Annotated in this window: 39 protein-coding genes and 1 pseudogene; 13 read left to right on the forward strand and 27 right to left on the reverse strand. The window is 72.3% G+C overall.

Annotation, left to right across the window (positions count from 1 at the left end; translation table 11 throughout):
* Nucleotides 1-51 precede the first annotated feature (51 nt).
* Complete coding sequence (locus AB0O19_RS23260) at nucleotides 52-315, forward strand: hypothetical protein (protein ID WP_363622240.1); 264 nt, start codon at nucleotides 52-54, stop codon at nucleotides 313-315.
* Nucleotides 316-480: 165 nt separating this feature from the next.
* Here AB0O19_RS23260 and AB0O19_RS23265 read toward each other — a convergent pair.
* From AB0O19_RS23265 to AB0O19_RS23310, 10 genes and pseudogenes are all read right to left on the reverse strand, one after another.
* Nucleotides 481-684: pseudogene (locus AB0O19_RS23265) on the reverse strand (IS630 family transposase); the annotation flags it as partial.
* A 62-nt stretch (nucleotides 685-746) separates the two neighbouring features.
* Nucleotides 747-1,580 (reverse strand): DUF1295 domain-containing protein, encoded by an 834-nt coding sequence (locus AB0O19_RS23270; protein WP_363621968.1) that lies wholly within the window; start codon nucleotides 1,578-1,580, stop codon nucleotides 747-749.
* A gap of 67 nt (nucleotides 1,581-1,647) precedes the next feature.
* On the reverse strand, nucleotides 1,648-2,934 hold the full coding sequence (locus tag AB0O19_RS23275; protein WP_363621970.1) for a class I SAM-dependent methyltransferase: 1,287 nt from the start codon (nucleotides 2,932-2,934) through the stop codon (nucleotides 1,648-1,650).
* Nucleotides 2,931-3,710 (reverse strand): DUF1365 domain-containing protein, encoded by a 780-nt coding sequence (locus tag AB0O19_RS23280; protein WP_363622230.1) that lies wholly within the window; start codon nucleotides 3,708-3,710, stop codon nucleotides 2,931-2,933. Before AB0O19_RS23280 ends, AB0O19_RS23275 begins: the two co-directional genes overlap by 4 nt.
* A 5-nt stretch (nucleotides 3,711-3,715) precedes the next feature.
* Complete coding sequence (locus tag AB0O19_RS23285; protein WP_363622232.1) at nucleotides 3,716-5,044, reverse strand: FAD-dependent oxidoreductase; 1,329 nt, start codon at nucleotides 5,042-5,044, stop codon at nucleotides 3,716-3,718.
* Nucleotides 5,045-5,246: 202 nt separating this feature from the next.
* Nucleotides 5,247-6,050: a YihY/virulence factor BrkB family protein gene (locus tag AB0O19_RS23290; protein ID WP_363621972.1), complete on the reverse strand. Its 804-nt coding sequence runs from the start codon at nucleotides 6,048-6,050 to the stop codon at nucleotides 5,247-5,249.
* 266 nt (nucleotides 6,051-6,316) lie between these two features.
* Nucleotides 6,317-6,478 (reverse strand): YqaE/Pmp3 family membrane protein, encoded by a 162-nt coding sequence (locus AB0O19_RS23295; protein ID WP_363581191.1) that lies wholly within the window; start codon nucleotides 6,476-6,478, stop codon nucleotides 6,317-6,319.
* 210 nt (nucleotides 6,479-6,688) lie between these two features.
* Nucleotides 6,689-9,088, reverse strand: coding sequence for a phosphoketolase family protein (locus AB0O19_RS23300; RefSeq protein WP_363621974.1), 2,400 nt, complete (start codon nucleotides 9,086-9,088; stop codon nucleotides 6,689-6,691).
* Nucleotides 9,085-10,146, reverse strand: coding sequence for a carbamate kinase (locus AB0O19_RS23305; RefSeq protein ID WP_363621976.1), 1,062 nt, complete (start codon nucleotides 10,144-10,146; stop codon nucleotides 9,085-9,087). Before AB0O19_RS23305 ends, AB0O19_RS23300 begins: the two co-directional genes overlap by 4 nt.
* 559 nt (nucleotides 10,147-10,705) lie before the next feature.
* Nucleotides 10,706-11,422 (reverse strand): VIT family protein, encoded by a 717-nt coding sequence (locus AB0O19_RS23310; RefSeq protein ID WP_363621978.1) that lies wholly within the window; start codon nucleotides 11,420-11,422, stop codon nucleotides 10,706-10,708.
* A 429-nt stretch (nucleotides 11,423-11,851) separates the two neighbouring features.
* Between AB0O19_RS23310 and mgtA the strand changes: the two genes are divergently transcribed.
* The 3 genes from mgtA (at nucleotide 11,852) to AB0O19_RS23325 (ending at nucleotide 18,116) form a co-directional block, all read left to right on the forward strand.
* Nucleotides 11,852-14,596, forward strand: coding sequence for a magnesium-translocating P-type ATPase (gene mgtA, locus AB0O19_RS23315; RefSeq protein WP_363621980.1), 2,745 nt, complete (start codon nucleotides 11,852-11,854; stop codon nucleotides 14,594-14,596).
* A 427-nt stretch (nucleotides 14,597-15,023) separates the two neighbouring features.
* On the forward strand, nucleotides 15,024-16,442 hold the full coding sequence (locus AB0O19_RS23320) for an APC family permease (protein ID WP_363622234.1): 1,419 nt from the start codon (nucleotides 15,024-15,026) through the stop codon (nucleotides 16,440-16,442).
* A 36-nt stretch (nucleotides 16,443-16,478) separates the two neighbouring features.
* Complete coding sequence (locus AB0O19_RS23325; protein WP_363621982.1) at nucleotides 16,479-18,116, forward strand: amidohydrolase; 1,638 nt, start codon at nucleotides 16,479-16,481, stop codon at nucleotides 18,114-18,116.
* 217 nt (nucleotides 18,117-18,333) lie between these two features.
* On the opposite strand, the gene AB0O19_RS23330 is transcribed toward AB0O19_RS23325, so the two are convergent.
* Complete coding sequence (locus tag AB0O19_RS23330) at nucleotides 18,334-19,038, reverse strand: TetR/AcrR family transcriptional regulator (protein WP_363581175.1); 705 nt, start codon at nucleotides 19,036-19,038, stop codon at nucleotides 18,334-18,336.
* A gap of 154 nt (nucleotides 19,039-19,192) precedes the next feature.
* On the opposite strand from AB0O19_RS23330, the gene AB0O19_RS23335 reads away from it, so the two are divergent.
* Nucleotides 19,193-19,540, forward strand: a complete 348-nt coding sequence (locus AB0O19_RS23335; RefSeq protein WP_363621984.1) for a transposase — start codon at nucleotides 19,193-19,195, stop codon at nucleotides 19,538-19,540.
* A gap of 82 nt (nucleotides 19,541-19,622) precedes the next feature.
* Here AB0O19_RS23335 and AB0O19_RS23340 read toward each other — a convergent pair whose 3' ends face one another.
* Nucleotides 19,623-20,726 (reverse strand): SDR family oxidoreductase, encoded by a 1,104-nt coding sequence (locus tag AB0O19_RS23340; protein ID WP_363621986.1) that lies wholly within the window; start codon nucleotides 20,724-20,726, stop codon nucleotides 19,623-19,625.
* Between the two features lie 390 nt (nucleotides 20,727-21,116).
* Between AB0O19_RS23340 and AB0O19_RS23345 the strand changes: the two genes are divergently transcribed.
* Nucleotides 21,117-22,751 carry a beta-ketoacyl synthase N-terminal-like domain-containing protein gene (locus AB0O19_RS23345; RefSeq protein WP_363621988.1) on the forward strand — a complete coding sequence of 545 codons (1,635 nt, stop codon included), beginning with the start codon at nucleotides 21,117-21,119 and terminating at the stop codon, nucleotides 22,749-22,751.
* 60 nt (nucleotides 22,752-22,811) lie between these two features.
* Nucleotides 22,812-28,850 (forward strand): SDR family NAD(P)-dependent oxidoreductase, encoded by a 6,039-nt coding sequence (locus AB0O19_RS23350; protein WP_363621990.1) that lies wholly within the window; start codon nucleotides 22,812-22,814, stop codon nucleotides 28,848-28,850.
* 11 nt (nucleotides 28,851-28,861) lie between these two features.
* Here the strand turns inward: AB0O19_RS23350 and AB0O19_RS23355 are convergent, their stop codons facing one another.
* Both AB0O19_RS23355 and AB0O19_RS23360 read right to left on the reverse strand, forming a co-directional pair.
* Entirely contained in the window at nucleotides 28,862-30,079 is a 1,218-nt protein-coding gene (locus AB0O19_RS23355; RefSeq protein WP_363621992.1) for a cytochrome P450, read from the reverse strand.
* A 171-nt stretch (nucleotides 30,080-30,250) separates the two neighbouring features.
* The gene (locus AB0O19_RS23360; RefSeq protein WP_363621994.1) at nucleotides 30,251-32,353 is read right to left on the reverse strand and encodes a polyprenyl synthetase family protein; all 2,103 of its coding nucleotides are present in this window, start codon (nucleotides 32,351-32,353) and stop codon (nucleotides 30,251-30,253) included.
* Between the two features lie 361 nt (nucleotides 32,354-32,714).
* Between AB0O19_RS23360 and AB0O19_RS23365 the strand changes: the two genes are divergently transcribed.
* Together AB0O19_RS23365 and AB0O19_RS23370 are read left to right on the forward strand one after the other, a co-directional pair.
* Entirely contained in the window at nucleotides 32,715-33,359 is a 645-nt protein-coding gene (locus tag AB0O19_RS23365; protein ID WP_363581161.1) for a hypothetical protein, read from the forward strand.
* A gap of 119 nt (nucleotides 33,360-33,478) precedes the next feature.
* Nucleotides 33,479-35,731: an MMPL family transporter gene (locus AB0O19_RS23370; RefSeq protein ID WP_363621996.1), complete on the forward strand. Its 2,253-nt coding sequence runs from the start codon at nucleotides 33,479-33,481 to the stop codon at nucleotides 35,729-35,731.
* 589 nt (nucleotides 35,732-36,320) lie between these two features.
* Here AB0O19_RS23370 and AB0O19_RS23375 read toward each other — a convergent pair.
* Nucleotides 36,321-37,472, reverse strand: coding sequence for a DNA gyrase subunit B (locus AB0O19_RS23375; protein ID WP_363621998.1), 1,152 nt, complete (start codon nucleotides 37,470-37,472; stop codon nucleotides 36,321-36,323).
* A 917-nt stretch (nucleotides 37,473-38,389) separates the two neighbouring features.
* On the opposite strand from AB0O19_RS23375, the gene AB0O19_RS23380 reads away from it, so the two are divergent.
* Nucleotides 38,390-39,559 carry a pyridoxal-phosphate dependent enzyme gene (locus tag AB0O19_RS23380; RefSeq protein WP_363622000.1) on the forward strand — a complete coding sequence of 390 codons (1,170 nt, stop codon included), beginning with the start codon at nucleotides 38,390-38,392 and terminating at the stop codon, nucleotides 39,557-39,559.
* A 273-nt stretch (nucleotides 39,560-39,832) separates the two neighbouring features.
* Here AB0O19_RS23380 and AB0O19_RS23385 read toward each other — a convergent pair whose 3' ends face one another.
* The 10 genes from AB0O19_RS23385 to AB0O19_RS23430 form a co-directional block, all read right to left on the reverse strand.
* A complete protein-coding gene (locus AB0O19_RS23385; protein ID WP_363622002.1) occupies nucleotides 39,833-41,296 on the reverse strand; it encodes a DUF4157 domain-containing protein in 1,464 nt (487 codons plus the stop codon).
* Between the two features lie 366 nt (nucleotides 41,297-41,662).
* Nucleotides 41,663-42,481 (reverse strand): maleylpyruvate isomerase family mycothiol-dependent enzyme, encoded by an 819-nt coding sequence (locus tag AB0O19_RS23390; RefSeq protein WP_363622004.1) that lies wholly within the window; start codon nucleotides 42,479-42,481, stop codon nucleotides 41,663-41,665.
* A gap of 127 nt (nucleotides 42,482-42,608) precedes the next feature.
* The gene (locus AB0O19_RS23395) at nucleotides 42,609-42,962 is read right to left on the reverse strand and encodes an antibiotic biosynthesis monooxygenase (RefSeq protein WP_363622008.1); all 354 of its coding nucleotides are present in this window, start codon (nucleotides 42,960-42,962) and stop codon (nucleotides 42,609-42,611) included.
* 80 nt (nucleotides 42,963-43,042) lie between these two features.
* Nucleotides 43,043-44,287, reverse strand: coding sequence for a beta-ketoacyl-[acyl-carrier-protein] synthase family protein (locus AB0O19_RS23400; protein WP_363622010.1), 1,245 nt, complete (start codon nucleotides 44,285-44,287; stop codon nucleotides 43,043-43,045).
* Nucleotides 44,284-44,649 (reverse strand): phosphopantetheine-binding protein, encoded by a 366-nt coding sequence (locus AB0O19_RS23405; RefSeq protein ID WP_363622012.1) that lies wholly within the window; start codon nucleotides 44,647-44,649, stop codon nucleotides 44,284-44,286. Before AB0O19_RS23405 ends, AB0O19_RS23400 begins: the two co-directional genes overlap by 4 nt.
* The gene (locus tag AB0O19_RS23410; protein WP_363622014.1) at nucleotides 44,646-45,782 is read right to left on the reverse strand and encodes a beta-ketoacyl-ACP synthase 3; all 1,137 of its coding nucleotides are present in this window, start codon (nucleotides 45,780-45,782) and stop codon (nucleotides 44,646-44,648) included. Before AB0O19_RS23410 ends, AB0O19_RS23405 begins: the two co-directional genes overlap by 4 nt.
* Entirely contained in the window at nucleotides 45,779-46,618 is an 840-nt protein-coding gene (locus AB0O19_RS23415) for an SDR family NAD(P)-dependent oxidoreductase (RefSeq protein ID WP_363622016.1), read from the reverse strand. The genes AB0O19_RS23410 and AB0O19_RS23415 overlap by 4 nt, the downstream gene beginning before the upstream one ends.
* 29 nt (nucleotides 46,619-46,647) lie before the next feature.
* Nucleotides 46,648-47,760 (reverse strand): ketoacyl-ACP synthase III, encoded by a 1,113-nt coding sequence (locus tag AB0O19_RS23420; protein WP_363622017.1) that lies wholly within the window; start codon nucleotides 47,758-47,760, stop codon nucleotides 46,648-46,650.
* A 17-nt stretch (nucleotides 47,761-47,777) separates the two neighbouring features.
* The gene (locus AB0O19_RS23425) at nucleotides 47,778-49,715 is read right to left on the reverse strand and encodes a hypothetical protein (protein WP_363622019.1); all 1,938 of its coding nucleotides are present in this window, start codon (nucleotides 49,713-49,715) and stop codon (nucleotides 47,778-47,780) included.
* On the reverse strand, nucleotides 49,712-50,791 hold the full coding sequence (locus tag AB0O19_RS23430; protein ID WP_363622021.1) for an acyltransferase domain-containing protein: 1,080 nt from the start codon (nucleotides 50,789-50,791) through the stop codon (nucleotides 49,712-49,714). The genes AB0O19_RS23425 and AB0O19_RS23430 overlap by 4 nt, the downstream gene beginning before the upstream one ends.
* A gap of 336 nt (nucleotides 50,792-51,127) precedes the next feature.
* Between AB0O19_RS23430 and AB0O19_RS23435 the strand changes: the two genes are divergently transcribed.
* A complete protein-coding gene (locus AB0O19_RS23435; RefSeq protein WP_363622023.1) occupies nucleotides 51,128-52,480 on the forward strand; it encodes a hypothetical protein in 1,353 nt (450 codons plus the stop codon).
* A 38-nt stretch (nucleotides 52,481-52,518) separates the two neighbouring features.
* On the opposite strand, the gene AB0O19_RS23440 is transcribed toward AB0O19_RS23435, so the two are convergent.
* The gene (locus AB0O19_RS23440; RefSeq protein WP_363622025.1) at nucleotides 52,519-53,511 is read right to left on the reverse strand and encodes a hypothetical protein; all 993 of its coding nucleotides are present in this window, start codon (nucleotides 53,509-53,511) and stop codon (nucleotides 52,519-52,521) included.
* Nucleotides 53,512-54,209: 698 nt separating this feature from the next.
* Between AB0O19_RS23440 and AB0O19_RS23445 the strand changes: the two genes are divergently transcribed.
* Complete coding sequence (locus tag AB0O19_RS23445; protein WP_363622026.1) at nucleotides 54,210-55,520, forward strand: MFS transporter; 1,311 nt, start codon at nucleotides 54,210-54,212, stop codon at nucleotides 55,518-55,520.
* Nucleotides 55,521-55,571: 51 nt separating this feature from the next.
* On the forward strand, nucleotides 55,572-56,315 hold the full coding sequence (locus AB0O19_RS23450) for a hypothetical protein (RefSeq protein WP_363622028.1): 744 nt from the start codon (nucleotides 55,572-55,574) through the stop codon (nucleotides 56,313-56,315).
* A 171-nt stretch (nucleotides 56,316-56,486) separates the two neighbouring features.
* On the opposite strand, the gene AB0O19_RS23455 is transcribed toward AB0O19_RS23450, so the two are convergent.
* Nucleotides 56,487-57,410 carry a hypothetical protein gene (locus AB0O19_RS23455; RefSeq protein ID WP_363622029.1) on the reverse strand — a complete coding sequence of 308 codons (924 nt, stop codon included), beginning with the start codon at nucleotides 57,408-57,410 and terminating at the stop codon, nucleotides 56,487-56,489.
* Nucleotides 57,411-57,671: the final 261 nt, after the last annotated feature.

Below are 57,671 nucleotides of genomic sequence, written 5' to 3' on the forward strand. Positions count from 1 at the left end.
TGCCCCCGCTGCCGCAGGGCGGAGGACTCTCCACCCTCCTCAGGAGTAGCCATGTGGGCCACCACCGAACAAGACCGGCAGGCCATGCTCAGGGCACTCGTGATCGCCGCGCTGCCGGCCATCGCCCTCCGGTACGCCTCCGGCGTCGGCGCCAGAAGGCTCGCGACGGTTTACGGGTGCGATTCCAACTGGCTCCAGGCCCAGATGATCAAGGCCGGGTACCGCGTCCGGCCGCTTGAGGAAGCAACCGGTCTGCGCCCCGCACCCTGGCCGTGGATGCCTATCAGCATGCCGGGGCGGAAGACGATGCCCTGATTGGGCGCCTTCGGTCGCTAGGTCGCGTGGGCCCCGGCAGGGTCGTGGCACCCAACACCTCAGCACATTTCCGCAGGTCGGGAACAAGGTGCAAGGGTGATACGTTCTTCCAGGTCGTCTCCGAGGGGCAGTGGAAACTGTTCCAGCCCTGACAGCACCGGGTAACTCCCGGCACTGGGCGGCCAGGACGTCGGGGTGGCGGGCGTCGGCGTTGCGCCAGCGGAGGTAGGCGTGCAGCGCGCGGGTCTGGACCGTGTGGTTGGGGTAGTCGGAGTTGGCGAGGGTGACCTGCCGCAAGGGTCCGAGGTGCGCCTCGATCGGGTTGGCGCAGGAAGCGTTGGCCGGTGTGAAGCACAGTCGACCGCGGTGCACGTGGCGCACGGGGTTGTCGTGCAGGCGCAGGTCCTGGGTGAACAGGGCGATCTGGAGGGTCATCGGCGGGACCTCGGAAACGATTGAACGGTGGGGGTGCGTCGGGGTGGCAGGGGCAGGAAGCCGCTGGTGCGGGCCGCGTACTCGGCCCAGCCGGGCCGCTGCGCGCCCATCTGCCGCTCAAGCATCGGTTTGCCGCTGCCGAAGGCCAGCAGGTAGGTCATGAGGATCGGGCTGAGGACGAATGCCCAGCCGCTCGGGGTGTCGGCGGCGAGCAGGAACAGGCCCCACCAGACGCATGCGTCCCCGAAGTAGTTCGGGTGGCGGGTGTAACGCCACAGGCCGCGGTCCATCACCCGTCCCCGGTTGGCGGGGTCGGCCTTGAACCGCGCGAGCTGCCGGTCCCCCACCGCCTCGAAGAACAGGCCCACCGCCCACAGCGCGGCGCCCGCCCAGGCGAGCGCACCAGGCGGGTGGGGAATGTGCTGGGCGGCTTGGACCGGCAGGGAGACGAACCAGACGATGGCGGCCTGGAGCAGGTACACCATTCGCAGCGCGTACCGGGTCCGGGCCGGGCCCTCGGGAGCGCGGGAGAGCATCCTGGCGTAGCGCGGGTCCTCGGGCGCGCCTCGGGCGCGCCACCAGATGTGCGCGGACAGCCGCAAGCCCCAGACCACGACGAGTACGGTTGCGAGCAGCCTTCGCCCGGGATCCCCGTAGCCGTCCGAGAGCGCGTAGCCGGTCAGCGCGACGGCGGTGAACGCCAGTCCCCAGGCGACGTCCACGCCCCGGTGGCGCCCGGTGCGCACTCCGACCGCGAACGTGATGAGCAGGACGGCAAGGGCGACGGCGGCGGTGACGGCGAGGCTGAGCGCGAAGGCGCCGGCGTTCACGTCAGAACCTCCCGGGCGGGCCGCCGGACAGGTTTGCCGAGGGCTGTGTCGATGAGGGCCGCCGCGCTCATGCCGTCACCTCTTCGCGGGTCAGCAGCAGTTGGTGGACGTCGAGGTAGCCGGTGCGGAACCCGGCTTCGGAGTAGGCGAGGTACAGCTCCCACATGCGCTGGAACACCTCGTCGAAACCGAGGGCTGCGACCTGCGCGGACTGCTCGGTGAAGCGCTCGCGCCACAGGCGCAGGGTCTCGGCGTAGTGCGGCCCGTACGCGCCCGCACAAGTGACCCGCAGCCGGGTGTGGCGCGCGGCCGTCTCCGTGATCGCCCGCACGGACGGGATGAGGCCGCCGGGGAAGATGTACTTGAGGATCCAGGTGTAGGTGCGGCTGCTGGCGAGCATCCGGTCGTGCGGCATGGTGATCGACTGGAGGGCGACCCGGCCGCCGGGGGCCAGGACCCGGTCGAGGGTGGCGAGGTACTCCGGCCAGAACGGTCGCCCGACGGCCTCGATCATCTCCACGCTGACCACGGCGTCGTACTCGCCTTCGGCGGCACGGTAGTCGCAGAGCCGAACTTCCGCCCGTTCTTCCTGCCCGGCCGCGGCGATGCGCCGGCGGGCCAGTACGAGCTGCTCCTCGGAGAGGGTGAGGCTGACTACCCGGGCACCACGGGCGGCGGCGCGCAGGGCGAGTTCGCCCCAGCCGGTGCCGATCTCCAGCAACCGGGTGCCGGAGCCGACGTTCGCGAGGTCCAGCAGCCGGTCGATCTTGCGGTGCTGCGCCGGGGCCAGCCCGTTCCAGGTCGCTTTCGGCTCTGGGTCCGGGCCGGTCGGGAAGAGCGCCGAGGAGTAGGTCATCGTCGGGTCGAGGAACAGGGCGAACAGGTCATTGGACAGGTCGTAGTGGCGGTGGATGTTGCGCCGGGCGTTCGCGGCGGTGGACAGTTCCCCGGACGGCGGGCGCTGAACGTAGAACCGGCGCAGCCACTGCGTGCCGGTCGGTACGAGGGTCTCGGGGGCGGTGGCCAGTTCGGTGAGGAGCGCGACGAGGTCGGGGCTGTCCCAGTCGCCGGCCTGGTAGGACTCACCGAAGCCGATCAGGCCGCTCTCTCCGACTCGGTGCAGGAAGGCGCGAGGGTGGTGCAGGCGCAGGACCGGTGCGCCGGGCGGGGCCGGATGCAGGGTTCGGCTGCCGGGGAGTTCGACGCGCAGGCCGCGCCGCGCGGCCACCCGGTGCAGCAGGCGTCCCGCGACGGCCGCGCGCAACGGAACGTGCGGCACCCGGGCGACATCCGGCCAGCGGGCGGGGTCGACGGCTGGCGCCGACGTCACCGGCTGGGAAACCGTGCTCGTCATGGGATGGGCACCTCTTCTGTAAGCGTTGGTTCACCGGCTGACAGGGACGAACCGGCAGCCGGGCGGGGGTGGACGGGCAAGCCGCTCAGCCACAGCCGGATGCCCCGGTAGCGGATGTGCAGGCTGACGGCCCAGGTGGCGAACGGGTGTGTGAGCGCGACACGCAACAGGGCGGCCGGGCCTGCGGCGCGGCCGGTGCCGTGGACCGTGGCGGTGAAGGCGCGGCCGCCCTCCCGTTCCAGGTGGACGGTCAGGCTCAGCCGCTTCCCCGGTTCGGGCAGCAGCATCCGGTAACGGCCGTCGACGGGGAAGAACGGTGAGACGTAGAAGTCCTTGCGGGTCTCGCCACGGCCGGTGGGATCGGGGGGCAGCAGGTAGCGGTGCCGGCCGCCGTAGGTGTTGTGGACTTCGACGACCGTGCACAGTGGCCGGCCTTCGTCGTCGCGGCACCAGTACACCGTCAGCGGATTGAACACGTGTCCGAGCGAACGTGCCTGGGTCAGCATCAGCACCTGTCCACCGCCGAGTCGGATGCCCTGCTCCGCGAGGTGGCGTTCCAGGTCCCGACGGATCGTCGGCCCCGTCCCGGCGGGGTCCGAGGCGTGGTCGCCCGCCCGGAAGGCGGCCAGCGGCCGCAGCGGCCACGGCACGGACGGGAGCCGGTCCAGATCCACCAGCCACAGGTAACCGCGGTGGCGGAAGGCGTGCCGCCCGGGAACGGTGCGTACGTGCGTGGTGAGGGTGTCGTAGAGGACAGCGCCCCAGGGCCCTGGCAGGGTGGTCACTGCGCGCTCACCCCCAGCAGGGACCGCGCCGCGTCGACACCGGAGCGGCAGCCGTCCTCGTGGAACCCCCAGCCGTGGTAGGCGCCGGCGAACGCGGTGCGGGCGGTGGCGAGTTCGGGGAGCCGGCGCTGAGCGGCGACGGTGCGCGCGGTGTAGACGGGGTGCTCGTAGACGGTGCGGGAGACCACCAGGTGCTCGGGGACGGGGCGCTGGCGGTCCTCGTTGAGGGTGACCAGGTAGTCGTCGGCGGCATCCAGCCGCAGCAGCCGGTTGAGGTGGTAACTGACCCGTACCCGGTCGGAGGGGGCGGTGCAGTGGGGCATCCGGTAGTTCCACGATCCGCGGGCCCATCGGGCAGCGGGCAGGACGGTGGGGTCGCGGTGGAGCACGGTCGGGTTGCGCGAGTAGGTGAAGGCGCCGAGGACCTCCAGCTCGGAGTCGGTCGGGTCGGCGAGCAGTTGCAACGCCTGGTCGGCGTGAGTGGCGACCACCACGGCGTCGGCCTCGGCGTGGTGTCCGTTCCCGGTCACCACGGTGACGCCGTCCGAGTGGCGGCGCACCACCCGTACGGGGGCGGAGCGGTGCACTGCGGTGAGCCGCTCGGTGATCTTCTCGACGTAGGTGCGGGAGCCGCCGACGACGGTGCGCCACGTCGGTGAGCCCGTCACGCTGAGCATGCCGTGGTTGTCGAGGAACGCGAACAGGTAGCGCGCCGGATAGTCGCCCGCCAGGTCGGGGGCGCAGGACCACACGGCGGAGACCACCGGGGTCATGAAGTGGTTCACGAAGTACGATGAGAAGCCCTCGGCGGAGAGGAATTCGCGCAGGCTCGGGTCGCCCGCCGCCGGGTCAGCGAGGAGGCGGCGAGCCAGCCGGTGGAAACGCGGCGCCTCGGCCAGCATCCGCAGGTAGCGGCCGCGCGCCAGGGTGGCGGGCCTGGCGAACAGGCCGACCGGCCCGCGGGCGCCCGCGTACTCCAGGCCACACCCGTCGCAGCGCACGGACATGCTCATCTCGCTGTCCCGGGTGCGGATGCCGAGTTCGGTGAAGAGCCGCACCAGGTGGGGGTAGGTCCGCTCGTTGTGGACCAGGAAACCGGTGTCCAGAGCCAGCACCCGCCCGTCTGCGGTGGTCGCCTCCTGGGTGTGGGCGTGGCCGCCGAAGCGGGTGTCGGCCTCGAACAGCTCGACCTCCACCCCGGCCCGGGACAGCTCGTACGCCGCGGTGAGTCCGGCCACGCCGGAGCCCACCACCGCCACCCGGCGCAGACGTGCACCACCATCTGCGGTGGCGGCAGTCCGGGTGGTGAAGTCGGTGCCGAACATTGTCACAAGAGCCCCTCCCGACGGGGCCGCAACGCGGCCCGCATTGTCGTTGCACCGAACCTTCGGAACCGGCTCGGGCGCGGATTGGCCCGACCTTCCAGTTGCGGGGAACTCGGGTGAACGGCGCGCCGGTGAGCTGCGCGGTCGGCTGGTGTGCCACTGGGCGGGTGGAGAGGCGAGGTGGTGAGAGCACAGCCGGGAGTCAGCGACCGGGTCCGTCGTGGTCCTGTGGGGTGTCGGGTGGTGGTGTGCGGGTGTCGCGGGGTTCGGGGTGGGGCTTGTCCTCGGGTGGGTGGCCGGCTTCGATGGCTCGTCCGCGTTCCAGTTCGACGTTGAACTCCAGGCCCAGCAGGATCGCGACGTTGGAGACCCAGAGCCAGAGGAGGAAGAGGATCACGGCGCCGATGCTGCCGTAGGTGCTGTTGAGGCTGTTGAAGTTGGCGACGTAGAGGGCGAACGCGCCGGAGGCGATGACCCAGAGCGCGACGGCGACCAGGCTTCCGGGGAGGATCCAGCGCAGCTTGGGCGCTTCCGCGCTGGGAGCGGCCCAGTAGAGCAGGGCGACCATCGCGATGACGACGATGACGAGGACGGGCCATTTGGCGATGTCCCACACCTGTACGGCGTTCTCGCTGACTCCGAGGATCTTCCCCGTCCGGGTGGCCAGTGCGCCGGTGAAGACGACACCGGTGGCGGTCAGGGCGAGGAGCGCGATGATGACGACGGTCAGGGCGAGCCGCGTGGGCAGGGTCTTCCAGAGCGGCCGGCCCTCAGCGGTGTCGTGGACCCGGTTGACGGCGCGCATGAACGCCGCGACGTAGCCGGAGGCGGACCACAGGGCCAGGACGATCCCGATGGCCAGTGCGAAGCCCGCCCTGCCCTGGTCGGTCTGGAGTTGCTGCACCACGGTGGTGAGGAGCTGGCGGACGGATCCGGGACCGAGGTCGCGGAGGCGGTCGAGCAGCGGCTTGGTGGCGGAGCTGCCGGCCAGTCCCAGGATCGACACCAGCGCGAGCAGAGCGGGAAGATCGCCAGCAGACCGTAGTAGGTGAGCGCGGCCGCCGCGTCGCTGAGGCTGTCGGCCTTGAACTGCTTGTGGTGCGTTTCAGGAATCCCCACCACGACTTCTTGGACAGGTCGGTCGGGCTCTCGGTGGGCCCGGCTCCGTTGGTGGCGGGCCCGGCCCCGTCGGCCGTACCGGTGTGCCGGTGTTCGTTCTCGTGTCGTGACATGGGTGCCAGCCCGGCGTGTCGGGTGTCTGTTTTCGGGGTCTCAGTCCTTGACCACCTGGTAGATGCCGTAGATGACTCCGGGCACATGGCCGCAGAGCTGGAGGAGGAAGGCCCAGAGCACCTTCATGCTCGGCCCGTCCTTGATCAGTACCGCCAGGAACGGCAGGACCAGGCACAACAGCACCAGAAGGACCTTGCCCATGATCACCCCTCGTTCCGAAGGTGCGGTGGCCGACGGCACGGTGACCCGTCTCCTCATCGTCTCACCGTCGGCCGCCCGGCGGGCAGTCGGCCGGACCGCACAGCGCGCCCGGCATGCTCGACGAGGCGGTGGCCCGCGCCCGGGCACGCCGCAGTCCCGGCTGAGGACATCGAGAGGCACCGTGGAGGCGTCGAAGGGTGGTGACCCGAGTCAGCCGTCCTCCGCCGGGCGGGGAACGCTGCTGGTGGTGCCGACCCAGGTCCAGTCCCGGATTTCCGGCAGGTCCGTTCCGTGCTTGTCGATGTACAGCTTGTGCTCGACCAGCCTGTCGCGCATCCGCTGCTTCACGTAGTCGCCCCGTGCCCCGAGTCGGGGCAGCCGGTCGATGACGTCCTGGACGAGGTGGAAGCGGTCCAGGCGGTTCTGCACCCGCATGTCGAAGGCGGTGGTGATGGTGCCCTCCTCGTTGTACCCGCGCACGTGCAGGTTGCGGTTGGTGCGCCGGTAGGTGAGCCGGTGGATCAGCGAGGGGTAGCCGTGGAAGGCGAAGACGATGTGCCTGTCCCTGGTGAAGAGCGAGTCGTAGTCCCGGTCACTGAGCCCGTGCGGGTGCACCGTGTCGGGCTCCAGCTTCATCAGGTCGACGACGTTGACCACCCGCACTCTCACCTCGGGCAGGTGCTCGCGCAGGATGGACACCGCGGCCAGGACCTCCAGGGTGGGGGTGTCGCCGCAGCAGGCCAGCACGACGTCCGGCTCCCCGCCCTCGTCGTTGCTCGCCCACGGCCAGATGCCCACACCCTGGGTGCAGTGCACGACGGCGTCCTCCATGGACAGCCACTGCGGCATCGCACGCTTGCCCGCCACCACGACATTCACGTAGTGCCGGCTGCGCAGGCAGTGGTCCATCACGGACAGCAGGCAGTTGGCGTCCGGCGGGAGGTAGATCCGCACCACGTCGGCCTTCTTGTTGGCGACGTGGTCCAGGAAGCCGGGGTCCTGGTGGGTGAAGCCGTTGTGGTCCTGCTGCCATACGTGGGACGCGAGGAGGTAGTTGAGGGAGGCGATGTCGCGGCGCCAGGGCAGCTGCTTGGTGACCTTCAACCACTTGGCGTGCTGGTTGAACATCGAGTCGACGATGTGGATGAACGCCTCGTAGCAGTTGAACAGCCCGTGCCGTCCGGTGAGCAGGTAGCCCTCCAGCCAGCCCTCGCACTGGTGCTCGCTGAGCATCGAGTCCAGCACCCGGCCCGAAGGGGCGAGGAACTCGTCGCCTTCCATGGTGCGGGCGTCCCACTGGCGGTCGGTCGCCTCGAAGACCGCGCCCAGCATGTTGGAGAGCGTCTCGTCGGGGCCGAAGATCCGGAAGTTGCGGCGCTCCCCGTTGGCGGCGACCACGTCTCTCAGGAACCGTCCCAGAACGAGGGTGTCCTTGCCGCTGACCGTGCCGGGAGAGCGGACGTCCACGGCGTGGGCACGGAAGTCCGGCATCCGCAGGTCCCGCAGCAGGACGCCGCCGTTGGCGTGCGGGTTCGCGCCCATCCGCCGCTCACCCACCGGAGCGAGGTCGGCCAGCTCCGGCACGAGACGGCCGCCCTCGTCGAACAGCTCGTCCGCCTTGTAGCTCCGCATCCAGGCCTCCAACTGCCCGACGTGCTCGGGGTGGTCGGCGTCCACCAGCAGCGGTACCTGGTGCGAGCGGAACGTGCCCTCGACCCGCAGGCCGTCGACGGTCTTCGGCCCGGTCCAGCCCTTGGGCGAGCGCAGGACGATCACCGGCCAGCGCGGGCGGCCGGCGTCCGTGCGGGCGCGCGCGGTGTCCTGGATCTCCCGGATCTCCTCGACGGCCGTATCCATGGTCCGGGCCATGAGCTGGTGCATCGCCTCGGGTTCGTCGCCCGCCACGATGTGGGGCTCCCAGCCGCAGCCGCGCAGGAACTGCGTCAGCTCCTCGTCCTCGATGCGCGCCAGCACCGTGGGATTACTGATCTTGTAGCCGTTGAGGTGCAGGATCGGCAGCACCGCCCCGTCACCGACCGGGTCGAGGAACCTGGTGGACTGCCACGCTGTCGCCAGCGGCCCGGTCTCGGCCTCGCCGTCACCGATGACGCAGGCCACGATCAGGCCGGGGTTGTCGAACACGGCGCCGAAGGAGTGGCTGAGCGAGTAGCCGAGTTCGCCGCCCTCGTGGATGGACCCGGGCGTGGTCGGCGCGACGTGGCTGGAGATCCCGCCGGGGAAGGAGAACTGGGTGAACAGCTTCCTCATCCCCGGCTCGTCCTGGCTGACGTCCGGATAGACCTCGCTGTACGTGCCCTCCAGATAGGTGTGGCTCACCAGTGCCGGCCCGCCGTGGCCGGGCCCCGCGACGTAGACCATGTCCAGGTCGTACTTCTTGATGACCCGGTTCAGGTGCGTGTAGATGAAGTTCTGACCCGGCGTCGTGCCCCAGTGGCCGACGACCAGCGGCTTCACATGCGACAGTTCCAGCGGTGTCTTCAGCAGCGGGTTGTCGTAGAGGTAGATCTGACCCACCGACAGGTAGTTGGCGGCCCGCCAGTAGGCGTCCATCCGGTGGAGCAGCTCCGGTGACAGCGCTGGTCCGGTCATGGCTCGGGGCTCCCGTCGGTCGGACGCGGCCGTGTCCCGCCGGTGCTGAGGTCGTTCGCACGGCTCGGGCCGGTGTTCGGCCGACCCTCCGGCGACGAGCCACCCTCGCCCGGCTGCTGCCGGCGCGGACGGCTGCCCGGCTCGTGTGCGTGGGCGGTGGTGATGGTGGTGCCGGCGGCACCGGCGAGGATCGCGCTCGCATCGGGCAGCTGCCCGATGGCCGCCGGGTGGCCCGTGGCCGCCACGAAGTGCCGACAGGCCGCGATCTTGGGGCCCATCGACCCGGCGGGAAACTCCATGCCCGCCAGGTCGTCCAGGTCGAGGTGGCGCAGCGCGGTGGCCTGCGGGGTGCCGAAGTGTGCCATCACGGCGGGTACGTCGGTGAGGACGAGGAGCCGGTCGGCGTGGAGGGTGGTGGCGAGCAGGGCCGCGGTGGAGTCCTTGTCGACGACGGCTTCCACGCCGTGGAGCCGGCCGGAGCCGTCATCGCTGACCGGGGCTCCGCCGCCTCCGCCGCAGATGACGACCGAGCCGGTATCCAGCAGGTGGGTGATCGAGTCCTGCTCGATGATCCGCTGCGGCTCGGGCGAGGGCACGACCCTGCGCCACCGGTCACCGTCTGCGGCGATGGTCCAGCCGTGCAGGTCGGCCAACTGTCGGGCGCGCCGGTGGTCGTAGACGGGGCCGACGAACTTCGTCGGCTCGGCGAACGCCGGGTCGCCCGGGTCGACGAGCGTCTGGGTGACGAGGCTGAGGACGGGCTTGGCCAGGCCGTCGTTGCGCAGGCACTGCGTGAGCCAGTACCCGATCATGCCCTGGGTCTGGGCGACGAGCGCATCCAACGGGTAGGGACGGGACAGCGCCGGGTCGCTCTCGCTTTCGAGGGAGAGCATGCCGATCTGCGGCCCGTTGCCGTGGCAGATCACCAGCTCGTGCCGGGCGGCCAGCGGACCGAGAGCCCGCGCGGCGGTGCGCACGTGCCCCAACTGGACGCGGGCATCAGGCCTCTCACCACGGCGAAGCAGCGCATTGCCACCGAGCGCGGCCACGATACGCATGTCAGGGCACCGTCACATACGCGCCCACGGCCTCGGGCGCACACCGGGCGTCCGTCACGGCGCCGCACCGCCGGCCCGGCGCGGGAGCGGTGTCGGTGACCAACTGTCGGGCTTGGCTACTCACGAGGCTCCTCCGCACGGCGTCCAGATTCCCGATGCCGTTGATGTCCGGTGCCGATCCCGGATGAGTGGGGCTGCCCGGTGGACCTGATCACGGCGCAGCCCGGGCGGCGAGCCGGCCGAGTCAACGCGAACGCGCCGACGGCCGCCTCCTGAGAAGTGACCGGCCAGCCGACTGGTCCGAGTACCCGGCCGTCCGACGTGACCACGGTGTCCGCCACTCACCGGGCCCTGCCCGGCTGCGAGCGGGGCCACTGCGAGCCGGCGTGATGGCAGAGGGCCCGGGGGGGGCGACGACCGACCCGCTGCTTCGACGCTACCCGCGGCTTGTGCGTGCTGTCCACGCCAGCGGTTGCACCCGCGCCCCCGGTGCGAAGGACGCCGCCGACAGGAACTGGGCCTTCGGCCGGGCCGGGGGCGCCGGATGCGGGAACGACTTTCAGACTCCGGCAACGCCGAGGGCCACCCCCACCCCGTAGGTGACGGCCATCGCCAGCCCACCGCCGAGAACGTTGCGCAGGATGGCCCGCCCGGGGGGCGCCCCTCCGAGGCGGGCGCTGACAGCCCCGGTGGCCCAGAGGACCGCGAGGACGGCAGCAGCCGTGACCGGGACCCGGGACGACACCGGCAGCAGCAGGATGACCAGCAGAGGCAGCAGCGAGCCGGCGGTGAAGGACACGAAGCTCGCTCCTGCCGCCTGCCAGGCGCTCGTCAAGGCGTCCGGATCGAGCTTCAGCTCCGCGTCCGCGTGCGCGGCCAGCGGGTCCCTCTCGGTCAGCTGCTCGGCCACATCCCGCGCCAGTGCCGGAGGCAGCCCCTTGGCTTCGTAGAGACCGGTCAACTCGTCCAGTTCCGCCTCCGGCGCCTCCGCCAGTTCACCCTGCTCCACCAGCAGTGCGGCTCGTTCGGAGTCCCGCTGGCTGCTGACCGAAACGTACTCGCCCACCGCCATCGACATCGAGCCCGCCAGCAGCCCGGCCAGCCCGGCCGTCAGCAGCGCGACGTGGGAGGTGGTCGCACCGGCCACACCGATCACGAGGCCCGCCGTGGAGACGACCCCGTCGTTGGCTCCGAGCACCCCGGCCCGCAGCCAGTTCAGACGGCGTCCCAGGGCACGACCGTGCGGCTCGTCCTGCTTGCCGGCCTGTCCTGCCACCGTCGGTACCTCCTCCCGCGCTGGCGGCACCGGCCGACCCGGGCGCGGCCTCGACGCGAGCCGGCACCGCGCCGTCGGCGGAACGGTCCCACCGGGCTCCGGGATCGCCGCCCCGGGTGCGGAGCACCCTCGCGAACCCCGTCCGCTCCACTCTGGTCCCGCAGCGACGCGTCGGCCACCAGAGGCCGCGCCGGGGAGGACAGGCGCCCCGGTGAGCGCCGAGCCAGGCACCGGAGGGAAGAAGCGATCGACCCGTGCGACCCTGGAGAAACGTAGCGCGCCCGGGTCTGTTCGGACTCCGTGCCCTCCCCGGGCGTGGCATGTGCCCAGAGGCGGCGATCCGTATGACGCAGCACCACTCCCCCGCATCCTGCCGGCGTGCCGTCGCATGCCGAGGACGGTGACGGGCGGGACCGGGGACCACCCGCGATGAGCGCCGCGGCTCCCGTGCGGTCGGCCGGGCCCGCGGGCGGGGTGGCAGCCTCGGCGACGCTGCTTGGGGAACAGGTTCTGCACGGGCTCGACGTCAATGCCGAGGCTGGGTTGAGCCCCGGTGAAGTGGCCAGGCGCCGGGCCCGGTTCGGCCCCAACGCGGTCTCCTCGCACCGGGCCCGCTTCTTCCCCGTGCTGTGGCACCAGTTGCGCTCGCCACTGCTCGGGTTGCTGTTGGGCGCCGCCGTGGCATCGTTCCTGGTCGGCGAGCGCAGTGACGCCGTGATCATCGGGGTGATCGTGGCGGTGTCCGTGGGGCTGGGCTTCGTCAACGAGTACCGGGCCGAGAAGGCCGCCGAGGCGCTGCACTCGCAGATCCGCCACACGACGGTGGCGGTGCGCGACGGACGGCCGGTGTCGGTGGATGTCACCGCGCTGGTTCCCGGCGATCTGGTCGAGCTGCACCTGGGCGACATCGTCCCGGCCGACCTGCGGCTGCTGGAGGTCACGGGACTGGAGTGCGACGAGTCGCTCCTGACCGGCGAGTCGCTGCCCGTGGACAAGGGCACCGCCGCCGTCCCGGCCGGGACACCGCTGGCCGAGCTGTCCGGCTGCGCCCTGATGGGCACGGTGGTGCGCACCGGCGGCGCCCGGGGGGTCGTGGTGTCCACCGGGGCCCGCACCGAGTTCGGCAAGATCGCCGCCGGGCTCGGCACCCACCAGCTCGACACCGAGTTCCAGGTCGGCCTGCGCCGCTTCTCCCTGCTGCTGGTCTACGTCGCGGGCGCGCTGACCACCTCGATCTTCGTGATCAACGTGGCGCTGCACAAACCGATCATCGATGCCCTGCTGTTCTCGCTGGCCATCGCGGTCGGCATCACCCCGCAGCTGCTGCCCGCCGTCGTCTCCACCAGCCTGGCCGCGGGCTCGCGGCGGATGAGCCGCCGCAAGGTCCTGGTCAAACGGCTTGTCTGCATCGAGGACCTCGGCGACGTCGACGTCCTGTTCACCGACAAGACCGGCACCCTCACCCTCGGCCGGATCGACTACATGCGCGCCGTGCCCGTCGGCGCCGACGGTCCCGACACGGTGCTGCGATGGGGGCTGCTGTGCACCGAGAACGCGGCGCGGGACGAGCAGGACGTGGGCGGGAACCCGCTCGACCAGGCCCTGTGGCGCTCGCCCGCCGCCGCGGGCGAGCGGGCCGCGCTGGCGGGCTACACCTCGCTCGGGGTGCTCCCCTTCGACCACGAGCGCCGCATGGTCTCCGTCCTCGTGCGGGACACGGCCGGCGTATCGACCCTGGTCACCAAGGGTGCTCCGGAAAGCATCCTGGAACGCTGCGCCGACGTGCCCGCCGCAGCCCGTGACGCGCTGGCGGCGGAGTTCGCCGCCGGCAACCGGGTGATCGCGGTCGCCACCCGGCCCGGCGTCGCCGGATCGGGGCAGATCCGGCCGGCGGACGAGAACGGTCTTCAGCTGGCCGGGCTGCTCGTCTTCCTCGACCCGCCCAAACCGGACGCGGCCGCCGCACTCAGCAGGCTGGCCGCGCTAGGCATCTCCGTGAAGGTCGTCACCGGCGACAACGCCGCAGTCGCCGCCAAGGTCTGCCACGACCTCGGACTGGGTGGGGGCGAGGCCATGACCGGCGCCGAGGTGGACGCCCTGGACGACACCCGCCTGGCCGAGGCGATCACGAGCACCACCGTCTTCGCCCGGGTCAGCCCCGAAGCCAAGGCCCGCATCGTGCACGCCCAGCGGCGCAGCGGCGGTGGGGTCTCGTTCCTCGGCGACGGCGTCAACGACGCCCTGGCCCTGCACGCGGCCGACGTGGGCATCTCCGTCGAATCGGCCACCGACGTCGCCAAGGACGCCGCGGACGTGATCCTGATGGAGAAGGACCTGGACGTGTTGGCCGACGGCGTGGCCGAAGGCCGGCGGATCTTCGCCAACACCATCAAGTACGTGCTGATGGGCACCTCCAGCAACTTCGGCAACATGTTCAGCGCGGCCAGCGCCTCGCTGTTCCTGTCGTTTCTGCCGATGCTGCCCTCGCAGATCCTGCTGAACAATCTGCTCTACGACACCAGCCAACTGGCCATCCCCACCGACAACGTGGACGAGGAACAGCTGCACAAGCCCTCGCACTGGGACATCGCCTTCATCCGGCGCTTCATGATCTGCTTCGGCCCGCTCAGCTCGGTCTTCGACTTCATCACCTTCGGCGTCATGCTCTGGGTCTTCCATTCCGGCCCGGCGCAGTTCCGCTCGGGCTGGTTCGTGGAGTCGCTGGCCACCCAGACCCTGGTGATCTTCGCGATCCGCACCCGGCGCATCCCGTTCTTCCGCAGTCACCCCAGCCTGCCACTGACGCTGTCGGCCCTCGGCGTCGTCACCGTCGGCACCCTGCTGCCCGCCACGCCACTGGCCCACACCCTCGGCTTCCAGCCGCTACCAGGGGCGTTCTTCGCCACCCTGGTCGGCATGATCATCGCCTACCTCGTCCTGATCGAGGTCGGCAAACGCCTCTTCTACGGCGCAGCCGCCACCACCGTCCCGGCCCCGCCGCGCTACGGCGCCCTGCGCCACCTGCGGCGGCGCGCCGCGTACTTCAGCACCGCGGCCCGCCAGCGCGCGGCCGCGTCCGGCACGCCACGACCCGCTTCCCCGCACAACGTCGCGCAGCGCTTCGCGCCGTCCTCGCCGCCGGCGGGCAGTCGGCCGCCGGGACGGCCGCAGTAGGACTGCCGGCCCTCGGAGTCGAGGATCGACGAGCACGCGTGGAGCCGCTCGATGACGACCTTCTTCGTCACAGGCGAGTTGCCACCCGGCCGGGTCCGCGGAGCGCTCCGGCGCCCTGCCCGACCAGCAGGGTCGCTCACCTGGCGAGCCGCGAATCGATGCCCTCGGGCGCGCATGGGGGCAGCCGCCGCTCCCCGGTGAGGGGAGGGTCCGTCTCCGCCCCTCACCCGCCGCACCCGCCCCTGCGGCCGCCTCGCCCCACTCCCACGCCCCAGCTCTTATGACAACAGCATTGACGTGTAAGGACGCCACCGGTTTCATGTCTCGCACCCCTCCCCCACACGAGCAAGGCGGTGATCCGTTGACACCGACGGTGAAGGCCACGGGCAACGCTCCGAGACCGGACGCGAGCAGCCCCCACGTCACCATGCACAAGTCCATCGGCCTGCTGGACGGGGCGACGATCGCCGCCTCCAGTACGGCGGCCACCAGCAGCATCGGCATCGGCCTGGGCCTGATGGCCGGAGTCGTCGGCCTGCACCTGCCCGCGATCATGCTGCTGGCCTTCCTGCCCGTGCTCGCCATCGCGGGCGGGTACGGGCGGCTGAACGCCGTCGAGCCGGACGCCGGTAGCAGCTACCGCTGGGTGGGCCGAATACTCAACCCCTGGCTGGGCTTCCTCACCGGCTGGGTGAACACCGTCGGCACCGTGGTCTTCATGGCCTACACCACCACGGTCACCGGGTCCTCCATCATCCAGCTCCTCGACCTGGCCCACGTGCGCAGCGTCGCGGGCCTGCGCCTCGACGCCGACTCGACCGTCCAGTGCACCCTGCTCGGCCTGGTGGTCCTGGTCGGCGCGGCGCTGGTGGCGGTGCGCGGCCTGGACCTGGCCGCCCGGCTGCAGAAGGCGCTGCTGGTGTTCGAGTACGCGGTGCTGCTCGGCTTCTGCGGGTACGGGCTGTTCGCCGGCGACCAGCCGTTCTCGCTGCAGTGGTTCAACCCGTTCGACATCCCGTCCTTCGACGCGCTCGCCCAGGGCATGGTGCTGGCGGTGTTCTGCTACTGGGGCTTCGAGTCGGTGTTCAGCGTCGGCGAGGAGGTGCGCAGCCCCCGGGACGCCTCGCGGGGCGGCATGCTCGCCCTGGTGGTGATGCTGCTGCTCTTCCTGCTCGCCGGCACGGCCTTCCAACGGGTGCTGCCGCTCGACGAGTTGGCCGACAACGGTGCGCACGGCCTCGCCTACTTCGGCACGACGCTCGCCCACCAGCCGCTGGCCGCCCTGCCGTTGATCGCGCTCATGTTCTCCGCGGTGGCCTCCCTGCAGTCGTCCGTGATCCCGACGGCGCGCGGAATGTACGCGATGGGGCGCGACGGCGTGCTCGGCCCGGTCTGGACCCGGCTGCACCCGAAGCACACGACGCCCGCCGCCGGCACGCTCCTGATCACCGGCATCGCGATGGCCCTCGCGCTCGCCTCGATCGCCATCCCCACCGTCAACGACCTGATCTCCGCCTCCGTCAACGCGATCGGCATCATCGTCGCGCTGTACTACGCGCTGACGGCCGTCGCGGCGGCCGTCCGGTTCCGGCACCTGCTGCGCGACGACCCGCTGGAGGGACTGCGCGCGGTGGTCGGCCCGCTGCTCGGCGCGGCCGCGCTGCTCGCCGTCGGCGGCTACCTCGCCTGGTCGTTCTACGACTCCGCCGACCACTTCGAACTGGCCGCCGACAACGGGTGGTTCGAGCTGACCGTGACGGTGATGATGATCGTCACCGGACTGCCGGCGGCCGCCTGGGCCCGCTGGCGGCGGCGTTCGCCCTACTTCCTGCCCGACACCGACTGACAGCCCGTGGAAGCCACGAGAGAACGGAGCACCCCCATGCCCGAGGCCGATCTGGTCTTCACCCGCGGCCCGGTCCACACCGGTGACGCCGCCCGCACCCGGGCGACCAGCCTGGCCGTGACCGGCGAGCGGATCACCGCCGTCGGCCACGACGAGGTCCGGGAGCTGATCGGGCCGGGGACGGAGGTCGTGGACCTCACCGGCAAGCTGCTGCTGCCCGGATTCCAGGACGCTCACGTCCACGCGGTCTTCGGCGGCGCCGAGTTGGCGGTCTGCGACCTCACCGGCACGGTCGGCGTCGCCGACTACCTGGAGCGGATCCGCGCGTACGCCGACGCCAACCCCGGCCAGGCGTGGATCACCGGCAGCGGCTGGTCGATGGAGAGCTTCGAGGGCGGGCTGCCGACCCGGCAGCTGCTGGACTCCGTCGTCCCGGACCGCCCGGTGTACCTGACCAACCGCGACCACCACGGCGCCTGGGCCAACACCCGGGCCCTGGAGCTCGCCGGCCTCACCCGGGACACCCCCGATCCGGCGGACGGCCGGATCGAGCGCGAGCCGGACGGCACCCCGGGCGGCACGCTCCAGGAGGGCGCCACCGGCCTGGTCGCCCGGCTGATCCCGCCCTCCACCGCCGCCGACCGGCTGGACGGGCTGCTGCGCGCCCAGCGGCTGCTGCACTCGCTCGGCATCACCGGCTGGCAGGACGCGCTGCTCGGCGAGTTCAACGGCCAGCCGGATCCGTCCGACGCCTACCTGGCCGCCGCGCGCTCCGGCGCGCTGACCGCCCGGGTGACCGGCGCGCTCTGGTGGGACCGCGACCGAGGGGCCGAGCAGATCCCCGAACTGGTCGGGCGGCGTGCAGGGTTGAGCCACGGGCGGTTCCGGGCCGGCTCGGTGAAGATCATGCAGGACGGCATCGCCGAGAACTTCACCGCTGCTATGACCAGCCCGTACCTGGACGGCTGCGGCTGCGCCACCGCCAACTCCGGCCTCAGCTTCGTCGACCCGGCCGCGCTGCGCGGGTACGTCACCGAGCTGGACGCGCTCGGCTTCCAGGTGCACTTCCACGCCCTCGGCGACCGGGCCGTCCGCGAGGCGCTGGACGCGGTCGAGGCGGCCCGCGCCGCCAACGGGCGACGCGACACCCGCCACCACCTCGCCCACCTCCAGGTGGTTCACCCGGATGACCTTCACCGCTTCGCCCGGCTCGGCGCGATCGCCAACATCCAGCCGCTCTGGGCCGCGCACGAGCCTCAGATGGACGAGCTGACGATCCCGTTCCTCGGCCCGGAGCGCGCCGCCTGGCAGTACCCCTTCGGCGCCCTCCAGCGCGCGGGCGCCACCCTGGCGGCCGGCAGCGACTGGCCGGTGAGCAGCCCGGACCCGCTCGCCGGCATCCACGTGGCCGTCAACCGGAGCGAGCCCGGGGCCACCGACGGCCGGGTCTTCCTCCCCGAGCAGCGCCTCGACCTGGCCTCCGCCCTCGCCGCGTACACGGCCGGAACCGCCCACGTCAACGGCCATGACGACGCCGGCACCCTCACGACGGGCCACCTCGCCGACCTCGTCGTCCTGGACCGCGACCTCTTCACCGCCCCCGCCGAGGAGATCGCCGACGCCCGCGTCCTGCGCACCTACGTCGGCGGCCGGCTCGTCCACGCGGCGGACTGAGCCGCCCGGGGGTGAGTCGGTGCCCCGGCGGTCTCAGGGCACTGCCAGGATCCCCCGCACGAAGTGATGAAACGTACCCAGGAACGCGTAGGCCCCGGGGCTGCGTCGGCACCGTGACGGTCGCCGGCGCAGCCGGGAGCGATCGGCCCGGCTCCGAGGGCCGCTCCGGATCCGGCAGCGCTCAGTCCGTCGCCCGCACTCAGCCCGTGGCCCGCACTCAGCCCGTGGCCGGGAGGCGGGCCTCGGCCGCGTCGAGGAGGAGGTCAAGGGCGTAGGGATATCCGCTGCGGCGCATGTCGCTGGTGAGGAGGCGGGCGGTGGCGGCGATGTGCGGGTACGTGGTGGCGTCGAGCCGGGCGTAGGAGGCCTGCCAGACCTCCAGGTCGGCGGCCTGGGCAGCGGCGGGCAGGGCGAGGGCGGCGGCGTCGAGTGCGGCGAAGCCGAGGCTCTGGTCGACGAAGGCGTGGTAGATCCGGACGGCCTCGCGGTCGGGGAAGCCCGCCCCGCGCAGGACGCCGAGGATGGCCTCGACGGCGGCGATCTCGTAGGTTCGGCCGGTGGTGCGGTGGGCGGCGAGCAGCGCGGCCTGGGGGTGGGCCTGGTAGGCGGCGTGGATTCGCAGGCCGATGGCACGCAGGTCGGCGCGCCAGTCACCAGTGGCCTGCCAACCGTGCTGGGCGCGGCCGATGAGCTCGTCGGCGACGGCGAGCAACAGGTCGTCCGTGCTGCGGAAGTAGCGGTAGACAGCGCTCGGATCGGCGCCGAGCGCGGTACCGAGCCGCCGTACGGTGAGCGCGTCGGCGCCGTGCTGCTCGATGAGCCGCAACGCGGTGTCGACGATCAGTTCCCTCGACAGGATGACGCCTTGCTTGGTGGGCCGCCGGCGCTGCCGCCGGGGCTCGGGGACTACCCGTTCGCTCATGCCTGGCAGCGTAGGTCAACAGGCTTGACTTAGGCCAGGGAAGGCCCGCATTTCCGCCCGGTCCGGCGCGAGCACGCCGACTGCGTCCTGGCCGCCGCCCTCCGGTTGCCCCGGCACCTCCGGCTGAGCTGCTCCGGCCTTCTTGGAGTCCCTGATGTCTGGGTTTGTTACGATCCAGGCGCAAGGAGAACCACGAGCAGTGCCAGCACCACGCAAGTACCCCGATGAACTCCGTGAACGCGCCGTGCGCGAGGTCCGCTCGACCGGCCGCCCCGTCGCCCATGTGGCTCGCGATCTCGGCATCCACAAGGAGGCCTTGCGGTCCTGGGTCCCGCCGGTGATGGCGGAGCGACGGGGGTCGCGGGCGGCCACGGGTACGTCATCGTCACCTGGTAGTCCCCGACGAGCTGAGTGTCCGAGTCCTCCCAGACTCGGATGCTCGGCTCTGTCACAACCGGACCACTGGCGGTCCGCTGTACCCGGAGCAAATGCGCGTTCCTGAGATCGGAGCCTCGGATGCCGAGTACTTCCTTGGATCAAGCCGTTGCTGATGTCCAGTGAGGCTGCGCGCTGGACTCGGTGAATCAGACCCCGACCACGGACCCGGCCCTTCGCATGCCACGGGCGAGGTAGGCGCTGTCGACGGGGGCGGGATCGGGCAGATCGCCCACTGTCGCCAGCAGGTTGGCTCGGCCGTAGGTCCGGCTCTGCGTCATGAAGGAGGAAACCTGGGCGAGTTGGGTGGCTGCCAGGACCTCCACCGGGATTGGCGCGTGCAGGGCTGGGACGGTCTCCACGGCCAGGCCCGGATAGGCGAGTTCGAACGCACGCAGGAAGACACTCATGGAAGTGTTCTGCGGGTGGGTGACGTGCACGGTGCGCAGGCCCGTCGACCGGTGGGCCGCGACGCGCACCATGGCGTGTGCGGCGTAGTCGACTTGGAGCATGTTGAGGGAGTCCTCGGGGTTGCTCCGGATTCGGACACGCAGTGCGCCGTCGCCGCCCGGCCGTGCCTGGGCGTCGGCGCCCAGGCTCACGTCGATCAGGCGAGCGAGGATCCCCAGGGTCTGGTTCGGCAGCCCATCGGGGATCACCTGGTCCAGTACGAGAAGGCTCGGACGCATGATGGTGACCGAGCGGCCGGTGTGTGCGGCCCACCTGCGGACCAGGCGCTCACCGTTGAATTTGCTTTCCTCGTAGTAGGTCTGGAAGCCTGCCTCCTCGCTCAGGTCGTCCTCCAGGATGTGGCCACCGCTCCGCCGCCCGGCCACGTAGGCAGTGCTGGTGTGGAACAAGTGCGCCTGGGGGGCCTGGTCTGCCAGCTCCAGCAGGCCACGGGTCCCGAGGATGTTGGTCCTGAACAGCGGAGCCGGATCACCCACGAGGGCGAGCAGGCCCGCGCAGTGCCAGATCGAGGTGAGCCCGTCGGCTGCCGCAGCGATCTCGCGGCGGCCGAGCCCCAAACTGGGCTTGGTGAGGTCGCCCTCGACGTAGCGCAGGCGGCCCAGGGAGCCGGCGGGCGGTGGATCGGGTTCCGCCGCAAGAACCGCCGCCTCGACGCGTTGACGCAGTGTCAGGGTGTCCGCGCGTCCCAGGATCGTGATCACTGCCCCGTTCCCCTCGTCGAGCAACCGCCGCAGGACGCGGCATCCCAGGAATCCGGTGGCACCGGTGAACAGGATGGACAAGGATGGCTCCCAGGGTTCAGAACCGCCGCTGTCGGGACGGGCTGAGCGCGTTGCGGCGACGCCACCCTACGGCCCAGTGGCCTCCGCGAGTACGATCCGCTGCCTCCGCTACCTCCGTTTCGGCCGAGACCAGACGGGGCCGCTGCCCGAACCCGCAGTCGGGTCATGGCCGTTCGCCCACATCGTGACCTGGCGAGATCGACATGGTATTCACTCGAACGAGCTTGCTCCGGCAACGCGGGCGCGGTGCGCGCTCCGATGTGGTCGCGCGTCACACCCACACCCCCTCCGTGACTTTGTGTTGTCGATCAAATACCGTGAGTGCTTCGCCCGCATGAGGGCGACCGACTGGAGAACTCGCCACCCCAGGCGTGGACGAGAAGGGCTCACATGCATCGGGACCGGGAACGCGCAGACCGGCAGGCCGTCGCCATCGTCGGGGCGGCCTGCCGCCTGCCGGGGGGCATCAACGGCCTGGACGAACTGTGGAATGCGCTGGAACAGGGCCGGGACCTGATCGGGTCGGTGCCTGAGGACCGGTTCGAGACCAGCCGCTTCGTCGACCCCTCGATGCCGCGCGTCGGCAAGAGCTACACGGCGGTCGGCGGTTTCCTCGACGATGTCGCCGGCTTCGACGCCGCCTACTTCGGCGTCTCACCCAAGGAGGCGGCACAGGTCGATCCGCAGCACCGGCTGCTGATGGAACTGGCGGCCGAGGCCCTGGACGACGCCGCCGTGGCCCCCGAGACGCTGGCCGGATCGGACACCGCCGTCTACGTCGGCATCTCCGACATGTCGTACGGCACTTTGCAGTTGTTGTCGCCGCGCACGGTCAACGCCTACACGATGTCGGGCAGTGCCAGCTCCATCGCTGCCAACCGCCTCTCCTACACTTTCGATCTGCGTGGTCCGAGCATGGCGGTGGACACCGCTTGCTCGTCCTCGCTGGTCGCCCTCGACCAGGCATGCCGGAGTCTGTGGTCGGGCACCAGCCGGGTGGCGCTGTGCGGAGGGGTGAATGTGCTGCTCTCCCCTTTCCACTACGTCGGGTTCTCACAGGCGTCCATGCTGTCGGCCCGTGGCAGGTGCGCTTCGTTCTCGGCCCAGGCCGACGGTTTTGTGCGCGCTGAGGGCGGCGTGGTGGTGCTTCTCAAGCGGCTGGACGATGCGCTGGCCGACGGGGACCGCCTGCACGGCGTCATCCTTGGCAGTGCCACCAACTGCGACGGCAGGACGATGGGTCTGGCCCTGCCCAATCCCCAGGCCCAGGAGGAGTTGCTGCGTCGGATCTACGCCGAGGCGGGCGTCGACCCCGACGAGTTGGTGTACTTCGAGGCGCACGGCACCGGCACCCCGGTCGGGGACCCGCTGGAGGCCCGGGCCATCGGCCGCGCCCTGGGGATCCGGCGCATCACCGGCGACCTCGGCATCGGCCCGGTCAAGAGCAACCTGGGACACCTGGAGCCCGCATCCGGACTGGCGGGCCTGTGCAAGGCGCTGCTGGTGCTCAAACACCGGGCTGTGCCCGCCACGCTGCACTGCGAGCAGCCGCATCCCGACGTGGACTTCGCGGGGCTGGGCCTGCGGATCGAGGTCCGCAACCGGGCGCTGCCCACCGATGGGCGTCTGGTGGTGGGGGTGAACTCCTTCGGGTTCGGCGGTGCGAACGCGCACACCGTGCTCGCCTCCGCTCCCCCCGTCCTGCCGCCCGGCGCGTCCACGGCACCGCCCGAGGGCCTGCCGGTGCTGGTCTCGGCGCGCACGGAACCGGCTCTGGCCGAGGCGGTGCGCCGGATGACGGCCCGGCTGGCCAGCGCCGCGCCACGGGAGTTCTACGACATCGCCTACACCTCGTGCAGGCGCCGCGGCAAGCACGAGCACCGCGCGGTGGTGCTCGCCCGCTCCACGGGGGACGCGGAACGCGGGTTCACCGCTCTTGCCACTACTGACGAAGCATCAACATCACTTCGACAAAAGGCTGATGGTGTGACGCACTCGGGTGGCGCCGCAGCCGTCGGCGGGTAGGAGCGCGGGGCGGGAGCACCTGCGGCCGGCGCGAGCGCCAAGGCGGTGGAGCGTGGCCGGGTGGTGTTCGTCTTCTGCGGCAACGGTTCGCAGTGGGCCGGGATGGGTACCGACCTCCTGGCGGGCGACTCGATCTTTCGCGAGACGGTGAACCGGGTGGACGCAGCACTGGCCCCCCTTCTGGGCTGGTCGGCGGCCGAGGCATTGGCCGCGCCGCCCGAGCAGTGGTGCCTGGACCTGACCGAGCGCGCACAACCACTGCTCTTCACGCTCCAGGTCGCCTTGGCGGCTGTGTTGCGCGGGCGAGGCATCGAGCCGGCGATGGTGCTGGGGCACAGCGTCGGTGAGGTAGCCGCGGCGCACTGCGCCGGGGCGCTCACCCTGGCCCAGGCCGCGCTGGTGATCGCCGAACGCAGCCGGTTGCAGGGCGCCACCCGTGGCGGCGGCAGGATGGCGGCGGTCGGGCTGTCGGCGGAGCGCGCGGCCGAGCGACTCTCCTCGTTCGGCGGCAGGCTGGAGATCGCGGGTGTCAACAGTCCGCAGGACGTCACCATCGCAGGCGACCCGCAGGCGCTGGCCGACCTCGGAAGGCAGCTGACCGGGCAGGCGGTGTTCTTCCGTGAACTCGACCTGGACTACGCCTTCCACAGCAGCTCCATGGACAGTCTGGCCGAGCCCCTGGGCGCCGCGCTGGCCGCGCTGGCGCCCTCCCCCGCCGCCGTCGCACTGCACTCCACCGTCACCGGCGCCAGGGCCGGGGGTACTGACCTGGACGCGGCGTACTGGTGGCAAAACGTGCGTCGGCCGGTCAGGTTCAGCGCGGCAGTGGAGCAGGCACTCGACGACGGGGGCGACATCCTGCTGGAGATCGGCCCCCACCCGGTGTTGCAGACCTACCTGCGGCGTATCGCCGCCACGCGCCCCCGAACCGCCGTCACGGTGCTGGGAACACTGCGCCGTGACGGGGACGGAGCCACGCAGCTCGCCACCACCCACGCAGCGCTGCTCGCCGCCGGAGCAGACATCGACTGGGGTCGGTACTTCCCCCGCCCGGGCCAGGTCACCGGCCTTCCCGCGTACCCCTGGCAGCGCGAACGCCACTGGGAGGGCACCCGGGAGTCCTGGATCAACAGCAGCGGCGACGGTGTGCTGCGCCATCCGCTGCTGGGCGAGCGACTGCCTGCCCCGCTGCCGGTGTGGCAGGGCCCCATCGAACCGGTACTGCTGCCCTGGCTGGGCGACCACAGAGTGGCCGGATCGGTGGTGATGCCGGCCACCGGCTTCGTGGAGATGGCGCTGGCGGCCGGGCGGGCGGTCTGCGCCGGTCCGGTGGAGGTCGAGCATCTCGATCTCAGCCACGCTTTGGTGATCCCCTGGGCAGACCCGTCCAGTGTCCGCGTGCAGCTGAGCCTCTCCCCGGACGACGGGACGGTGAGCATCACGAGCACCAACCACGGCCCCGGCCGCGCGGCCGACGCAGCGCGCCCGCACGCCCGCGCGAGGGTTCGCACCCTGCTGCGGGACCGCCCCGAATCCCTTGATCTCAACACGGTACGGGAACGCTGCCCACGGTTGACGTCGGCCGACGAACACTACACGGCGTGCGCGGCGGCGGGATTGGCCTACGGTCCCGGCTTCCAGGTACTGCGCGAACTGCGCGTGGGTGAAGGCGAAGTCCTCGCCACCTACCACCACAGCACACCGGGCGATCCCTACACCGCACATCCCGCTCTGCTGGACGGCGCGCTGCAGGCAGGCGCCCCGCTGCTGGCGGGGCTGGTGACCGACGGGCACGCATGTCTTCCGGTCTCGATCGGGGCGGTGCGTCTCTGGGGCACTCTGCCCGAAACCGGTGTCGTCCGGGTACGCGAACGCACCCGGACCACCGAGGAGGTCTGCTGGGACATCACGCTCACCGACCAGGACGGCGTCGTCACCGCCGAACTCGACGGCTGTCGGCTGCGCCGTCTGGCAGTCACCGCGCGCGCAGGCATCGCCGTCTACCACACGGTGCTGCGCGCCGCCCCGCACAGCGACCTTCCCTGCGAACCGTCCCCCCTGCCACCCCCGCGGACCGTGCAACAGGCGGCGGCCGACCGGATCGCCGAGCTGCGATCCGACTGGCGGCGGTTTGGGCATGAGAGGTTCGTCCCACTGTTCAAGGAATGCAGCGCGCGCAGCATCGGCACCGCGCTGGCCGCCGTACTGCCCGAGCCGTCCGCGCCCTTCGAACTGGACGATCTCGTGGCAGCCGGAATGCAACCGCGCTTCCGTCGTCTGGTCTCCCTGCTGATCCCCCTGTTCGTCCGGCACGGGGTGCTGGTTTGCGAACCGGACGGCCGGTGGCGGTTGACGGCAGCTGAGTTCCCCGTCGATCAGCTGGTCCGACAGATCGCCACCGAGCTACCCGCGTTCGTCACCGAGACCGCGCTCGGAACCCACCGATGGGCCCACCTCGAGCAAGTGCTGCGCGGCCGCACGGATCCCGTGGAGCTGCTGGGCTCCGAGCCCGTGGCCAAAGCCCTGGAGCAACTCCACGACACCGCCCCGGTCTCCCGCTTCCACAATCGCCTCACCCAGGCACTGCTGCGCGAGATGCTGCGCGACTGGCCGGCCGACCGTCCGCTGCGGGTCCTGGAGATCGGGGCCGGTACCGGGGGCACCACGGCGGCGCTGCTTCCGCTGCTGCCCGCGCAACGGACCCGCTACTGCTTCACCGATGTCTCCCCGCTCCTCTTCCCGCGTGCCCAGAAGCGCTTCGCTGCTTACGACTTCGTCGACTACCGGGTGCTGGACCTGGATGCGGACCCGCTCGGGCAGGGCTATCCGCAGCAGGGATTCGACGTGGTGGTGGCGGTCGACTCCCTGTACATGGCCAAAGACCTGACCGCGGCACTGCACAGGGTGGCCACCCTGCTCGCCCCGGGCGGCCAGCTGCTGATCGGCGAGTCGCACGACCCGGAGATGCTCGCCCTTTCCCTCGGTACCCCGGACAGTTTTCACACCGGTACCGACACCGAGCTGCGGCCCGACTTCCCGCTGCTGTCGCGCGAGCAGTGGCCCGCCCTGCTGGAGCGGTGCGGCTACCGCGACATCGTGCAGACCGGCCATGACCGCAAGCCCACCCGCGACCACCGGAGCGTCCTGCTCGCCGGTGCCCCTACGCCCGAGTCGGCGGCACCGCCCGCACTGCCCACCGCGCCGGCGGGAGCGGTGTTCGTCATCGCGTCCGAGACCGTGGGCCAGGACCCCTTGGTCCACGCCCTGGCCGACACGCTGACCGCTGCGGACGCAGCAACCGTGCGCGTCATCCGGGCCGAGGCCGAACCATCCGCCTGGGACCGGGCCCTGTCCGCCGCGACCGCCCCGCCCGAGACCGGCCTCAGCACTCCAGTGATCGACTCCGTCGACATCGCACTCCTCCTCGGCGGCTCGCCGCACAACGAACCCCCGTCGCAGAACGACCCTGCGGACCAGGTCGTCCAGGCAACCAGGCACACGGAGTTGCTGCGCGTGGTCACGGCCGCCTGCGCACGTCTGCCGCGCGAGGTCGGTGCCCGGCTGTGGCTGGTGACCCGCACGAGCGGCGCCGTGCCCGCCCTGGCGCGGATCACGGATCCCGTCCACGCCGCCGCGTGGGGCGTGGCGCGCTGCCTGGCCAACGAGCACCCGGACCTGGACGGACGCCGCATCTGCCTGGAGCCCGGCGCCGACCCGGTCTCCGACGCGCGACGGCTGGCCCGCGAACTACTCGGTCCCGGCACCGAGGACGAGGTCGTGCTGACCGCGGGCGGCCGGTTCGTCCCGCGCGAGCAGCACCGACCAGTGGCCGGGCCGACGCGGGAAGCGGTCCCGTTCGCGCTGAGGTCGCGCAACCCCGGCCTCTCCTACAACCTGTCCTGGGAGGAGGTCCGACGCCCGCAACCGGGGCCCGGCGAGGTCGTCATCGAGGTGCGGGCCGCCACGCTGAACTACCGCGACCTGATGCAGGTCACCGGCCTGCTTCCGGCGGCGGTCATCGAGGGAACGCCGTCCGAGAGCGGTCTCGGCCTCGAATGCGCCGGCGTCGTGACGGCCTGCGGCTCCGGAGTGACCGGCCTGCGGCCGGGTGACCGGGTCGCCGGCATGGCGGCTGCCTCGCTGTCCTCGCACACCGTGGCCTGCGCTTCGCACCTGTGGCCCATCCCGGCGGGCCTCAGCTATGACGAGGCCGCCACCACGCCCGTGGCCCTCGCGACCGTCGTCTACAGCCTGTTCCGCCTGGCCCGGATCCAACCGGGCGAAACGGTCCTGGTGCACGGGGCCGCCGGCGGAGTCGGGCTGGCGGCCGTCCAGTACGCCAGGGCACACGGCGCCACGGTGATCGCCACCGCCGGCAGCGACCTCAAACGCGCCTATCTCCGCGCGCTGGGCATCGACCACGTGCTGGACTCGCGCAGCCTCGACTTCACCGACCAGGTCCTCCAGATCACCGCGCACCGGGGCGTGGACATCGTTCTCAACTCACTCGCGGGCGAGGCGATCACCCGCAGCCTGGAACTGCTGCGCCCGGGCGGCCGGTTCCTCGAACTGGGCAAACGCGACATCCACGAGAACAAACCGCTGCTGCTGCGCCCCTTCGGCAACAACATCGCCTTCTTCGGGGTGGACCTCAACGCGATCCTCGATGTTCCCCGGGAGATCGACCTGGTCGTCGCCGAGGTCGGCCGGCTGCTGCGCGAGGGGCGGTGCCACCCGCTACCACACGCCGCATTCCCCGCCGCCCGGGTCGCCGACGCCTTCCGGCTCATCCAGCACTCCCGGCACATCGGCAAGGTCGTCGTCACCTTCAGCCCCCTGGACGAACCCCCGGCGGTCGAGCGGATCACGCGCACGCCCACGCTCGACCCCCAGGCCACCTACCTGGTTTCCGGTGGGCTGGGCGGCTTCGGTGCAGCCACCGCCGGCTGGCTGGCCGGCCTCGGCGCCCGGCACCTGGCCCTGGTCGGACGCCGGGGTACGGACAGCCCGGAGGCCGGCGCCATCCTGTCCGCCCTTGCCGATCGCGGGGTCACCGCAACCGCCTTCGCCGCCGACACGACTGACCCGGAGACCATGCGGGCCGTGGTGGCCGCGATCGATGCCGACGGTCACCCGCTGCGCGGCGTGGTCCACTGCGCGATGCACCTGGACGACGACGCGCTCGTGGACCTCGACGAGCAGCGCATCGCCGCCGTACTGAAGCCCAAGATCGGCGGGGCCGCCGTCCTGGACGCACTGACCCGGGACCGCGACTGCGACCTGTTCCTGCTCTACTCCTCCGGCAGCGCCATGGTCGGCAACCTCAGGCAGAGCACGTACGCCGCGGCCAACCTCTACCTCGAAGCCCTGGTCCGCCGACGACGACAGGAAGGACGCAGCGGGCTCGCGATCGCCTGGGGAGCCATCAGCGAGACCGGCTACGTCACCCGCAACAACCTGACCGAGGCCCTCAGCAGTCTCGGCATCGAACAGGTCCGCCCGACCGAGGCGTTCACCGCCGCAGAACGACTTCTCGACGCCCGCGCCGTCGTCGCGGGCGTGGGCCGCTACAACTGGGCCAAGGCCGGCGCGATCCTGAAGCTGGCGACCAGCCCGCGAATGACGGGGCTGGCCCCCGCCTGCGACGATCAGGACGGCGTCAGCCGTACGGAGCTCATCCGCGGACTGGCCGGCGAGCAGCCGCTGGTCTTCCTGACCAAGAACCTGACCGAGCTACTGGGCGCAGTACTTCAGATGGACCCCGAACAGTTCGACCCCCATCGTCGGCTCGACGCGTACGGCCTGGACTCGCTGATGGCGGCCGAGCTACTGATCTCGCTCCAGCAGCGCTACGGCGTGGACATCCCGCCCATGGAACTCCTGCGTGGCAACGCGACGATCGCGGACATCGCCCAGCTCGTGCAGCTGCGGCTGGGTCCTGGCCCCGCCCCGGACGGTTCGGCCGCCGACTTCACCGCTGTGACCGCGCCGGTGCCCCGAGAGGCACAGCCGAGTACCAACGCGCCCGTACTCGCAGCCCTGCCCTTCCCGCAGCAGCCGCCCGCCGCAGCTCCCAACGGCGCGGTCACCAACACCTGATGACCCGCCTGCTATCCGGGAAGCCGATCCAGTCGTACCGGGAGCCCGTCCGCGAAGCAGTGCAGGACGGAGAAGTCGAAGGCCCGTTCGCGGTCTTCCCGGATGCTCCAACGGAACGTCGTCAACAGGTGATACATGATGGTCCTCATCTGCCCCTCGGCGAGGTGAAGGCCGATGCACTTGTGCACGCCGTTGCCGTAAGGCATCAGAAGGTCGCGTTGCCGACCGGTGGTGCGGCCTGCCGGATCGAAACGGTCAGGGGCGAAACGGTCGGGGTCCGGCCAGATCTCGGGCAGCCGCTGGGTGAGCATGATCTGCGCCGCCACGAACGTGCCGGCTGGAATGCGGTGCCCGAGGATCTCGGTGTCCCGCGTCGCTGCCCGCGGGATGATGAAGACCGGTGGCAGCAGACGGAGTGTCTCCTTGAGCACCCGGTCGAGGTCCTTGAGCCGGTCCGTCGGCGCGAGGCCGAGTTCCGGGGTCCCGACCGACAGGCACTCGGCGCGGACCCGGTCCTGCCACTCGGGGTGCCTGGCCAGGAAGTAGCAGGCGGAGGCAAGCGTGTTGGCCGTCGTGCCGTAGGAGGCGATCAAGAAAGCGACGAGGAAGTTGGCGAGGCTCCGGCCGCCGTGGGCGGCTTCGGGCAGCGTGGCGAGGCGGGCGAGCAGATCGCCGCTGGTGCCCTGCTTGGCCGTGATCATCTCCCCGAAGTACGTCTCCAGTGTCGCCCGCTGTTTGGCGGCACGGGCCCACAGACTCCCCGGCAGAGGGATGCGCAGGGGTGACACAGCGGCCTTGCTGATGGCCTTGAACCCTTCGTTGAGTTCTTCCAGCCTCCCGATCTCGCACGTGCTGGTGAACTCCTGGAGCGAGAGGCCCACCATGAGCCGTTCCAGGGCGGACTGCAGTCGGAACCCGTTGCCGGTCTGCCAGGTGTCGGTCTGAGCTCTGGTGAATGCGGCCGAGTTCTCCACGTGGCCGCGCACGCTGTCGCGGCTGAAGGCGCTCTGAATGATCCGCCGCCAGTACAGGTGTTCAGCCGCGTCCATCGAGGACAGTGCGTCCGGGAGCAGCGAGCCGACCACCGGGTTCCAGCCAGGGCCGCTGGCGAACACCCGGTCGTGGTTGGCCAGTACCGGCGCCACGGCTTCGGGACCGGCCAGGAAGACGGCCCGGTTGCCGACGATGGTGGCACGGGACACCGGCCCATAGCGCCGGTAACGCTTCATCCCCCAGCCGACCGGGTCGCTTCTGAAGGCGAGGGACTGCCCGAGGAACGGGAAGCCGGAGTTCCCCGGGATGCCCCGCCATGAACCCGCGCGCCCGTGGCGGCCGGGTACGGGCCGGAGGGCTGTGTCCGGCGTCGGACTGGACACAGGACAGCGAAGCGGACTCATCACTCAGATCACTCGCCCCTGGAACGGCACCGCGCGGTCGGGCTCGCGTCGGGCGGCATACCAGCCGACCGCGCGCAGCATGACCTTGTGCTGGGTGTGCGGCCAGTGCCGTGCGTTCGCGTTCCAGGCCAGTTCGACCAGCTGTTCGGCTTCGTTCTCGCAGGCCGCTACCGCCCCGCAGTCCCGCAGGGCGCGGCTGGCCGCTTCGATCGACCGGGAGTCTGTGGCGCCGCCACGGACTCCCGCCCACAGCGCGCGCAGGGCGCTCGGCGGCATCAGGCCCACGGCGTGGGCAAGCGGCATGGTGACCTTCCCCTGATGGAGGTCGTCGCAGGCTCGTTTGGCTGCGCGGCCGTGGGCCCGGTCGGCTGCCGTGGTGACGCCGTACAGGTCGGCCACGTCGTCGCTGATCTGGTAGGCGAGCCCCACCGCTTCGAAGTAGTCGCCGGTGGCGCGGATCTGGTCCCGGTCGGCTCCGGCCAGCAGGGCCGCGATCTCGCACGTGCCTCGGGCGGGGATGCCGGACTTGAGGCGATGAGTGGTGCGCAGGCGTTCGAGCAGGAGGGTCGGGTCACCGGAGTCGACCGCGTGGTCCATCGCCGCGGTATGCCCGGCGATGTCCAGCGCCTGCCCGGCGTGGCCGGCTCGAAGCCCCCGCAGATAGACCTCGTAGATCCGCAGACGCAGCTCGGGGTCGTCCGCAACAGTGTCGCGCAGCACCCGGTCGAAGGCGAAGTAGGCGGCGGTACCGGCGTTGATCGCGAGAGCCTGGCCGTACACCGTGTGGGCTGCGGGCCGCCCCCGTCGCAGTGGCGAGCTGTCCTGGACGTCGTCGATGATCAGGGAGCCGATGTGCAACAGCTCGATGGCGGCGAGCAACGGCCGGTAGCGGTCGGCGCCGGTGCCGAACATCTCCAGGACGGCGGCGGCGCTGTACGGCCGCCAGGTCTTCCCTCCGACGTCGGAGAGGTGACGCACCGGCGCCGAGAGGGCCGCCGCCAGATCCCGTCGACAGCTGTCGTCCAGGGATTCGCCGCCGCGCAGGCCCGCCATGGAGTGCACGGACGCGCGGTCGCAGGCATCGGGGTACAGGGCCCGGATCTCCTCCCGGACCACCCGGCCGATGCTGCTCATGTGACGCTCCAGGTTGACCAGGCCGCCGTCCGGCTCGGTCACCGCGAAGGCGTCCCCGCCGACCGGCCAGTGACCCAGTGAGCCGTGCACTGCCGCATGACCGCGCCAGCCCACACCCGTGAGCAGCGACCGCGACTCCTGCTCGGGTACACGCGCCTGCACCGTCAGGTCCAGCGCCAGATCCGGAGCCCTCAACCGCCACCGGACGGGGTAGACGTTGAGGGTCGCCAACGATGTCCAGGTCTCCTCCGTGCTGACCGTGCAGGTGTGTACACCGAGCCGCCCGTCCGGCGCGGTCGCGCGCAGGAACCGCTGATGGGGCCCCGGCCCGTCCGCGACCGAGCAGCTGTCCAGGTCCAGGTGCCAGCCGTTGTCCAGGTAGAGGGACAGCTCGTTCCCCGCCGTGTCAGCAGCCGCCCCTGGCCCGAGGGATCCATCACTGGGCTCCTCGTACCAGGCGGTGCCGGTGGCAGTGGTCGGGCTACCGTCGCGCCCGGTGAACGTCGCGACCACGCCCGAACCGCGCCACCCCTGCCCGTCGAAACAGGGGAGGAACTCCAGAAGCACGTCGAGCCCTTGTGCTTCGTCCGCGAGCCGGAGACGCCAGGATCCCTCCGCCGGGGATTCGAACGCGCCGACGGGGCCGAAGTCGAGCTTCCCGTCCGGTGCCGTGGTGACCGGATGGCTGAACAGCCGGTCCGGCAGGGTCGGCACACCCGTCGCCAGTGCGTCGTCGAACGCGGCCCGCACCCGCCGGTCCACCGAGGTGTCGTGAGCGAGCGCCGTCCGGCAGGCCCGCAGGGCAGGGCCGTCCAGCCACGAACTGCGGGCGAAGGCGCGGCCGGTGATGTCGGTCGTGCCGCACGAAAGCGTGGTGCGGGCGGGTCCGGGCACCTGCGGTTCGCCGCTGCGGACGAACGTGACCTCGAAGGCGTACTGGTCCCCCTGCGGTGTCCATACCAGGGCACGCACGCGCCACCGGTCCGCCCACCGTGGCGCCGGCTCCGCGTCCGCCCGCCCGTTCCCGCCGGTGGCGGTCGTGGTAACGGGAACCTCCACAAGCCTGCCCATGTCAGCTCGACTCCGCACACGTATCAAGGTTCTGCCACGCCGCACCCTAGGTCGCCCTGGGCTTCCCGGGGACAGGTTCGGCAAGCGGGCCCGCAGACATCACCCCGATGGCCGACCTCCCCCGGGTGACAGCCACCGCGACGACCACCCACAGGACTTGGGTCGACCCGCCCGAGCGCCGAATCGAAACAGAAAGTAATGGAATGGATACTCTCTGAGAGCGGTGGGCCAGCGGGCCTGCCGAGCCTCGGAAGGAAGAGCCATGGTTTTCGAGAAGCGGCCGGCCCCGGAGGGCCCGAAAGCCGAGCCCCCCGTCGGCGGCCAGCGCTCACGCCTGCTCAGGATCGGGTCCGTCGCCCTCCTGCTGACGGTCGGGGTCGGCGCTGCCTGGCAGGCCCGGGCCCAGTCGCATACGCCTGCGCACCGGGTGCTGATCGGAGCGGAGGACGAGACCTGCAAGGCGACTTACACCCTCCATTTCTCGCCGGGCATCACCCCTACCCCCACCACCCAGACGGTCACCGGCGCGGGCACCTTCCAGAACTGCGCCTCGCCCGACGGGTCCGCCGGAACCGCCCACCCCGTGTCCTTCACCGTCGGAACCGGCACCAGCGTCCTGGGTTGCAGCGGCACGTTCCCGCTGACCCGCACCAACAAAGTCACCTGGAGCGACGGGACGACCAGCACGGTGGACGTGCACGACACAGTCGCCATCGACTCCACCAAACCGATGGGCACCCAGATCACCGACGACTCCGACGGGACCCAGGTCACCGCCGGCAGGGACGTGGGCGACTCGGTCTCCCTCTCGCAGACGGTGCAGTCCCTCACCGGAGCCTGCACCAATGCCTCACCGGTCACCGCCATGACCGGCGTGATCGGCGGCGAGGCCCACGCCTTGCTCTGAGCACGAAGGCGCCGCGCGGGGCCTGGCCGGACACCTCGACCGGCCAGGCCCCGCACCCGCGCCGTCTGCGCCCACCGGCGGTCACGAACGCCGGCCACTACCCGAGAATCGATGACACCATGGCCGACGGTCGGATCCACGCGACCTTTCCCGGACCCCGCACCGGACCGGCCGGCGCTCGGCTCGACGGCCACGGCCGTCGAAGCCTGATCCGCGCCCTGCCCGCCGCACTCCTCGTATTCGGCGCCTGCGGCCTCCTCACCGTGCTCGCGGGCGCCGAAGCCACCGGGGGCGGATACCTCGACACCCGAAGCCCCTCCGCACAGGCCGAGAGACTCCTACAGGACCAGTACGGCGCGGGCAGCCCCAACCTGGAACTGATCGTCAGCACCCCTGACGACGTGGCAGACCCCCAGACCGCGGCCGCGGGCCGCCGACTCACCGAACGTGTTGCCGCCGGCGCCGACGTCGTCTATGCCCAGTCCTGGTGGACCCTCAACGACCCCAGGCTTCTGGCCGGCAGCCGACGCGAGGCACTCGTCGCGGTACGGATCAGCGGCGATGACAAGCACGTCAGCGACCGCGCCGTGCAACTCGCCCACGAGTTCGGCGGCCGTCAGGAGGACAGACTCGCCGTCACCGCGACCGGCTGGGCGCTGAACAACCGTGCCCTGGAGGAACGCAGCAGAGCCGAACTTCCCGTCACCGAAATGCTCGGCTTCCCCCTGGTCGCCGGTGTGCTGCTCTGGGCCTTCGGCTCCCTGACAGCCGCCGCCCTGCCCCTGGTCATCGCCGCCCTGGCGATCGCCGGAGCCCAGGGCGTCCTCCTGCTCCTGCAACAGGTCAGCCCAGTCTCGGCTTTCGCCCCCAACCTCGTCGTGGCGCTCGGCCTGGGCCTCTCGGTCGACTACTGCATGATCATGGTCAACCGCTTCCGGGAGGAACTCGCCCTGAGCCAGGACCCCCAGGCCGCAGTCCTTACCACCACCCGCATCGCCGGCCGCACCGTCATCATGTCGGCCGGCACCGTGGCCCTGTGCCTGAGCGTTCTGATCCTCTTCCCCATGCCGATGCTGCGCTCGCTGGGCGTGGCCGCCGCCTGCGTGACGGTCCTCGCCGGGCTGAGCGCCGTCCTCGTCCTGCCACGCCTGCTCTCCAGGCTGGGACTGGTCCTGGACCGGGGGAGCCTGCGGTGGGCACGGCACCGTAACACCGACGATGCCGTGGCCCGCTGGTGGGGCCGTCAGGCCGGCCGGGTGGTTCGCCGGCCGGCAGCCGTCCTGCTCGCCTGCGCGGGCGTCCTGCTGCTACTGGCCGCGCCGTTCGCCCGTGTCCACTGGGGCTACATCGACGACCGGTGGCTGCCCCCGGGCGCCCCGCAGCGCACCGCCGCCGACCACCTGCGTCAGAACTTCCCCAACGTCGGAACGGCCACACCACTGGTCCTGCTGCCCGAGGTGCCGGCACACTCCGCACAGGCGGCCCATTACGCCGCCGAGGCATCCCGCACCGCCGGCGTCCTGACCGTCGTAGGCCCGGAGGGGCTCTTCGTCCACGGCTTGCGCTACGCCTCCGCCCCCGCTGGCGCCACCGTGCGCAGTACCGGCACCGGCACCTGGTTCGCCATCACCACCGAACTCCCCGTGGACTCCGACCAGGCCGCGGAACTGGTGCGCTCGCTGCGCACCTGGCACTCCCCTCCGGGTCCGGTGATGGTGGCTGGCGACTGCGCCGCGCTGGCGGACACCCGCTCCGCGATGGCCACCCTGACCCTGCGGGCCGCACTCGCGGTGGGTGCCATCAGCGCCGTGCTCATGGTGCTGTTCACCCGCAGCGCCGTCATCGCGCTCAAAGCGCTGGTGGTGAACCTGTGCAGTCTGACCGCGTCCTTCGGCGCGATGGTGTTCCTCTTCCAAGAGGGCCACTACGCGGCACTGTTCGGCTCGGCTCCCCCCGGCACCACCAACCCGCTCCTGCCACCGCTGATCTTCTGCATCGCCTTCGGCGTCAGCATGGACTACGAGATCTTCGTGGTGGCACGCATCCGCGACGCATACCTGCGCCACGGTGACAACCGCCGCGCCATCGTCGAAGGCGTCCAGCACACGGGCCGCCTCGTCACCACCTCCGCCGCCGTACTCATCACCGCCCTCGTGCCACTCGCCGCATCGTCGGTCGCGGTGATGCAACTCATCGGTGTCGTACTGGTGGTGAGTGTCCTGGTGGACGCCACCATCGTCCGCTGCCTTCTGGTACCGGCAGCCATGACCCTGCTGGGGCGGTGGAACTGGTGGCGCCCCCGTCGGACGCAGGGGCAGCGCCCCGACCGACATCAACCGCAGCCCCCCGCCCTGACCATCACCGAGCCCTGAGCTTGTCCTACCTTCCAAGCGCGGGGATCCGGGCCGCGGCGCTGGCCACCGCCGCCTCGCCCGCGACCGCGAAACCCTCCCCACCCGCTCCGAATCCGTGATCCACCTAGTAGGGGCCTGTCCAGCGACTGGCTCTGGCTCACTTTCGGTGGTGACGGAAGGTCATGGCAAAAGTGCCTGGTCAAACCGCTCGCGTGCCCCAGGCCGCCCTCCCTGTCTGCGGCGCGCCCAAGAGTCGAGTCGCCGGCTCCCAGCGTGAACCGGGTGGATCACTGCAGGTAGCGGAAATTACCGAACGTCACCACCGAAAGTGAGCGAGAGCCGGTCACCGTACAGACCCCCTCGGCGGTTGGCAGGGCCTGCCCCTCTGACCGCCCCACCTCCCCTTTGGCGACCGGTCGGGAGCACCCCCAGTCGGCCGGCAGGCATCGAACCATCAAGTCCTGGAGTGAAGTTGACGCAGGTCACGCCTCCTGCGCCACAGTGCCAGGCCGTACGCGGGCCTCTGGAGACCGTGCGATGGCCTGATCCTCCGAGGCCCAGGCCGGGGACCAATCCCGACCTGGGCTTCGGTGCCTTCGGTGTGCTGTCAGCGGCGGGTGGTCATCGAGATCCGGGCGAGGACGGCGGTCGCCTGTGCCGGGTTGGCGCGGAGCCAGGCAGCCAGGTGCTCTCGGACGGCCTCGGTCACGCAGGCGCGGACGGGCCCGTTGCCCAGTCGGTCGCGGGTGGACCCCTCGAGCTCGGGGTGATCGAGCTTCACCGACACGACCGCCGTCAGGCCCACGCCGAGCTGGGCGGGGGTGAGGTCGGGGTCGGACGGGGTGAGCAGCTGTTGCTCGCGGGCGTAGGCGTTGACCGCAGCCGCCAGGCCGTCGCGGAAGCCGAGCTCGTGCGTGCCGCCGCCGGTGGTCGGCCGGCTGTTGGCGTAACTTGCGACCCGCTCCTCGCGGGTGTCGCACCAACGGAAAGCCACCTCGACAGTTCCCTCCATTTCGGAGTACTCGCGCTCGAAACCGATCACGTCCGGGTGGAGGGGGGCGCTCTGCTCCGCGATGTGGTCCCTCGGTCCGCCCGGGAACCGGAAGCGGACGGCCCGGGGCGCCGCAGGGTCGCGGTCATCGGTCAGGGTGATGTCCAAGTCCCGGTTCAGGAAGGACATTTCCCTGAAGCGCTCGGCCAGTGCGTCGAACGAGAACTCCAGTGTCTCGAAGATCTCGGCATCGGGCCGGAAGGTGATCGCGGTCCCGCTGTCGTCGGCCGGTCCGGTGCGGGTAGGCGTCGCGACAGCTACGCCTCGCTCGTACTCCAACACCCAGCGGGCGCCGTCGCGCCGCACCTCGGCCGTCAGACGGCCCGACAGCGCGTTGACGACGGCCAGTCCCACGTCGAAGTAGCCGCCGAGCAGCGAGCGCCGGTTGGCAGGCTGTGCCCCGCAGCAGAGCACGGCCAACCGGCTCTCCAGCGCAGGGCCGTCGCTGTGGCCGGCGTGCCCGACCGGGAGGCCCGTGCCGTCGTCGGCGACGCGGACGCCACCGTCGGCGGTGAGGGCGATCTCGACACGGCTGGCGGTGCCGCCGAGGATCTCGTCCATCGCCCGCTCGGCGACCTCGAACACCAGGTAGTGCAGGCCGCGTTCACCGACCGATCCGATGTACATCCCCGGCCGCTTCCGAACGGCCTCCAGGCCCTCGATAACCACGATCGCGCTGGCGTCGTACGCCTTGCATTCCTCGCTCATGATGCCCCCTCCGAGGGTGTCCGACAGAGCTCCCCAGCCTACGAGATTTCCGAGAAAACACCAGGTCAAAGCCACTTTGGCGAGGCCGCGGACGGGCCCCTGAGGGGCAATCGTGAGCGCCCGGCCGGGATGGGTGCGCACTGCCGCCGCAATCCGGCCGCGGCCCTCCGAGGGGCGTCTGCGGCACTGTTCCGGGCGGCTGCGGGGCCACGAATTTCAGAAATTTTCACGTCGCCCCGGTGCGGTCGTGGATGACGCCCGAACCGTCCGGCTCCGCGGCCATTCGGGCCCGCAGAGCCGGACGGCTCGACTGATGAGTGGGCCGTTCCAGCAGTCGCCCTTCAGCCCGAGCCGACGCGCGTCGGCCTGCGGGTCACCGGCCCCCGACCTCCCGCTGGTCTCGGTCACTCCTCGGCTACTTGTCGCCTCCGCCACACGCCGGTCCAGCTGGCTGAGCTGGCTGAGCTGGCTGAGCTGGCTGAGCTGGCTGAGCGCACATTGCCCACCGTTCGGGCTGCTCAATCGGTCCGGACGTCCATCTCGCAGGGCCTGAGGCAGTTCGACCAGTGCTCGACCTTCACCCAACACGCGCCGGCGACAAGACGGTTCACGGCATCAAGGGTCTATTGGCCCGCCCAGTCCGCACTGCCGTGCACCCGGCCTCGAACCACCAAAAGGCCCACGGGGAGCTGCGGTTGTGGACGGGAGGTGCCGACCTCGCCGCGATCCTGGCGGAGCACGAGGCAACAACCGAGGCCCGAGGGCTTCGGGCGGACCGGGCGCGTTGCGCTGTCTCGACGAATAGTGCGTGTCGAAAGCACCACCTTCCCACCAGGGGCCGTCGCGCCTCCCATGCTGGGGCGGATGCCGCCCCAGCATGGGCGGGTGGAGCTCGATGAACTGGACGGAGACTGCTGATGAGTGTGATGGAACGCGTGGACGAGAAGGTCCTGGCGGTGGAGGGGGACGACGAGTCGGACGTCTACCCGGACGACCGGGAGTGGGTGAACGCCTGCATCCAGCGCATTCGCGGCGAACTCGCTCCCAAGGAGACGGCGGTGAAGGAGATTCCGCTGCCCCCACAGCTCAACGGGTTGAAGCTGCACATCAAGCGAGAGGCCGACCAGCCGTCCGGTAGCCACAAGCACCGGCTCGCGGCGGCGTTGCTCACCCACGCCCTGGCCAGCGGCTGGCTGGCGGAAGGCCGCCCCGTGGTGGAGGCGTCCAGCGGCTCGACGGCCATCTCCGAGGCGTGGTACTGCCAAAAGCTCGGCATCGACTTCTACGCGGTCGTGCCGAAGACCACGGCCCCGGAGAAGCAGAAGAAGATCGAGGAGTACGGCGGCACCGTGGTCCCGGTGTCGGGTGACATCGTCGAGTACGCCCACCGGGTGGCGAAGCGCTATGACGGCCACTTCATGGACCAGTTCACGTACGCGGAGCGGTCCTACGACTGGCGTGGCGAACACAGTCTCGCGGCGGAACTGCTGAAGGGCCTACCGAACCTGGACTGGTTCACCATGGGCGCGGGCACCGGCGGCACGACGACCTCGGTGGCCCGGTACGCCCGGTACACCGCCAAGAAGCTCCGGGTGTGCGTGCCCGACCCGGAGCACTCCGCGTACTTCGACGGCTGGTACTGGAAGGACCCCACGGTGACCGACCAGGGCTCGCACATCGAGGGCATCGGCCGGCCCAGGGTCGAGGCCTCGTTCGTGCCGACCACGGTCAACCGCATGATCCGCGTCGCCGACGCGGCGTCGGTCGCCACCATGCGCTACCTCTCCGACCGGACGGAGTGGGGCATCCACGCCGGGCCCTCGACCGGAACCGGCGTGTTCAGCGCGATCCAGATCCTGCTCGGCATGAACGACGGCCCCCAACTCGGAAGCGTCGCCACCGTGATGTGCGATCCGGGCGACCGCTACACGAACGAGTACTACAACGACGCCTGGCTGGCGGATCAGAAGATCGTCTACAAGCCCTGGTACACCACCATCAAGGACTTCTTCGAGAACGGCGTCTGGGCCCCGCCCACCTCCGTTCCCCCCACGCCTCGCCCCACGACGGCCGTGTGGAACATGTGACTGCTCCCCCGACCGAAGCCGGGGGATTCCGGCTTCAGCCGGGTGGATCTGTGACTCAGGCCGCCTTCCGGGACGGCGTCCCGGAAGGTCTTCTGCCATCAGCGTCAGCCGGGTTCAGACCTGCCCGGTCCCCTCTGCCTTCCCCCCAAGCCCTGAAGCCGCGGGCGGCACCGGATTCGACGCCGACTGCGCGGTGAACGCGCAGATCCGGGCTTCCGCCCGCAACGGATGGACGTGGTGTCGCACTTGTCACCCTCCCGACCGCCCGCAGCCTCACTCCGGCTGCGGGCGGTGGTTGTGGAACAGGACGATCCCCTCCACCAGCCCCTTCTCCACCACCGCCGGGGTGGCGCGCAGCCACTGGAGTGCTTCCGCGCTGGTCGGGGTGTCGACGACCAGCTTGTAGAAGGACAGGTAGCCCGCCACACGTTCCAGGAGCACGCTGTCGGGGATCGGGATCCCCGCCCCGAAGGCGTCGAGGGGATCCAGGTTGGCGGCACGGTAGCTGTCCATCATGTGGAACTCGCCGGCGAGTCGACTGCGCTCGGGCGTGAGCCGGTCCCCGGGGATCGTCTTCAGGATCGCGGAGAGCTTCCCCTGGCTCTTGCTGTAGCCGTCGCCCATGGCGAGTTTGAGCGCCGCGGCCGCCTCTTCGCCGAACGCGCGCAACTCGGTGGAGATCTTCCGCTGCGCCATCGTCTGCGGCTTCTCCTGGGACTTGAAACGGCCGGTGACCGAGTCGAGCGCGTGCTGCATCTCGTGGGTCACGGTCGCGGCGAATTCCCGCAGTTCGAGCGGTGAGGCGTCGTCCTTGGGCGGGGTGATCCTCAGCGCGCCGCCCTCTCCCTCGTTGCTGAGCGCGAACAACGCGCGCGCACTCTTGATGTCCGTCTGCTCGTCGATCTCGATGGTGATGGCGGACTCCTCCAGGGCCTTGAACAACTCCCGGTAGGGGACGCTGAATCCGTCACCGTCCTGCTCGCCGGACGCCTGGTGGAGCAGTTCCGCGAAACGGTCCGGTGAGAGGTGCTGCCGTGACCAGTCGGCCTTGGCGTAGGTGATGGCGCGCTGCACGACCGGCGCACCGGGGCGGGCGGCTGGTGCGTCCCCCGTCCTCCGCTGGGCGGGGACAACGCCGCTCAGCACCCGGGTCGCGTTGGCTTCGGCCTCCCGCTCGAAGCGGTCGGACGGGGAGGAGACCTTCAGGCCGTCGCCGTTGTCGGTGCCCGCGACGGGGCCTTGGCGCTGTTGCACGACGTGCGTCAGCTCGTGGGCGAGGGTGTGCCGGTCCATGCCGCCGTCGCCGATGACCACGTGGTTGCCCGAGGTGTAGGCGCGGGCGCCGACCTCAGCGGCAGAGGCTCGGGCGGCCTGGCCGGTGTGGATGCGGACGTCGGAGAAGTCGGCGCCGATCCGGGCTTCCATCTCGGTGCGGGTGGCGTCGTCCAGCGGCCTGCCGCCCGTGCTCAGGACGTCGTGAACGGTGGACCGCTGTACTGGTGCGCCCGCCCCGACGGCGGCCTGCGGGTGACCGCACCCCGCACCGTGCTGGTGCCTGGACCGCTCGATCACGCGCGAGACCGCGGCGTTGCCGATGCCGCGCTGCAAGGCGAGGGCCGTCTGCGCAGACCCGCCCCCGAGGCTCAGCCCCAGCCCGTCGGCCGCCGGAGCGGCCTTGCGCGGCAGGTCGCGGCGCCGCTGCGGCTCCGACGGCTTGCCGGGGTCTTTCGCGTGCATGGGAACCCCTCCAGAGGCGCGACAGGTGTTCCCTCTGACATATCCGGCCGGACTGTCGTCGCGCAGCACAACGGACGATCGGGCACCGTTCTGTGCTCCAAAGGGCACGGGAGAGGGCCGGGGCGCGCACCCGTGCGTGGGAGCGCCGACCTGCGAGCAGCGCCGGCGCTTGGCGGTCCTGTCGGTTTCACCGTTCGACGGTGATGTCACTTCGACGACGAGCACGGTCTGGTCCGGCAGGAGCGCTCCCTCCGTCTTCGCCGGCTCGGCGGGCACGACGGCCAGGTCACGATGCGTCGGTGTGACACGGGCGTCCCGCGCCCGGCCGGCGGCCGTGTTCAGGGGGCCACGCTCAGGGAGCCGTGTTCAGGGGGCCGCGAACAGCCGGGGGAAGCCCGGGGCCAGCCACGGCCTGCGGCCCCAGGCGAGCACCTTGCCCCGGGCGAGGGCGCCGGTGGCGGTGTAGCGGCCCAGCGCGATGAGGAAGAACGCCACCGGCCCGGTGAGGATCGTGCAGTCCGGGCGGCGCGGCGGCTCCTGGCTCACCACGGCGACACCGTCCGTGAAGGTCACCGCGAACCCGTCCAGGCCGCGCACCCGCAGCCGGTAGCAGGCACTGTGGCCCGCCGCGGCGCGCGCGTCCAGCACCCGGGGCATCGCCGTCCGCAGGAAGGGCATCGTCAGCCCCACGCGGTGCCGGTCGATCGGGTGCGGCCGCCCGAGAGCGAGGGCGATGTCGTAGAGGTGGCCCAGCATGTGGGTCAGCAGATAGGCGCCGAGGGTGTCCAGGTCCATCGGGCCGAGCGGGGTCAGCACCGGCTCGGTGCCGGCACGCGCGCCGGCCGCCGCCGTGAACTCCCGCGCCTGCCGGGCGATCTCCCCGCCGAGCACGGTCAGGTCCCGCTCCGGCCGCCTGGCCAGCGAGGCCGCGTTCGCGGCAGCCAGCGCACCCGGAGTGCCGTCCCCGTACGGCCGTTCCTCGCCGGCGGCCAAATCGGCCATCAGCTCGTTGGCCATCGCCAGGTGGGCGGCGGCCTCGCCGACCGTCCACTCGGCGCCGGGTATCGGGGTGTCGCCGCGGCCGCCGGCGAGCAGGGCGACGGCCTCGTCGCCGACGGCGGTGACGGCTTCGAAGAGCGCGGTGCGCGCGGCACCGGGGACGTGCTCGGGGAGCGGGAGGGTCATGCTGGTGAAGACTGGCCGACCCCCGCACCGCTGTCCAGACCCGCGACACGGTCCGGGCCGGCCCCTGACCATCGCGGCCCGCCCGGACGACGAGAGCCGGTCAGCCCACTATCGGGCCCGCAGACCCCTACACGCGGCTGAAGCCGTGGCTGCGCTCCACTTTCGCCACGTGCAGCGTGTAGTTCTGGTACCACTCGGCTTGCCCGCGCTTCTGCGCCGCGCGGTGCTCGACGTTGCTCCGCCACTCCGTGAGGGCGTCGGCGTCGCGGAAGTACCCGACGGTGATGCCCAGGCCGCCAGGGGTCTGGGCGTGGTCCATCCCCAGGTACCCGGGGACGTCCTTCACCAGGTCTTCCATGCGTGCGCTGGTCTCGCTGTAACCGCTCTGCTCCTGGGTTCGCACCGTCGTGAAGACGGCCAGGTAGTAGGGGGGTTCATAGGCCTCGACGGGCACGACAGGTGCTTCGGGGTGATCACTCATGGCGCCACCGTAAGGCGGGATGCGCCGAACGATCCAGCTCTTTCCTGAACGGCGACGCGCATCACGTCCTCGTCCCGGTGTCAGCTCCCGGGGGTGGCGGCGGGGGCGAAGGCGAGGGCGGTGTTGTGGCCGCCGAATCCGGCCGAGGTGCTCAGTGCGAGGTGGAGGCGCTGGCGGCGGGGGCCGCCGTGGACCAGGTCGATCGCGCCGGTGTCCCGGTCGGGGACGGCGAACCCCGCGGTGGCGGGGACGAGTTGGTGCTGCACGGTGAGCACCGTCAGGGCGGCTTCGATGGCACCGGCGGCGCCCATCGTGTGGCCGAGCGTGCCCTTGGCGGAGGTGACGGACGGGGAGCGCCGGGCGAAGAGCCGGTCGATCAGGCGGGCCTCCGCGGAGTCGTTGAGCGGGGTGCTCGTGCCGTGGGCGTTGACGTGGTCGACGTCGTCGGGGCAGGCGCCGGCCTCGGCGAGGGCCAGCCGGGCGGCCGCTTCGAGTCCGCGGGCTTCCGGGTGCGGTGCGACGGGGTGGTAGGCGTCGGTGGCGGTTCCGGTGCCGACCAGCAGGGCTCTGGGCGCGGCCTGCCGCGACGTCGCGTCCGGCCGGCGTTCCAGGACGAGGAAGCCCGCTCCCTCGCCGATGACGAAGCCGTCGCGGTCCGCGTCGAACGGGCGGGAGGCGCGGGCGGGGTCGGTGTTGCGGGAGAGGGCCTTCATCCGGGCGAATCCGGCGACGCAGACCGGAGTGATCATGGCGTCGGTGCCGCCGGCCAGGGCGATGTCGCAGGCTCCGGCGTGGAGCAGCAGGGCTGCGGTGTGGATGGCGGCGGCCCCGGAGGCGCAGGCGGTGGCGGTGTGCAGCACCGGGCCCGTCGTGCCGAGCTCGATGGCGAGTTGAGCTGCTGCCATGTTCGGCAGGAAGGCGGGGAGCGCCAGTGCGGACACGGCGGAGGGGCCCAGGGTGCGGAGTCGTTCCGCCGCGTGTTCGTAGCTGCCGACTCCTCCGGCGGCGGAGCCGAGGACCAGGGCGACCCGGGCGCCGTCCCAGCGCGCGGGTTCGAGGCCCGCGTCGGCGACGGCCTCCCGCGCGGCGGCGATGGCGAAGCGGGTGGCGCGGTCCAGCCGCCAGGGCTGGCGGCCGCCGACCAGCGCGGCGGAGTCGCCGGGGACCCGGCAGGAGAGGACGACCGGGAGCCCGGCGAGCGCCGGGTCGGGTGCTGCCGTGCTGCGGGCGTCGAGGACGCCTCGCCAGGTCGGCTCCGCCCCGTGACCTGCCGGGGTGGCCAGGCCGATCCCGGTGACGGCGAGCGGTGGGCGGGACGCGGTCATGCGGCTGGGCCGGGCGGCTGCTCGGGGTCGACAAACGGGTCGGGCTCGACGGACGCGACGGGCTCGACGGACGGGTCGGGCTCGACGGACGCGACGGACGCGACGGGCTCGACGGGCCGGCCGGGCTGCGCGAGCAGGGCGTGGATGCGGCCGACGAGTTGGCCCACCGTCACGTCGGCGGCGGAGTCGAGGTCGTCGTCCAGGGCGACGCCCCAGTGGTCCTGGAGGGTGACGACGAGTTCGATCCGGGCGAGGGAGTCGAGGTCGAGGTCGTCGAGGGCGGCGTCGTCGCCGATCGTGTCGGAGGGGGTGTCGAACTTCTCGGTGAGCAGGGTGACCAGGTGCTCGCGGACGGGGTTCACGGTGGGCTGACCTCCTCGTGGTCGTGGTCGTGGTCGTGGCCGTGGCGCGGGGGCCAGGGTTCCGGGGCGGCCGTCCGTACGGGTGCGTCCGGCCACAGCAGGGTGGCGGAGGCCCAGGTGAGACCGCCGCCGAAGGCGGTGAGCAGGGTCGGGGCGCCCGGGCGGCAGGCCCCTCGGGCGGCGGCGTCGGCGAGGGCGAGCGGTACGGAGGCGCCCGCCGTGTTGCCGACGTCGCGGATGTTGCCGAAGCGGTGCCGTGGCGGGATGCCGAGGCGGTCGGCGACGGCGTCCAGGATCCGCTGGTTGGCCTGGTGCCCGATGAAGGCCTGGACTTCGCGGGCCTGCCAGCCGGTCGCGACCAGGGCGGCCCCGGCGGAGGCGGCCATCCGGCGTACGGCGTGGGCGTAGACCTGGCGCCCGCGCATCCGGAAGTAGCGGTCATCGCGCCCGGGGGCTTCGGTGGCGGGGAGTCGGGAGCCGCCTGCGGCCACGGTGATCAGGTCGCTCTCGCCGCCGTCGCTGCCCCAGTCGGTCTCCAGCAGGGCACCGGGTTCGGTGGTGTCCCCGGGGCGGAGCACCACTGCGGCGGCGGCGTCGCCGAAGAGCGGTGCGGTGTCGCGGTCGAAGGGGTCGACGATGGCCGAGTACTTCTCGGCCGCGACCACCAGGGGGGTGCGGCAGGCGCCGCTGCGGAGCAGGGCGGAGGCCGTGGCCAGGCCGTAGAGGAAGCCCGAGCAGACGGCCGCGAGGTCGAACGCGGGGACCGGTCCGAGGCCGAGGCGGTGGGCGACCTCCGGTGCGGTGGCCGGGCAGGGGCGGTCCGGCGTGGTGGTGGCCAGCAGGAGCAGGTCCGGGCGCAGGCCCGGGGAGCCGGTGGAGTCGATCGCGGCGCGCGCGGCGGCCGTGGCCAGGTCCCCGGTGCTGACGCCGGGTCCGGCCAGCCGCCGGCGGTGGATGCCGGTCCGGCCGGTGATCCACTCGTCGGTGGTGTCCAGGCCGCCCCGGGCGATGACCTGGGTGTTGGTCACCTCCCGGGGCGGGAGGCTGGAACCGAGGCCGGCGATCACCGCCGTGGCACGGCGACCGGGGGCGGAGGCGAGGGTGGGGGCGGGGACGGGGGGTGGGGAGGTCATGCCGCGGCGAACGGGGAGGGCGGCTTGGGGGTGCCCGCAAGGCCGCCGTCGGGGACCGAGAGGCCGCCGTCCAGGGCGATCGCCTGCCCGGTGAGGAAGCCGGAGGCGGGCGAGGCCAGGAACAGCGCCGCCGCGGCGACGTCCTCCAGTTCGGCCCAGCGCCCCATCGGCACGTGGGCCAGCAGCCAGTCGGTGAGCGCGGCGTTGGTGTGGACGGCGGCCGTCATGTCGGTGCGCACCCAGCCGGGGCACAGCGCGTTGACCCGGATCCCGCTGCGGGCCCAGCCGACCGCGAGGCTGCGGGCGAGGGAGACCTGGGCGGCCTTGGTCGCGGCGTAGACCTCCATCATGGGCGTGCCGACCAGACCCGCGACCGAGGACATCAGCACCAGGCTGGCGCCGTCCGACTGCGCCAGGTACGGGTGGGCGTGCCGGCAGATCGCGGCGGTGGCGTTGAGGTTGACCGCGACCACCTCGTCCCAGACGTGCTGCGGGAGGTGCTGCAGCGGTGCGAGGAGTGTGCTGCCGTCGGGGTTGGTGGGCAGGATGCCGGCGTTGTGGACGACGATGTCGAGGCCACCCAGCGCCTGGGCGGCCTGGTCGACGATGGCGGCCTGCCCGGTGTCGGCGAGGTCGCCGGGCACCAGGACGGGGGTGCCCCCGTAGCGGGCCACCTGGTCGGCGGTGTGCTTCAGCGCGGGCCCGGTGCGGGCGGAGAGGGCGAGCCGGGCCCCGGCCTGGGCGAGCGCGACGGCGACGGCCTGGCCGATGCCGCGCGAGGAGCCGGTCACCAGGGCGCGGCGGCCGTCGAGGCGGAAGCGGTTGAGGATGGTCATGGGGGTGTTCCTCCGGTTCCGGCGGGGCGTCAGTCGGTGGCGTTCCGGGCGGGGGTGTCCCGGACGGGAGTGTCCCGGGCGGTGCTGTCCTGGGCAGCCCCATCCCGGGCGGTGCTGTCCAGGTCGCTGCTGGACCGGACGGGCGCGCGCAGGGCGCGGGCGCCCGTCCAGGTGAGCAGGGCGCTGCCCCAGGTCAGGCCGGCGCCGAAGACGCAGACGAGCACGCGGGCCCGGTCGGCCAGCAGGCCGCGGGCGGCGGCGTCGGCCAGCGCGAAGGGGGCGGAGGCCGCGCCGATGTTGCCCGTCAGGTCTCCGGTGATGTGCAGGCGTTCGGCCGGGATGCCGATCCGGTCCGCGACCGCGCGCAGGAGCAGCGGGTTGGGCTGGTGGGTGATGAAGGCGTCGATGTCCTTGAGGGCGAGGCCGTGGTCGGTGAGGGCCTGGTCGACGAGGCGGGGGAAGATCTCGGCGATGAAGTCGCGCACGACCCGGCCGTCCATGTGGATGTGGTGCAGCCCGGCGTTCAGGCTCCCGGGACCGGCGGGTATCCGGCTGCCGCCGGCGGGGATCAGCACGTGGTGCGCGCCGCGACCGTCCGAGCCGAGGCGGAAGCCCTGGAAGCCGGCGTCGTCGTGGACGGGGCCCAGGACGGCCGCGGCGGCGCCGTCGGCGAAGAGGACGGCGGTGCCGCGGTGGGCGGGGTCGACGAACTTCGAGTAGGCCTCGACGCCGACGACCGCCGCGTACCGGGCGCCGGGGGTCGTGGCCAGCCAGGCGTGCGCGACCTTGGCCGCGAACAGCCAGCCGGAGCAGGCCGCGCTGACGTCGAGTGCGACGGCGTTGCCAGCGCCGGTGAGGGCCTGGACGCGGCAGGCGGTGGCCGGCCCGAGTTCGTCGGGCGTGGAGGTCGCCGCGACGACGAGGTCGAGCCGGTCCGGCGGGATGCCGACAGCCTCGCAGGCGGCCAGTACGGCGGCGGCTGCCAGGTCCGAGGCGGCCTCGTCGGGTGCGGCCCGATGCCGTTCGACCACGCCGGTGCGCTCGGTGATCCAGGTGGCCGAGACACCGGCGGGCGGGCCGACCTCGTGGTTGCCCCGGACCTCGGCGGGCAGGTACGTGCCCATGCCCAGGACGCCGGTCATGGGGGGCTTCCTTCGGTTCACGACGTGCTCCCGGTGCGGTCGGAGGAGCCGGTGGAGGAACTGGCGGGGGCGTCGGCAGGGGCGCCGTGGGCGGCCAGGAGCGCGGCGGCGTAGTCGGGCTCGTCGAGGGCGGTGCGGGCGAGGCCCGCCCCGGGGTCGAGGGCGGCCACGATGTCCGGCAGGGCCTGACGCAACCGGTCGCACAGGGCGTCCATGGCGGCGGGCAGGGCGCGTACGGCCGAGGGGGTGAGCACGCCGGTCGCCAGCAGGGGGCCGGCCAGGCGCCGGGCCTGGCGCAGGCCGTCGAGCGCGGCGAGGTCGGCCGCCTGCGGAACGGGCCACCCGTGCGCGGCGGTCCCCTCCACCGCGGCCTCGGCCGCGAGCCGGCGGGCCTGGACGTCCCCCAGCTCCAGGGCGTCCTCCAGCAGCGGGTTCCACAGCTCCAGGTCTCGCTGGAGCGAGCCGTGGAGCGCCTCGGTACGGGCCGACGCCGCGGCGGCGAGGTCGTCGGCGAGCCGGTCCTGCAGCGCGGTGACGACCGCGGGCCACCACGCCGCGTCGGTCGGGTCGGCCGAAGACGGGCCCGGGTCGGCCGGGAACCGGCCCGGACCGGCCCTCCGCCGATCGGTGCGTGCCCGCTCCTCGGCGAGGGCGCGGCCGGCGTCGAGCAGGATGAGGGTGTTGTCGCCGCCGGCGTTGTCGAAGGCGCGGGCGAAGCCGAGGTAGCCCGGCAGCCGGTTGTGGTCGAAGAGGCCCGACACCCCGCAGCGGTGCTGGAGGGAGTCGACGAGGTCCGCCACGGCCCGGGTGCTGTGCGCCTTGTGGAGGGCGAGCGAGCGGTCGACCGCGGCCCAGGGGGAGAAGGTCATCGCCGTGCCCGGCCCGTCGGAGGGCTTCGCGGCGCGCAGCCCCGCCCACGTGGACAGGGCAGCCCGGGCCGTGCAGCGCAGGGAGAAGGCGACGGCCAGCGCTCCGACGACGGCGTGCTGCTGGGTGCGGTACTCCAGGACCGGGCTCCCGGGCGCCAGCCGGCCGTGCGAGCGGCGGCCCGCGCTGAACCGCCAGGCCATCGCCGCGCTGCGGCCCGCCAGGCCCGCCATCGCGGACGGCAGGGTGGCCCACAGCCCCTGGCCGCAGCTCAGGGTCCGCTGGAGGCGGGCGTCGGCGCTCGGCTGCGGGTCGTGCAGCACGCCCGTGGCGTCGATCCCGGCCCCGTCCGCCAGCCAGCGGTCGTACGGGATCCGGGCGCCGTGGAACCGGACGAGGCCGTAGGGCAGCGGGAGCGCGCCCACCGGGAGCGGGCCGGAGACGGACACGCCCGGTGCCGGGCGGCCGTCGGCCCCCGTGATGTCGACGAGGAAGGAGAACACTCCCCCGTCCCGGGCGCCGGTCAGCAGCCGTGCGCAGACCACCGCCTGCTGGGGCAGGCCGAGCGCCGCGACGGAGGAGAACTTCGCGGCCCGGTGGTCCGGGGTGTGCAGCGTGAACGCGCGGCGGGCCGGGTCGAACCGGGCCTCGGTGCGGATCCCGAGGTGGCTGCCGGCGTCGCCGATCTCGGTGACCAGGAAGGATCCCTTGGTGCGTGCGTGCGCGAGGGCGCCGTCCGGGTCCGCGGTCTTGCCGCCCAGGAGGACCAGCGAGCCGACGCACAGGGTGTAGTGGGAGAGAAAGGTCTGGTAGAGCGATGGATCCGCCAGCGCCGTCGCCTCGCTGAGCGCGGCCAGCAGTTCCGCGTCGGCGACCACCTCGACCGCCGGCGGCAGCGAGGCCGCCAGGCGGGCCAGCCGCCGGTGCGCGCTGACGTCCGTGCGCAGGGCTGCCGCCCCGTGTTCGGCCCGGTGGTCCGCCAGGAGCTGTCCGAACTCCGAGGCCCGCCGGGGAGGGAGCAGCGCCGAGAGGCGGGTCAGGACGTCGATCGCGCCGGCCTCCTCGCCGGGCCTCCGTTCGGTGTTCAAGAGTCCCCCCGTGCGGCCGTCGTGGTCGGGTGGTGGTGGTGCGACGTGCCCTCTCCCGGCGCGGCGGGAGGCGGGCAGGAGCACGGGGGCGGCAGCGGCGTCTGGGGGCCGGTCGGCCACTGGCCGTCGGCGACCGGCGCGAGCGCGTCCTGCCGCGGGTCGATCCTGCGCACGCTGTTCGCCAGGGTGCTGCCGGTGCCCGCCTCGACGACCAGCGAGGCGTCCGCCATCGACGCGCCGAACACCGCAGGCAGGTCGAAAGGCCTGACCAGGCACGCGGACAGCGCGCTCGGCAGATCGCTGTCCGCGCGGTAGAACCGGCCCGCCACCGCCGAGTACACCGGTCGGCGCGGCGGGGACAGGCGCAGCCGCCGGGCGAAGTGCGCGAACGCACCGGCCTCGTGGACGAGCGCCGGGTGGTGGCTCATGAACGGGAGCCGCAGCCGCTGCGCCCCCACGCCGTGCGCCGTCGCCGACCGTTCGACGACGGCGAGCCCGTCGAGCGGGCCGGAGACCACCGTCTCCCCGCCGTGGTTGACGCAGGCCACCACCACGCCCGTGCCCGGCCCGGCGGCCGCGAGCAGCCGGCGGGTTGTGGCCGGGCCCGCGCCCAGCAGTGTCATGCCGCCGCCGTGGCCGGTCAGCAACTGCCCGAGCCGGCAGGCCAGACGGGCCCCGTCGGCGACCGAGCAGCATCCGGCCGCGGTCAGCGCGGGGATCTCGCCGAAGCTGACCGCCAGGAGACGGTGCGCCCGGCAGCCGTCGGCTTCGAGTGCGCGGTGCACCGCCAACGACACACCGAACAGCGCGAGTTGTACGGTCCCGGCCGGCTCGGCGGCCAGCGCGCCGGCACTGAGCGGGGAGTCGCCTGCCAGGTGGGAGCCGCCACCCGAACGGGAGCCGCCGGTCAGGTGGGAGCCGCCTGCCAGCCGGGGGCCGATCGGCGCCACCCCGAACTCGGCGGCGACCACGTCGGCCTCCTCGAAGACCTCGGCGACCGCGCGTGCCAGCGACCCGACGCGGGGAAGCGTCCGCAACAGCGGGGTCAGACTGAAATCCCCCTGCCCGGGGAACATGTGAACGAACTTTCCGGTGGCCGTGGGACTCTGCGGACGCTGCGGGCCGGACATCACGGATTCCGCCTCCACCCTGGGGCACGTTCGAAGGAAACGCCCCGACGCCACCGATGGTGGAGGCTGCGGCCGCCCTCGCGGGCCCTTTTCGACGGCCGGCCCGTCAAGCTTTTCCGGGCGTCAACTTCCCAGGAATCAGATCGAGTTGAGAATCCCATTCGGGCATCCCGGCGGCGCTGCGAGCGGATAGCATGGCGGGATGTACGCAGCACGACCGCGTACCGCGGAGGCCTGACCGGGCCACCGTGAGCGCGGCGTCGACGACCCGCCGGGAGAGACATGGCCGTCCGCCGTGTGCCGAACGCCCGCCTTCGCGAACTCCTCGAAGAAGCCCGATGGACCGGAGAGCAACTGGCCCGGGCCGTCAATCAGATCGGCGCCGAATCCGGATGGGCCCGGGCCTACGGGCGCGCCTCGGTGCACCAGTGGCTCACCGGGGCCGTTCCCCGCAAGCCCGCCCCCCACCTGGTCTGCGCGGCGCTGGGCCGTCGGCTCCGACGGCCCGTCACCCTGGCCGACGCCGGATTCGGCGACCCGCCGCCGGACACCCCGGCGCCGGATTCCCCGGCGGTGCTCGCGCGGCTCGCGGCGGCGGCCGTCGCACCCGATCGCCACGGGAACCTCCTCTCCTACCAGCCGCCGCCCGCACCGCCCGCAAGCCCGACCGGCCTGGCCGAAGCCCTGACCGGAGGCCGGACCGAAGCCCCGACCGGCGCGTCGGTACCCGCGGGCACGAAGGGGCCCCCGCCCCAGCCGGACGCACTCGCCCTGCTGCTGCCCGTCTTCTCCGCGATCGACCGCGTCCACGGCGGAGGCCAGGCCCGCACCGCACTCGCCGCGTTCCTCGCGACCACGGCGGCGCCCATGCTCGCCGCACCCGCCCCGCCCGTCCGGCACTTCGGCATCCTCGGAGCCACCGCCCGACTGTGCTACCTGTGCGCCTTCATGCACATCGACGACGACCTCAACGGCCTCGCCGGCCAGTACTACCGCCTCGCCCTCGACCTGGCCCGGCACGCCGGCGACACGGCCGCCCAGGCGATGACCCTGCGCGCCATGGCCACCCAGGCCTACGAACTCGGCCACCGGCGCCAGAGCCTGCGCCTGGCGCAGGCCGCCGCAGACTGCCGCATCAGCTCCTCGGCGCCGCGGCTGCGCGCCTCCGTCCTGGGGCAGCTCGCCCTGTCCGAAGCCGCCCTCGGCGATCGGACGGCCGCGCTGCGCCACATCGGCGACGCCCGCGACCTCCTCACGAACGCCACGGGCCCGCCACCGCCGATCGGCGACTACCACCGCGCCTCGTGGGACCACCAGCGGGCCCTCGTCGGAGTCGAACTCGGCGACCCCGCCGGGGCGATCAAGCTCCTGGAGGTGTCCGCCGCCCGCAGGCCCCGGGGCGAGTCCCGCTCCCGTGCCGTCGTCCTCAGCCGACTGGCCGAGCGCCAGCTGGCGGCCGGACACATCGAAGCCGCCTGCGCCACCTGGCACGAGTTCCTCGACGTCTACCCGCTGCTGGCCTCCCGCCGAGCCCACCTGGCCAGGGCGCGGATGCCCGGGCTCCTGCTCCCCCACCGCCGGCGGCCGGCCGCGGACCACCTCATCCAACGGGCCACCGCCCTGGGGCGTGCCTGACGATTCGCGCACGCGGCAGCGGCCGGGCCTCCTCCCCGTCAGGGCCGGCGCGGAGTCCGCGCGAGGACGTCGGTCGCGACCTCCGTGACCGTACGGTGGTAGGCCACACTCACCGGCCCCAGGCCGCCGATCGCCCCGACCACGGCATCCGTCGCGTCCACAGCGCCCTCGGCAGCCCGCAGCGGGGCGATCACACCGACGGTCGCCGCCGCCGCGATCTCCTCCGGCCGCAGGGCGTTCAGACCGTTGAACGCCACGAACGCGCCGGAGCGGATCGTCGCCGCCAGGGTGCTGCCGGCGGAGACCAGCACCAGGTCGCTGGACTCCGCCACCGCACGGACGGCGCGCCGCCGGTCGGAGGAGCGGTAGCACCACTGATCGGGGTGCTGGCCTCGAAGCAGCGGGAACCGCGCGCGCAGCACCCCGAGGATCTCCGCGACCTCCTCGACCGGTGAGCACGGGTGCTGGACGAAGGACAGCCGCTCGGGATCGACGGACCGCAGGGCCTGCGCCCCGGCCACGTCGGGCACCCGGACCCGCCCCGCCTGCTGCGCGGCGGGGTCAGCCGGGGCGAAACCGCCGCCGCCGAGCACGAGGACCGTGTCCCCGCGAACCTCGTACTGCCGGACGGCGGCCCACGCCGCGGCCGCCCGCGGGCACTCGGCCTGCCCGGCGCCCCCTGCGGACGGGGGAAGCCGGTCCAGGGGCTGGGACGGGACGACCGGGGTCGGCCCGCACGCGGGCGCCGACGCGCAGACGATCAGCCGCCTGGTCCGCACCGTGGCCGACCAGACGCGGACGGCCTCCGCCGCCACCGCCTCCTGGCGGGCCGGAGCGATCACGGCGATCCCCACCACGGCCCCGTCCAGGTCGATGTAGGTCGTGGCGAACAGCCGCCCACCCCGGCCCGCCGGCAGGATCCCGCCGGCACCGATCCGGGCGGCGAACCCGCGCTCGTGGAGCCACCCGGCCACGAGCGGGGCCGCCGGGCAGGTCACCGGTCCGCGCGTCGGATGGACGTAGCCGGACAAGACGGTGATCGGACCGCCAGGGCCCGATGCCACGTCGGACTGCTCCGTCAACCGGGACCGGTTCATGCCGGCTCCTCCCCAGGGTGGATGGCCACGTCGTTCGGCTCCGGCGAAGGTCGCGGACGCCGTTGGTGATCTTCCGAGTGTGCCCGGTGGAGCCGCGTCGGCGAGCTGCGGACAGCGCCGTGGACAGAGGTGTCGCCCGCGGGTGTCAGGCGGGCACGGCCGGCAGCGCTCCGGCGGGGGCGGCGGGGGCTGGAGCGGGCGACGGGCCGGATGTGAAAGTCGGATTCTCCATGAATCCGACCCGATGGTTCGCCGTCTACGAATGGAAGTCGCATTGTCCGGACGGTCGGACGGCCGGAATCCAATCCACACCACAATGGTTCACCAGCGACAGGATTAACCTGAACGCCGCATTCGGACAAGAGGCCGAGTCGACCAAGTGGGCCGCGAATGCCCTTGCGGTGGAGACGAGTTGAACGAAGGGCCAACCGGTCGCGCCGGGCGCCCGGGCGGGTCTCCGGAGTTCGGGGCACAGGTACGGTGCGCACGCGAATAGTCCAGCCGACGGCGGCCTGCGTGGCGCGATGCCACCGGCGCTGGAATATTGCTAGAAGTGACGACAGTCACACGCAATGGAGTTCGATGTGCGCTTCGCGACACGCGATGTCCGCCGCTCGGTCATCGTCAGCCTCATGGGTACCACGCTCGTCTGGTACGACTTCTTCCTCTACGTCAACGCTTCCGTGCTGGTCTTCAAGCACCAGTTCTTCCCCTACCTCTCGCCCTTCGCGGCGACCCTCACCGGCATCGGCCTCTACGGGGCCGCGCTGGTGGCACGGCCGGTCGGCGGGGCCCTCTTCGGGCACCTCGGCGACCGCCACGGCAGGCGCCCCGCCCTGGTCGGCGCGCTGCTGCTGACCGGGGCCTCCACCGGCCTGGTCGGGCTGCTGCCCGGCTACGGCCAGATCGGCTTCGCCTCCCCGCTCCTGCTGGTCACGCTGCGCCTGCTCCAGGGGCTCGGCCTGGGCGGTGCGTGGGGAGCCGCCACCGTCGTCGCGCACGAGTGCGCCGAACCGGGGCGCCGGGGGCTGGTGTCGAGCTGGGCCCAGATCGGCGCACCGGCGGGCAACCTGCTGGCGTTCGGGGCCATGACGGCGGTCTCCGGCGCGCTGACACCCGCACAGTTCATGACCTGGGGCTGGCGACTGCCCTTCCTGCTCTCCGCCGTGCTGGTGGTGGTGGGGCTGTGGGCCCGGGCCCGGATCGAGGAGACCCCCGCCTTCCGGACGCTCGCCCTCACCGGGGCCCGCAGCAGACGGCCGGTCGTCGAACTGATCGCCCGGCACCGCAGGCAGCTGCTCGTCACCACGGCGATCACCGCCGGAGCCGACGTCGTGCTCTTCGGCTTCTCGTTCAACTACGTCCTGACCCTGCTGCGCGTCGCCGGCCTGTCGCTCAACGCCCTGATCGCGCTCTCGCTCCTCGCTCCGCTCGCGCTGATCGCCCTGATCCCGTTCTTCGGCGCGCTGTCCGACCGCTACGGGAGACGACGGGTCTGCCTGGCCGGGACCATCACCATGGCGCTCTGGGCCGCCGCGTTCGCGCCCCTGCTGCGCTTCGGCTCTCCCCCGGTCCTGGTGCTCGCCTACCTGCTGTCGCTGGTGGGATTCGCCGCGATGTACGCCCCCCAGGCGGCCCTGGTCTCCGAGCTCTTCCCGAGCCGCGTGCGCCTCAGCGGAGCCGCCGTCGGCTACCAACTGGGCGGACTCCTCGGCGGCACCCTCGCCACCTACCTGACCGCCGAGGCCGCCGACTGGTTCAAGTCCCCGGCCGTGACCCCGCTCTACGTCCTCGCCGTCCTGGTGGTCAGCGGTACGGCGCTCCTCACCCTCGCGCGCCACGGCGAGGACGACGGCTCCCCCGCAGCGGCCGGGCCGTCGGGCTCCGGGCTCCCCACCCCGTCGAGCCGTCCCCCAGCACCGGCCCCCGGACTCCCCGGGTAAGCCGGCCCGCAGCACCACCGGGTTCCCCCACCCCGAGAAAGGCACGACCCCATGAAACACCCCATCGGTATCGCGGCCGCCGCCCTCACAGCAGGCACCCTGGTCGGCGGACTGCTCGTGTACGACACCTCCGCCGCCGGAGTGCCCCAGGTCATCACCTGCGAGGACAGCTTCACGATGACCTTCAGCTCCGGCCTCACGCTCGTCCCCCAGGACAACATCACGGCCACCCTCGGCGACCCCAAACTGCTCAACTGCACCGGTGACGCCCCCATCACCCAGGCCGACTACGTGGGGACCGGCCTCGGCAACGGCGTGACCTGCGCGGCCGGCAACTACCAGAACGCGCCCGGCACCCTGCAGCGCGTCACCTGGGAGACCGCGAACGGCCAGCCCACCACGGAGGACCCGGGCACCACCGACTTCACCTGGGACATGCAGCCGATCCAGGACCTGCTCAAGTCGAGCAACCCCCTCAGTGGCGGCATCACCGCGGGCCGCTACAAGGGCGCCACCTGGACGGTGGTCCTCGACCCGGTCAAGTCCGACATCGACCTCACGGCCTGCAGCACCCCGACCGGCCTGAAGTCGATGACGCTGGACGGGACGGTCACCATCACGCTGCCCACCGGCACGCAGTCCCCCACACCGACACCGACCTCCACATCCAGCCCGACCGCCACCCCCACGCCCACGCCCACCGCCACCCCCACGGTCACCCCCACTCCCACGCCTACGGTCACCCCCACGGCCAGGCCCATGCCCGTCCCCTTCGTCCCCGCGCAGGACGCCTGATCCCGAACGGGCGCCCCACCGCCGCGCTCCCGCAAGCCCCACCCCTCGCTGCGGAGCGGGCGGTGCCCGGCAGGCTCGGGCCGGACCGGACGAGTCCCCTGGACGCGGCGGCCTGACGAAGCGCCGGGCCCCGACGCCGATCAAGCCGGCGTCGGGGCCCGGCCCGCTGTTCTAGAAGGTGAGGGTGATGCAGCCGCTGCCGCCTGCGGTGCCCTCGGTGCCGTCCTCGCCGGGGGTCTGGGGGTCGTCGAAGTTGCCGACGTAGTCCTGGCCGTCGCCGCCGTCCCCGCCGTCCCCGCCGTCGCCGGTGCCCACGGGGCAGGCGGCCGGCACAGGAGCCCCCGCTGCACCGCCTTCGCCGCCCACGCCACCTGTGCTGCCGGGGACGGTCTCGCCGACGGTGGCCGGTGTCACGTCGAGGCCTTCCTCACCACCGGCGCCGAGGTCACCGTCGGATCCGCCTGTGCCGCCGGGCCCTCCGCCCTTGCAGGCGGAGGCGGAGGCGGGGACGCTCCCTCCGCCGTGGCCTCCCCCTCCCCGGGCGCCTCCGAGCACGCTGCCCGCGCCCCCGCCCCCGGGCCGTGACCCGCCGTCCACGGCTGCCAGGACGGCTGCGCCGCCGGTGAGAGTGGACCGGCCCCCGGCGCCCCCGGCACCGCCGTCGGCACCCGGGTCGGCCTCCTCACCGCTGGCGCCTCCCGCTCCACCGGCTCCGCCGGTGCCGACGGTGAGGGTCAGCACGTCGCCGGGGGTGACGGCCAGGGTGCAGGTGACCCGGGCGCCTCCCCCGCCGCCGCCTCCCGCCCCGCCCCCGCCGCCGCTCTTGAAGAGGCCTGTGCCTCCTCCCCCGCCCCCGCCGCCTCCCCCGGAACCCGCCGCGACGAGGGTGACGGTGATGCCGGTGACACCGTCCGGGACGGTGAACGTGGCGTCGCTGGTGAAGGTCCGGGTGGTCGCGTCCCGGGCGGGCGCGGTGACGCCGGCCGGCAGGACCAGCGCCCCCGCGAGGCATCCGGAACCGAGGGCGGCGCGCACCCTCCGGGGGCGGGCAGGCCTCACACGGGCTCCGGCCGTCACACCATGGTCGTCGCTCATGCTCAAACAGTGCTGCGGCCCCGGTTCTCCCGCGACGCCGGAGGGGGGATCGGGTGACCCGGCCCGCCCTCAGCGGGGCGCCGGCAACGGCCACCGGGCCCGCCCGCTCCGCGGCGCCCCGGGCTCGCGCACGTAGACGAACAGCCGAACGGCAGCAAGGCTTCCCGGTCGGCTGGGTACGCCTGTCCGGATGAGACACGGAGTGCGCCGACAGCGCGCATGTACCGGTTGATCGAGTACCGGGGATTCTTGGCGCCAAGG

It is taken from the genome of Kitasatospora sp. NPDC091276, from assembly GCF_040684355.1.
Classification (GTDB): Bacteria; Actinomycetota; Actinomycetes; order Streptomycetales; family Streptomycetaceae; genus Kitasatospora.

What these genes read in the sequence shown, in the direction of transcription:
- AB0O19_RS23260 (WP_363622240.1), top strand. Translation starts at nt 52, where the DNA reads ATGTGGGCCACCACCGAACAAGACCGGCAGGCCATGCTCAGGGCACTC.
- AB0O19_RS23275 (WP_363621970.1), bottom strand. Translation starts at nt 2,934, where the DNA reads ATGACGAGCACGGTTTCCCAGCCGGTGACGTCGGCGCCAGCCGTCGAC.
- AB0O19_RS23285 (WP_363622232.1), bottom strand. Translation starts at nt 5,044, where the DNA reads ATGTTCGGCACCGACTTCACCACCCGGACTGCCGCCACCGCAGATGGT.
- AB0O19_RS23295 (WP_363581191.1), bottom strand. Translation starts at nt 6,478, where the DNA reads ATGGGCAAGGTCCTTCTGGTGCTGTTGTGCCTGGTCCTGCCGTTCCTG.
- AB0O19_RS23300 (WP_363621974.1), bottom strand. Translation starts at nt 9,088, where the DNA reads ATGACCGGACCAGCGCTGTCACCGGAGCTGCTCCACCGGATGGACGCC.
- AB0O19_RS23305 (WP_363621976.1), bottom strand. Translation starts at nt 10,146, where the DNA reads ATGCGTATCGTGGCCGCGCTCGGTGGCAATGCGCTGCTTCGCCGTGGT.
- mgtA (WP_363621980.1), top strand. Translation starts at nt 11,852, where the DNA reads ATGAGCGCCGCGGCTCCCGTGCGGTCGGCCGGGCCCGCGGGCGGGGTG.
- AB0O19_RS23320 (WP_363622234.1), top strand. Translation starts at nt 15,024, where the DNA reads ATGCACAAGTCCATCGGCCTGCTGGACGGGGCGACGATCGCCGCCTCC.
- AB0O19_RS23325 (WP_363621982.1), top strand. Translation starts at nt 16,479, where the DNA reads ATGCCCGAGGCCGATCTGGTCTTCACCCGCGGCCCGGTCCACACCGGT.
- AB0O19_RS23330 (WP_363581175.1), bottom strand. Translation starts at nt 19,038, where the DNA reads ATGAGCGAACGGGTAGTCCCCGAGCCCCGGCGGCAGCGCCGGCGGCCC.
- AB0O19_RS23335 (WP_363621984.1), top strand. Translation starts at nt 19,193, where the DNA reads ATGTCTGGGTTTGTTACGATCCAGGCGCAAGGAGAACCACGAGCAGTG.
- AB0O19_RS23345 (WP_363621988.1), top strand. Translation starts at nt 21,117, where the DNA reads ATGCATCGGGACCGGGAACGCGCAGACCGGCAGGCCGTCGCCATCGTC.
- AB0O19_RS23355 (WP_363621992.1), bottom strand. Translation starts at nt 30,079, where the DNA reads ATGAAGCGTTACCGGCGCTATGGGCCGGTGTCCCGTGCCACCATCGTC.
- AB0O19_RS23365 (WP_363581161.1), top strand. Translation starts at nt 32,715, where the DNA reads ATGGTTTTCGAGAAGCGGCCGGCCCCGGAGGGCCCGAAAGCCGAGCCC.
- AB0O19_RS23370 (WP_363621996.1), top strand. Translation starts at nt 33,479, where the DNA reads ATGGCCGACGGTCGGATCCACGCGACCTTTCCCGGACCCCGCACCGGA.
- AB0O19_RS23375 (WP_363621998.1), bottom strand. Translation starts at nt 37,472, where the DNA reads ATGAGCGAGGAATGCAAGGCGTACGACGCCAGCGCGATCGTGGTTATC.
- AB0O19_RS23380 (WP_363622000.1), top strand. Translation starts at nt 38,390, where the DNA reads ATGAGTGTGATGGAACGCGTGGACGAGAAGGTCCTGGCGGTGGAGGGG.
- AB0O19_RS23385 (WP_363622002.1), bottom strand. Translation starts at nt 41,296, where the DNA reads ATGCACGCGAAAGACCCCGGCAAGCCGTCGGAGCCGCAGCGGCGCCGC.
- AB0O19_RS23390 (WP_363622004.1), bottom strand. Translation starts at nt 42,481, where the DNA reads ATGACCCTCCCGCTCCCCGAGCACGTCCCCGGTGCCGCGCGCACCGCG.
- AB0O19_RS23395 (WP_363622008.1), bottom strand. Translation starts at nt 42,962, where the DNA reads ATGAGTGATCACCCCGAAGCACCTGTCGTGCCCGTCGAGGCCTATGAA.
- AB0O19_RS23400 (WP_363622010.1), bottom strand. Translation starts at nt 44,287, where the DNA reads ATGACCGCGTCCCGCCCACCGCTCGCCGTCACCGGGATCGGCCTGGCC.
- AB0O19_RS23410 (WP_363622014.1), bottom strand. Translation starts at nt 45,782, where the DNA reads ATGACCTCCCCACCCCCCGTCCCCGCCCCCACCCTCGCCTCCGCCCCC.
- AB0O19_RS23415 (WP_363622016.1), bottom strand. Translation starts at nt 46,618, where the DNA reads ATGACCATCCTCAACCGCTTCCGCCTCGACGGCCGCCGCGCCCTGGTG.
- AB0O19_RS23420 (WP_363622017.1), bottom strand. Translation starts at nt 47,760, where the DNA reads ATGACCGGCGTCCTGGGCATGGGCACGTACCTGCCCGCCGAGGTCCGG.
- AB0O19_RS23430 (WP_363622021.1), bottom strand. Translation starts at nt 50,791, where the DNA reads ATGTTCCCCGGGCAGGGGGATTTCAGTCTGACCCCGCTGTTGCGGACG.
- AB0O19_RS23435 (WP_363622023.1), top strand. Translation starts at nt 51,128, where the DNA reads ATGGCCGTCCGCCGTGTGCCGAACGCCCGCCTTCGCGAACTCCTCGAA.
- AB0O19_RS23445 (WP_363622026.1), top strand. Translation starts at nt 54,210, where the DNA reads ATGGGTACCACGCTCGTCTGGTACGACTTCTTCCTCTACGTCAACGCT.
- AB0O19_RS23450 (WP_363622028.1), top strand. Translation starts at nt 55,572, where the DNA reads ATGAAACACCCCATCGGTATCGCGGCCGCCGCCCTCACAGCAGGCACC.
- AB0O19_RS23455 (WP_363622029.1), bottom strand. Translation starts at nt 57,410, where the DNA reads ATGAGCGACGACCATGGTGTGACGGCCGGAGCCCGTGTGAGGCCTGCC.